We start from the raw sequence: 55851 nt of genomic DNA on the forward strand, positions 1-55851 counted from the left end.
GCCGCCGCACAACCGCCCCGCGGCCGCCACCCCGCGCCCCGCTCCTCCCAGGCCCGCCGCCCGCGCCCCCGCCCCGGCCGCCCGCAAGTCCCACCGCCCGGCCGGCCTGCGCCCCCTGCCCCGCTCCCCGGCCACCCGGCTCCTCATCCCCTACCTCCGCCTCGACGCACCGGTCATGGGCCTCGGCCTCGACCGTGAACGCCGCCTCACCGCGCCGCCGGACGACGACCCCAAGCTCGTCGGCTGGTACCGGCACGGTGCCTCACCCGGCGAGCAGGGCACCGCCGTGGCCGTGGGGCATCTGGACACGGACAGCGGGCCCGCCGTCTTCGCGGGGCTGACCGAGCTGAAGCGGGGCCGGATCGTCAAGGCCCGCCGCGCCGACGGGCGGATCGCCGTCTACACGGTCGACAAGATCAAGTCGTACGAGAAGGCCGACTTCCCCAGCCAGGAGGTGTACGGCGCCCGGGGCCGCCCCGAGCTGCGTCTGATCACCTGCGGCGGCAGCTACGACCGCAGGAAGGGCTATTCCGGCAACGTGGTCGTCTTCGCCCACCTCACCGGCATCCGCTGAACCGGGCCGTCCGCCTTCTCACCAGATGGACCGAAGCCCCCGATCTTGTCCGGTGTCTTCCCCAGGCCGCACACATTCCGTTAACTTCCGTGACCCAGAGCCCCGTACGACCCGCACGGGGCTTCCGACCGCGGAGCACCAGCGCCCTGATGACCCCTCGGGGGCACCTCATGACACGCGCCATCTCCCTGCACGACGTGAGCAAGGCCTACCCGCGCGGCCCCCGCGTGGTGGACCGGCTGTCGCTGGACATCCCGCCCGGCGAGTTCCTCGTGCTGCTCGGGCCGTCCGGCTGCGGCAAGTCCACCGTGCTCAGAATGATCGCCGGGCTGGAGGAGATCGACGAGGGCAGACTGCTGCTCGACGGCGAGTACGCCAACGACCTGCCGCCGTCCGGCCGGGACATGGCGATGGTCTTCCAGAACTTCGCCCTCTACCCGAACATGACCAGCCGCGCCAACATCGGCTTCCCGCTGCGCATCGAGGACCCTGGCACGGACCCCCGCCCCCGCGTCGACGCCACCGCCCGCATGCTCGGCATCGAGGACCTCCTGGACCGCCTGCCCGGCCAGCTCTCCGGCGGCGAACGCCAGCGCGTGGCCATGGGCCGCGCCATCGCCCGCCATCCCTCCGCCTTCCTGATGGATGAGCCGCTGTCCAACCTCGACGCCAAGCTCCGCACCCATCTGCGGGCGGAGATATCCCGGCTCACCCGGGAACTGGGCGTCACCACGATCTACGTCACCCACGACCAGGCCGAGGCCATGTCGCTCGGCGACCGGGTCGCCGTGCTGCGCGGCGGCGTCCTCCAGCAGGTCGACAGCCCGCGCGCGGTCTACGCGCTGCCCCGCAACGTCTTCGTCGCCGCCTTCATCGGCACCCCGCGCATCAACCTGCTGCGCGGCCTGGTGCGGGCTCCGCTCGACGGGGCGATGACCATCAGCCTGGGCAAGCAGTTCCTCCGCCTGCCCGAACCGCTCTCCCTGGACCACCAGTTGCTGCGGGTCCAGCAGGGGCGCGAGGTCATCGTGGGCCTGCGCTCGGAGGCCGTCAGGATCGCGAAGCACAGCGCGGCCCGCCCTGGTGAGGTGCCGATCACCGGCCTGGTCGAGCACGTGGAGTTCCAGGGGCACGAGATCCTGGTCCACTTCGACACCGGCTCCAGCCCCGCCGTCGTCCCCGACCTGGAGGCCCCGCGCCCCCGGCCCGGCCGCCCCGCCCGGCGGCGCCGCCGCGACGGCTCGGTCCTCACGAGGCTCCGGGAGCGGTCCGGGGCCGGGCGGGCCGGACCCGTGATCGCCCTGGACCACCCGGAGGCCCCCGCCCCCACGACCGCCGAAGCGCGCCTGCCCGGCGACCTCATCGTCCGCACCACCCCGGAACTGGCGCTGCGGCACGGCATGCAGGTACCGCTCCTCGTGGACCTCGCCCACCTCTTCGTCTTCGACCAGCACGGCGACCGGATCTGTCCGCACCCGGACCGCCTGCCCGACCTGGGGGAGTGAGGAGCGGCACAGCCGGACGTGGCCGTCCGCGTGCTCTGATGACCGGTGGTGTCTGGCGCCAGAAAACTATCGTCGCTAGTTTATGTGTCGGACGACGACGCCCCGCCCCGGAGGAAGCGCGATGAAGGCACACGACGGCATGTACATCGACGGCGCCTGGCGCCCCGCCGCCGGCCAGGACGTGATCGAGGTCGTGAACCCGGTCGACGAACAGGTCATCGGCACGGTCCCGGCGGGCACCGCCGAGGACGTCGACGCCGCCGTACGGGCCGCCCGCGCAGCCCTGCCGGACTGGGCCGCGACCCCGCCCGCCGAGCGCGCGTCCCGTCTGGCCGCCCTCCGGGACGTGCTCGTGGCCCGCGCGGACGAGATCGCCGAGACGGTCACGGCCGAACTCGGCTCGCCCCTGAAGTTCTCGCAGGCCGTCCACGCGGGGGTGCCGATCGCGGTGGCGGGCTCGTACGCCGAGCTGGCGGCCGCGTACGCCTTCGAGGAGAAGACCGGCAACTCGGTGGTGCACCACGAACCGATCGGTGTCGTGGCCGCGATCACGCCGTGGAACTACCCGCTGCACCAGATCGTCGCCAAGGTCGCCCCGGCTCTCGCGGCCGGCTGCACGGTCGTCGTGAAGCCCGCCGAGGACACCCCCCTGGTCGCCCGGCTCTTCGCCGACGCGGTGCACGAAGCAGGGATCCCGGCGGGCGTCTTCAACCTGGTCACCGGCCTCGGCCCGGTCGCGGGGCAGGCCCTCGCCGAACACCCGGGCGTCGACCTGGTCTCCTTCACCGGCTCCACCGCCGTGGGCCGGCAGATCGCCGCGATCGCCGCCGGGCAGGTCAAGAAGGTCGCCCTCGAACTCGGCGGCAAGTCCGCCAACGTCATCCTCCCGAGCGCCGACCTGGCCAAGGCGGTCAACGTCGGGGTCGCCAACGTCATGTCCAACTCCGGGCAGACGTGCAGCGCCTGGACGCGGATGCTGGTCCACCGCGACCAGTACGACGAAGCCGTCGAGCTCGCCGCTGCCGCCGCCGCCAAGTACGGCGACCGCATCGGCCCGGTCGTCAATGCCAGGCAGCGGGACCGGGTCCGCGGCTACATCGAGAAGGGCGTGGCGGAAGGCGCCCGCCTGGTCGCGGGCGGCCCCGAAGCCCCCCGCGACCAGGGCTACTTCGTCGCCCCGACCGTCTTCGCGGACGTCACCGAGGACATGACCATCGCGCAGGAGGAGATCTTCGGCCCGGTCCTGTCGATCCTGAGGTACGAGGACGAGGACGACGCCCTGCGCATCGCCAACGGCACGGTCTACGGGCTGGCCGGCGCCGTCTGGGCCGGCGACGAGGCCGAGGCGGTTGCCTTCGCGCGCCGCATGGAGACCGGCCAGGTCGACATCAACGGCGGCCGCTTCAACCCCCTCGCCCCCTTCGGCGGCTACAAGCAGTCCGGTGTGGGCCGCGAGCTCGGCGTGCACGGACTGGCCGAGTACCTCCAGACCAAGTCCCTCCAGTTCTAGAAGCAGGGGAGTCCCTTCCGTCATGGCCGTCCGCGCCGCCGTCCTGCCCGCCATCGGCTCCCCGCTGGAGATCACCGGCATCGACCTGCCCGACCCCGGACCCGGCCAGGTCCGCGTCCGGCTCGCCGCCGCCGGGGTCTGCCACTCCGACCTGTCCCTGTCCGACGGCACCATGCGCGTGCCCGTCCCGGCCGTCCTCGGGCACGAGGGGGCCGGCACGGTCGTCTCCGTCGGGGAGGGCGTCGACCATGTCTCACCCGGCGACGGCGTCGTCCTCAACTGGGCGCCCTCCTGCGGCGCCTGCCACGCCTGCTCGCTCGGCGAGGTGTGGCTGTGCGCCGACGCCCTCACCGGCGCCGCCGACGTCTACGCCCGCACCACCGACGGCACCGACCTCCATCCCGGCCTGAACGTCGCCGCGTTCGCCGAGGAGACGGTCGTCTCCGCCTCCTGCGTGCTGCCCGTCCCCGACGGCGTCCCGCTCACCGACGCCGCCCTCCTCGGCTGTGCCGTCCTCACCGGCTACGGCGCCGTCCACCACTCGGCCCGGGTCCGGCAGGGCGAGACCGTCGCGGTGTTCGGCGTCGGGGGAGTGGGCCTCGCCGCCCTCCAGGCCGCCCGGATCGCGGGCGCCTCGAAGATCGTCGCGGTGGACGTGTCCGCCGAGAAGGAGGAGCTGGCCAGGGCGGCCGGCGCCACCGACTACGTCGTCGCCTCCGACACCACCGCCCGCGAGATTCGCGGCCTCACCGGCAAGCAGGGCGTCGATGTCGCCGTGGAGTGCGCCGGCCGCGCGGTCACCATCCGCACGGCCTGGGACTCCACCCGCCGCGGCGGCCGCACCACGGTCGTCGGCATCGGCGGCAAGGACCAGCAGGTCACCTTCAACGCCCTGGAGATCTTCCACTGGGGCCGCACCCTGACCGGCTGCGTCTACGGCAACTCCGACCCGGCCCGGGACCTCCCCGTCCTGGCCGGACACGTCCGGGCGGGCCGCCTCGACCTGAGCGCGCTGGTGACGGAGCACATCTCCCTGGACGGCATCCCGGCGGCCTTCGAGAACATGCTGGCCGGCAAGGGCGGCCGGGCCCTGGTCGTCTTCTAGACCCCAACCGTCCGCCACCCCGGCCTCCCGCGAGGCCGGGGTCGTCGGCATGCCCGGGCCCACGGTCGATGTCAAGTACAGGTAAAAGTCCTGGTGCGCGACCCGTTGACGTACATACCGTCCGGTCAGTACGTTCCCCGGAACCCGAGCCACCCCCCGTTCCGTCCCCCGCACCCCCCGGAGCGTGCACCACATGGACACGGCACCTTCCGCTCAGCCCGCCACCACCACGCCCGCCGTCGGCAACCGCCGTCGCGTGGCCACCGCGGCGGCGCTCGCCTCGGCCGTCGAGTGGTACGACTACTTCGTCTTCGGCATCGCCGCCGCCCTCGTACTGGGCGACCTCTACTTCCCCGCAGGCAGCACCACGGCGGGCGTCCTCGCCTCCTTCGCCACCTTCGCCGTCGGCTTCCTGGCCCGGCCCATCGGCGGCATCGTCGCCGGACACCTCGGCGACAAGCGCGGCCGCAAGCCGATGCTCGTCCTCGCGCTCACCCTCATGGGCGTCGCCACCACCGGCATCGGCCTGCTCCCGACCTACGAGACGATCGGCGTCGCCGCCCCGATCCTGCTGGTCCTCTTCCGCGTGCTACAGGGCATCGCCGTAGGCGCCCAGTGGGGCGGCGCGATGCTGATGGCCACCGAGTACGCCCCCGAGGGCAAGCGCGGCATATACGGCAGCTTCGTCCAACTCGGCGTCCCCATCGGCGTGGTGAGCGCCAACACGGTGTTCCTGCTGGCCGGCGCGTTCACCACCGACTCCGAGTTCGCGGCCTGGGCCTGGCGTGTGCCGTTTCTGGTCGGCCTGTTCGTCCTCGTGCTCGCCTGGTACATACACACCCGCGTCGAGGAGACCCCCGAATTCCGGGAGGCGGAGAAGAAGCTGGCCGAGAAGGAGAAGGTCGAGCAGTCCTCTCCGCTGCGCACGATCCTGCGCGGCCACCTCGGTACGGTGCTCCTGGCCGGCGGCTCCTTCGCCGTGAACACAGCGACCTTCTACATCATCATCACAGGCGTGCTCGACTACACGACCCGCGAACTCGGCATGAAGAAGAGCGCCGTCCTCATGGTCTCGCTGTGCATCAGCCTCACCCAGCTGGTGCTGATCCCGGCCGCCGCCGCGCTCTCCGACAAGTTCGGCCGCATCCGGATCTATGCGATCGGCGCGGCCGGCATCGCACTGTGGGCCGTGCCGCTCTTCCTGCTGATCGACACCGGCTCGCTGCTGTGGCTCGCGGTCGGCACGTTCGTCGCCAGCTGTTTCCTGAGCATCATGTACGGCCCCCAGGCCGCCCTGTTCGCCGAGCTGTTCACGCCCGAGATGCGCTACACCGGCGCCTCCCTCGGCTACCAGATCGCGGCCGTCGCGGGCGGCGGGCTCGCGCCCTTCATGATGGTGCTGCTCCTGGAGGCTACGGGCACGTCGATGGCCGTGTCCGGGTACATCATCGTGCTCTCGGTGATCGCACTCGTGTCGATCAAGATCCTCGCGGACCGGGCCCGTGCGGCAGAGACGCAGGCCGAGTCCGAGTCGACGGCCGGGTCAGCGAGCTGAGTCCCCGGCCTGCTCGGGCCGCGGCTCCGGAACCGCTCCCGGAGCCGCGGCCCGCGCCGCCGCCTTGGACCGCGACACCGCCACACCCGCCAGGCACAGGGCACCGCCCACCAGCGTGAGCAGCCCCGGTACCTCGCCGAGGAACAGCCACGACATCAGGACGACCAGCGCGGGCGCCGCGTACGTCGTCGCGCCCATCCGGCTCGCGGTCGTCCGTGACAGCGCGTACGCCCACGTCGTGAAGGCGAGGGCGGTCGGGAAGACGCCGAGATAGAGCATGTTGAGCGTCGCGGACGCCGGGGCGTCGCCCGCCTCCTGGACGAGCTGCCCCGCGAACGGCAGGCACAGCACCGCGCCGACCAGGCACCCGAACGTCGTCACCTGCAACGGGCTCGCCGAGCCCAGCGCCGGCTTCTGCGCCACGACACCACCGGCGTACGCGATGGCGGCCAGCAGGCACAGCACCACCCCGAGCACCGAGGAGCCGCCCTCGCCCGACATCGACAGGCCCACCGTCACGGCACCGGCGAACGACACGGCCATTCCCGCCAGCAGCCGCGGCGGCATCGGGTCGCCGAGCAGACGCGCACCGAGCAGCGCGATGAGGATCGGCCCGGTGTTCACGACCAGGGCGGCCGTCCCCGCGTCGACCTGCTGCTCGCCCCAGTTGAGGGCGACCATGTAGAAGCCGAACCACAGCAGCCCCGATATCGCGATCCCGCGCCAGGCCGGGCGCGGCGGCACCCCCTCCCGCCGCAGCAGGCAGATCACCCCCAGCGTCAGCGCCCCGGCCAGCAGCCGCCCGAGCGCCAGCGCGCCCGGGGAGTACGCGTCACCTGCGCTGCGGATCGAGACGAAGGCGGACGCCCACAGCACGACGGTGACCGCCGCAGCACCGGCGGCGAGCAGCTCCGCCCGGCTGCCGGAAGGGGACGGGGAGGTGTTCGGCATCATGCTCCAGAGGCTAGGTCGGCCGGGGCCCGGAGGCTCGCGGATTTCGGACGGGCTCACCGCAGTGCAGCGGCCTCCACCCCCAGCAGGTCGAAGAGGGCGCGTTCACCGGCGGCCGTCACCTTCACGGCCCGCTCCGAGCCGATGCGCACGCACCAGCCCGTGTCCAGGGCGTGCCGGCACAGCGCAGCGCCCGCGACGCCCGCGAGATGGGGCCGGCGTTCGGTCCAGTCGAGACAGGCACGGGCGAGCGGCCGGCGGCTTCGCCGGTCGAGGGCGATACCGGCCGAGACGAACCACTCCATCCCCGCCTCGGTGAGCGAGAACCCCGTCTCCTGCTCCAGCAGCCCGCGGGCCGTCAGCGCGTCGGTGACCGCGATGCCGAGCCGCCCGGCGAGATGGTCGTAGCACGTGCGGCCCCGGGCCATCGCCGACCCGGCGTTCGACTCCCGCAGGGTGCGCGGCCGTACGGCGGTGCCCGGCGCGACCTGGGAGGCGAGGTCCTCCACCAGCTGGGCGATGTGGGCGTCGGCCAGCCGGACGTAGCGGTGCCGGCCCTGCCGCTCCTCGGTGAGCAGCCCGCCCGCGACGAGCCGGCCCAGGTGCTCGCTCAGCGTCGAGGCGGCCACGCCCGCGTGCCGTGCCAGCTCGCCCGCGGTCCAGGCCCGGCCGTCCAGCAGCGCCAGCAGGCACGCGGCCCGGGTCTCGTCCGCGAACAGCGCGGCGAACCGGGCCAGGGCCGTGGCCCGGGGGCCCCTCGTCGTCATGTCCCCAGCCTGGGACACGGACGGTTCGGTGTTCGCCGAAGCGTCACTGCGCCGGGTGCTGCACCTGCTCGTACTGCCGCGCCAGCCCGTCCAGCAGGGCCGTCAGACCGGTCTCGAAGGCGCGCTCGTCGATCTTCTCCTGATGCCCGGCGAGCCGGTGGGCCTGCTGGAGGTGGGGGTAGTCGGCGGGGTCGTAGGCGCTCGCGTCGTCCACGAACCCCCCGGCGAAGGAGCCGAGGGCGGAGCCCATCACGAAGTAGCGCATCAGCGCGCCGATGGACGTGGCCTGCGCGGGCGGCCAGCCCGCGGCGACCATCGCGCCGTAGACGGCGTCCGCGAGGCGCAGTCCGGCCGGGCGGCGGCCGGGGCCGCGGGCCAGCACCGGGACGATGTTCGGGTGGTCGCGCAGGGCGGCCCGGTAGGAGACGGCCCAGTCGTGCAGTGCGGTCCGCCAGTCCCGGCCGTCCTGGAACATCGACAGGTCCACCTGGCCGCTCACCGAGTCGGCGACCGCCTCCAGGATCTCGTCCTTGGTGCGGAAGTGGTTGTAGAGCGAGGGTCCGCTGACCCCCAGCTCGGCGGCGAGCCGCCGTGTGGAGACGGCGGCCAGACCCTCCGCGTCCACGAGCGCGCGGGCCGTCTCGACGATCCGGTCGGTGCTGAGGAGGGGCTTGCGCGGTCGGGCCATGGCGCACATAGTAGGGCTGCGCAGTAAACTAGCAGTGCTAATTAAAATGTCCGGCTTTCAATGGGGTGACCTGTGGTGAATCTGGAGCTCAGCGACGAGCAGAGCGCGGTCCGGCGGCTCGCCAGGGACTTCGTGGAGCGAGAGATCACCCCGCACGTCGTCGCCTGGGACCGGGCCGAGGAGGTCGACCGGGCGATCGTCAAGAAGCTCGGCGAGGTCGGCTTCCTGGGCTTGACGGTCGACGAGGAGTACGGCGGCTCCGGCGGCGACCACCTCGCCTACTGCCTGGTCACGGAGGAGCTGGGTCGTGGCGACTCGTCGGTGCGCGGCATCGTCTCGGTCTCCCTCGGGCTCGTGGCCAAGAGCGTCGCGGCCTGGGGGAGCGAGGAGCAGAAGCGGTGCTGGCTGCCCGGTCTGACCTCCGGCGCGTCGGTCGGCTGCTTCGGCCTGACCGAGCCGGGCACGGGCTCGGACGCCGGCAACCTGGCGACCCGAGCCGTACGGGACGGCGACGACTACGTCATCGACGGCACCAAGACCTTCATCACCAACGGCACCTGGGCCGACGTCGTCCTCCTCTTCGCGCGTTCCACGGACGCCCCCGGCCACAAGGGCGTCTCCGCCTTCCTCGTCCCGGCCGACACGCCCGGCCTGACCCGCCGCACCATCCACGGCAAGCTCGGGCTGCGCGGCCAGGCCACCGCCGAACTCGTCCTGGAAGACGTGCGCGTGCCGGCCTCCGCGTTGCTCGGGGAGGAGGGCAAGGGCTTCTCCATCGCCATGTCGGCTCTCGCCAAGGGCCGGATGTCGGTCGCCGCGGGCTGCGTCGGCATCGCCCAGGCCGCCCTCGACGCAGCCGTGCGCTATGCGGGGGAGCGCGAGCAGTTCGGCAGGACCATCGCCCATCACCAGCTGGTCCAGGAACTGCTCAGCGACATCGCCCTGGACGTCGACGCCGCCCGGCTGCTGACCTGGCGGGTCGCCGACCTGGTCGACCGGGGGCAGCCGTTCGCCGTCGAGTCCTCCAAGGCCAAGCTGTTCGCCTCGGAGGCCGCCGTCCGCGCCGCCAACAACGCGCTCCAGGTCTTCGGCGGCTACGGCTACATCGACGAGTACCCGGCCGGCAAGCTGCTGCGGGACGCTCGCGTGATGACCCTCTACGAGGGGACGAGCCAGATCCAGAAGCTGGTCATCGGGCGGGCCCTGACCGGCGTGTCGGCGTTCTGAGTACGCGTCTGAGTACTTCGGCGGATGTGGCGCGGGCCACGTCCGCCGATGCTTTCCCCCATGAGTGACACACCGGGCAAGCAGCAGAACACGGCCGCCTTCTACGGCCAGGCCGTCGCCTCCTTCGCCGTCGCCATGGCGGCCACCGCGATCGGCATCTACCAGCTGAGCGCCGACGCCTGGGTGCGGGCCTTCCTCGCCATCGCCGTCCTGTACCTGGTCACGTCCTCCTTCACCCTGGCCAAGGTGATCCGGGACCGGCAGGATGGTGCGGCCCCCTCGTACGCCCCCTTCGAAAAGCGCTGAGCGGCCACACTAAGCGCTCGCTCACCTTCGGCGGTATGGTGTTCCTCCTGCCAGTGGAGAGGGGCGAGTGATGAGTACGGCGGAGGAGACGGCCGGCGGCGAGGCGCAGGCGTGGGGCGAGGTCACGCCCGACGCGGCGCGGCGGCTGCTGATCGCCGCGGTGGAGGCCTTCGCCGAGCGCGGCTATCACGCCACGACGACCCGCGACATCGCGGGCCGCGCCGGAATGAGCCCGGCCGCGCTCTACATCCACTACAAGACCAAGGAAGAGCTGCTGCACCGCATCAGCAGGATCGGGCACGAGAAGGCCCTGGAGATCCTGCGGACGGCGTCCCGCCGCGAGGGCAGCGCCACTGAGCGGCTCGCCGACGCGGTGAGCTCCTTCGTCCGCTGGCACGCGGGCGGGCGCACCACCGCGCGGGTCGTGCAATACGAGCTCGAATCGCTCGGGCCCGACGCCCGCGCCGAGATCCTCGCCCTGCGCCGCCAGGTCGACGGCGAGGTGCGCGGGATCATCGAGGAGGGCGCGCGCTCGGGCGAGTTCGAGGTCATCGATGTGCACGGCACCACGCTGGCCGTGCTGTCGCTCTGCATCGACGTGGCACGGTGGTTCAACGTCGACGGGCCCCGGACGCCGGAGCAGGTCGGCGAGCTGTACGCCGACCTCGTGCTGCGCATGGTCGGGGCCCAGGGGCCGACGGCCTGATCCCGCCTCAGAGGTAGTAGCGCGCCACGGACTCGGCGACGCAGACCGGCTTGTCGCCCCCCTCGCGCTCGACGCTGAAGGCGACGGCCACCTGGACGCCGCCCGGCACCTCCTCGACGGCACTGATCGCCGCGGTGGCGCGCAGACGGGAGCCGACGGGGACCGGCGCGGGGAAACGCACCTTGTTCGTGCCGTAGTTGACGCCCATCTTCACGCCCTCGACGGCGATCAGCTGCGGTCCGAAGAGGGGCAGCAGCGACAGGGTCAGGTAGCCGTGCGCGATGGTGGTGCCGAAGGGGCCCGCGGCCGCCTTCTCCGGGTCGACGTGGATCCACTGGTGGTCACCGGTGGCCTCCGCGAAGAGGTCGATCCGCTTCTGGTCGATGTCGAGCCAGTCGGTGTACCCCAGTTGCTCGCCCACCGCCGACTTCAGGTCGTCGACGGACGTGAAGATCCTCGGCTCTGCCATGTCTTCCAGGCCTCTCGTGTGCAGGGGGTCTGCGCGCTCACTGTCTAAGCGACTGCTTAGCATGGTCGGCCGTGCGGGCTGTGTCAACGGACTCGGTAGGGTTCGAGGGGTGCCCCAGATCCCAGAGAAGATCCATGAGCTCACGGTCGGCCAGCTCGCGGCGCGCAGCGGCGCCGCCGTCTCGGCCCTGCACTTCTACGAGTCCAAGGGCCTGATCAGCAGTCGCCGGACCGCGGGCAACCAGCGCCGCTACTCCCGCGACACACTCCGCCGGGTCGCCTTCATCCGGGCCGCGCAACGGGTCGGCATCCCCCTGGCGACGATCCGTGACGCACTCGCCGAACTCCCCGAGGAGCGCACCCCCACCCGGGAGGACTGGGCGCACCTCTCCGAGGTCTGGCGCAGCGAACTGGAAGAACGCATCAAGCAGCTGAACCGTCTCAGGGACCACCTCGCCGACTGCATCGGCTGCGGCTGTCTCTCCCTGGACAACTGCGTCCTGTCCAACCCGGACGACGTCTTCGGCGAACGCCTCACGGGCTCGCGCCTGATGGTCGACCGGGGCGGCCGGTAGCGCCCGGCCGGGCCGCTCCGTACTCCGCGAGACCGGCCGTGACCAGTTCGCCGTTGGAGCCCGCGGGTTCTCCGCCCGGCAGGAACAGGACGTCCTCCAGACCCACCCGGGTGGCCAGGCCCAGCCGCCCCGCGAGCCGCAGCACCGGCCAGGCGCCCCCGTCCTCGCCGTGCAGCAGCACAGGACGGCCGTGCGCGGAACCCAGGCCGGACAACAGCTCCCGTGCCGAGGCGACCGCACCCAGCGGATCCGTGTCCGTCACCTCCGCCAGGACCCGCAGCACCTTCGGTCCGAGCGGCGAGGCGGCGAACCGCTGCGCGCCGTCCGTCCCGGACCAGATGCCGGCCTCCACGCCCACGCCGCGCTCCATGAGCAGCGCGGCCGTCTCCTCCGCCCCCGGCTCGTGCCAGTTGACCGAGGCGTGGTCGGGCAGGGCCGTCCACGCGCGGATCCGCTCCAGCCGGGCGGCGGGGTCCGGCTCCGCCCACGCGCCCGTGGTCACACCGACGGGCACCGGCACCCGCGCCCGGATCGCCGACAGCGTCATCGCGAGCACCCGCGGCGACAACGTGTCCTGTCCGCACGGTGTCTTGGGATGGACGTGGATGTCCCGCGCCCCGGCGGCCACGGCTCCGGCGGCCGAGCCGGCCATCGACTCGGGTGTCAGCGGCACGGCCGCACCGTCAGCGGCCGTCCGCGAACCGTTCAGGCACACCTGCATCATGACGTCGATGGTGCCAGTCACCACCGACAGTGGGGGTGCGGCATCCCCGGCGCACCCCCCGCGCACCCGCATCCGTCAAGCCGACACCAACAACCTCGCCCGCCGGGCGTACGCCAGGGACTCAGGCGTGAGCACGGGGCGCGGCACCAGAATTCCGCAGTCCGTGCAGACCGGACCGGACGAGGGTTCGTGGTCCAGGTCGTACCTCCACGTGAGCTGCTCGCCGCCGCACACCGGGCAGGCCGAGCCCGGTTCGCGCTCCAGCGCGTCGATCAGGCGGCGCAGCACCTCGGCCAGCGGTTCACGGGGATGGACCGCCGGATCGTCGCACCACGCCACACCGAAACCGCCCCAGGTCAGACGGTGCCAGTCGTCCACGCTGCCCGGCCTGCGCAGCCCGTCGTGCTTCTCCTTCTTGCGGCGCTCGGCGAACTCGACCTCGTAGGCCAGCCAGACCGCCCGCGCCTCCTCCAGTTCGTCCAGTGCGGCCACGAGCCGCACCGGATCGGGGGAGCGGTCCTCGGGACCGAACCCTGCCCGGGAGCACAGATGGTCCCAGGTCGCCCTGTGTCCGTAAGGGGCGAACCTCTCAAGGCACTTACGCAGCGAATAGCGTCGCAAGGCCAGATCGCACCTCGGATCGCGGACCTGTCTCGCCAGACTCCGGAAACCGGCCATCGTCCTGCACCTCCGTCACACCTGCACCTGTAATCCGGTCACTTCGGCGTCGTCGAAAGGACGTCGCCGAATAGACGTATCGACAAGCGAATCGGCTCCATCCGATTTCAAATGGCCTCCATAAGCGGCCCCGAGAGGCTCGCGAGTCGACTGCCGTGGTCCGTGTGTCTGTTGTGCCGTCTTCAAAAAGTGACGCTTGTTCATCTTCAAGCCGGGGGATACCGGCGGTAACATCCGGCCCACCCCCGTCGGGAGGAGCCCCCCATGCCACGGCGTGCCCCACGCACCGTTCTCGACAGAATGAGAACTCCCAGCGGAATCCCCGGGTTCCTGAAGACAGCATCGGTATGCGCCCTGATCGCAGGTCTCTTGTCGCCGCTTGCCCCGGCTTCCGCCTCGGAAACAGCTACCGCCCAGGCCACGGCCGCGGCGAACGACCACTGCGGCAACCAGTGTTCGGACATCCTCCCGCCCGGCCAGAACGGCAACGCCACCCTCGCCCAGATCCTCCTCAACCAGGCCTTCGGCACCCAGCCCGAGCACGCCGAGGACCAGCTCGGGCCCTACGCCAACCTCGCCAAGGGCTACCCCGGCCTCACCAACGACAAGATCAACACCTTCTTCAACGACGCCTCCTTCGGGGTCCCCGCCGACCAGGTCGCCTCCAGCCTCAAACCCGCCGGACGCAGTGACGTGACGATCGTCCGGGACAAGAAGACCGGTGTGCCGCACATCACCGGCACCACCCGCTACGGCACGGAGTTCGGCGCCGGCTACGCGGCGGCCCAGGACCGGCTGTGGCTGATGGACGTCTTCCGGCACGTCGGGCGCGGACAGCTGACCTCCTTCGCGGGCGGTGCCCCCTCCAACCAGGGCCTGGAACAGCAGTTCTGGCGGCACGCCCCCTACACCGAGGCCGATCTGCAGGCGCAGATCGACAACGCCGTCGCCACCAACGGCGAGCGCGGGAAGCAGGCCCTCGCCGACGTCAAGGCCTACCTCGACGGCATCAACGCCTACATCGACGCCTCCGACAAGGGGCGTACCTTCCCCGGTGAATACGTACTCACCGGCCACAAGGACTCAGTCACCAACGCCGGCACGATCGAGCACTTCAAGATCACCGACCTGGTCGCGCTGGCTTCCGTCATCGGCGCGCTGTTCGGCTCGGGCGGAGGCGGCGAGGTCAACAACGCCCTCTCGCTCATGGCCGCCCAGGAGAAGTACGGCGTCGCCGAGGGCACCAAGGTCTGGGAGTCCTTCCGGATGCGCAACGACCCGGAGGCCGTCCTCACCCAGCACGCCGGCAGCTTCCCGTACGGGACCAAGCCCGCCGACCCGCAGGGCACCGCCCTGCCCGACGCGGGTTCGGTGAAGCCGGAGCCGCTCGTGTACGACCGCACCGGCAGCGCCACCACGGCCGGTGCGACCGGCGCGTCCGGCCAAGCCGCGAAGACCGCCACGTCGTCCGCCAAGCGCGGCATGTCCAACGCCCTCGTCGTCAGCGGCAAGCACACCGCGAGCGGCCACCCCGTCGCCGTGTTCGGCCCGCAGACCGGCTACTTCGCCCCCCAGCTGCTGCTCCTCCAGGAGATCCAGGGGCCGGGCATCAGCGCCCGCGGCGCCTCCTTCGCGGGCCTCAGCATGTACGTCGAACTCGGCCGCGGCCAGGACTACGCCTGGAGCGCCACGACCTCCGGCCAGGACATCATCGACTCCTACGCCGTCGAACTGTGCCAGGACGACTACCACTACCTGTACCGCGGCACCTGCACGCCGATGGAGAAGGTCGAGCAGAAGAACGCCTGGAAGCCCACGGTCGCCGACGGCACCGCCGCGGGCTCGTACACCATGCGCGTCTGGCGCACGAAGTACGGCCCCGTCGAGTACCGCGCGACGGTCGACGGCAAGAAGGTCGCCTACACCACCCTGCGCTCGTCCTTCCTGCACGAGGCCGACTCCATCATCGGTTTCCAGATGCTGAACGACCCGGACTACGTCAAGGGCCCGGACACCTTCCAGAAGGCCGTGCAGCACATCAACTACACCTTCAACTGGTTCTACGCCGACTCCGAGCACACCGCGTACTACAACAGCGGCGACAACCCGGTGCGCGCGACCGGCGTCGACGCCGAGTTCCCGGCGTGGGCCCGGCCGGCGTACGAGTGGCGCGGCTGGGACCCGGCGACCAACACGGCCGACTACACCCCGCCCTCCGCCCACCCGAACTCCGTCGACCAGGACTACTACGTCTCCTGGAACAACAAGCAGGCCAGGGACTACACGACCGCCCCCTGGGGCAACGGCTCCGTGCACCGCGGCAACCTCCTGGAGGACCGGGTGAAGAAGCTCGTCCAGCAGGGCGGGGTGACCCGGGCCGCCCTCGTGAAGGCCATGGCCGACGCCGGACTGGCGGACCTCCGGGCCGAGGACGTCCTGCCCAAGGTCCTGAAGGTCGTCAACAGCTCACCCGTCACCGACCCCGCCGTCGCGGCGGCCGTGAGCAAACTCCAGGCCTGGACCGCAGCCGGGGCCAAGCGCACCGAGACCGCCGCCGGCTCGAAGAAGTACGCCGACGCCGACGCGGTCCGCATCCTCGACGCCTGGTGGCCCCTGCTCGTCCAGGCCGAGTTCGAACCCGGCCTCGGCAGCGGGCTCTACACGGCCATGACCGCCAACCTCCCCGTCGACGAGTCCCCGTCGGCCGCGCACGGCCCGACCGGATCGCACGCGGGAAGCTCCTTCCAGTACGGCTGGTGGAGCTACGTCGACAAGGACATCCGCGCCGTCCTCGGCGAGCAGGTGAAGGGACCGCTGGCCCGCACGTACTGCGGCGACGGCAGCCTCACCGCCTGCCGGGACATGCTCGTCAGCACCTTGAAGGCGGCGGCCGGCAAGACGGCGGCCCAGGTCTACCCCGGCGACGACGTCTGCGCGGCGGGCGACCAGTGGTGCGCCGACTCGATCAACCACCGCACCCTCGGCGGCATCAAGCACGGCAAGATCAGCTGGCAGAACCGGCCGACCTACCAGCAGGTCGTGGAGTTCACCTCACACCGGTGACGCCCTGCCTGGCGGCGGGTCAGCGGATCCGGCCCGCCGCCAGGACCAGCCGGGCCAGTTCCGGATGCAGGATGTCGCTGTGCGCGCCGGCCGGCGGCCCGCCACGTCTGACCACCGCCGCCGCGTCGACGTTCACGCACCCCGAGGCGGGCAGCTTCGCCTCCAGGGCCCGGGCGAGGGTGTGAGCGCGCGTGCCCGGCACGGCCTGCACGCCGTCGTACCCCATCGCACCCCACGTGGCTCCCAGGACCCGCCCCATGACCGGCTCCGCGGCCGACCGGCTGTCGCCCGCCATCCGCGAGGCCAGCGGATACATCGTCCCCAGGGCCGCGTCGTGCCGGGAGTGGCAGCACACCAGGGGCCCGTCGACGCGGTTCTGCTGCCCCTGGAGCACCCCTCCCGCCCGGGCGTCGTGCGGCAGCCGGGCCGCGAACGCGTAGTGCGAGAAGGCGCCTTGGAGCAGCGTCACCGACTTCACCGTGCGCACGCCCTCGGGCAGGCCCCGCAGCGCGAACGACACCAGCCGCGCGCCGAAGCTGTGTCCGACCAGGTGCACCCGCACCCCCGGGGCGGCCTTCGCGAGCTGCCCGACGACCCGGCCGAGCCCCCGCTCCCCGACGGTCCCCGCGCGCCGCTTCATCGCGTAGTACGTGGCCTGCCGCAGCAGTTCGTGCGCGCCGTCCCAGGGATTGGGGACCCGGAACCCCTGCGGCGCCCCGGACGCCTCCAGCTCCGCCAGCGCCCGCGCGAACTCCTCGCAGGCCGCCGCCGACGACCCGGCGAACATCGCCGGCTCGCTCTGCGGCACACCCTCCGCCACCGTGTCCGCGGCGAACAGCGCCTGCGGCCCGGGCGCCACCACCTCCACCAGCGTCCGCACCAGCCTCCCGAACTCCTCCAGCTCGGCCTCCTCAGGCGGCTGCTGCTCCAGCAGCCGGGCGATCTGGTCGACCAGGATGGCCCGGCCCGGGAACGTGTCCAGCAGGGCGTGCCGCGTGTCCTTGTCCAGCACCGGGCGCCTCGGAAGCCCGGCCGCCACGGCCCTCGGGAAGTCCGGAATCGGCTCGTCGGAGAACCGCATCGCCGGCCACAGCACACCGACATAGCCGATCCGGGCCGCCGGGGCCAGCCGCGGCACGGGTGCGAAGAAGCGGTCGTAGAGACGGGTCGCGCCCGAGCGGTCGGTGTTCCAGCCGTGCGCGAAGACGATCAGGTCGCGCACCCCCCGCTCGCGCACCCCGGCGAGCAGCCGGTCGCGCCGGCGGCCCTCCGGGTCCCCGTCCGCGTCGAAGGCCACTTCCCAGTAGGGAGTCACGCTCATCGCCGGATCCGCCATGACAGGCCCCCTGGTCCCCGGGTGACGCCACGTTGTGGGCGCATCGTCCTGCCAACGGGCGAGCTTGGCCATACGTCACGGGCGCATCCGGCTCAGCGGTAGTGGAGGTACTTCCGCCGCATCCTCCGGAACGCCGCCAGGTCCTCCTGCCACCCGGCCACCACCTCGTCGGTGTCCGCACCCGCGTCGATCATCGTGCGCACCCGCGCGGAGCCGGTGAGTTTGTCGATCCAGTGGTCCGGGCGCCAGGCGAAACCGCTCCAGACCCGTCTGGCGGTGACGAGCAGCGCGATCCCCGTCCGCACGGGATCGAAGGCGGCCCGGTCGTGCACGTGCAGCTGCACACCGCCGACCGTCTTCCCCTGGAACTTCGAGAACGTGGGCGCGAAGTACGCCTCCCGGAACCGCACCCCGGGCAGGGCGAGTTCGTTCGCCGCGGCCGCCCAGCGCCGGTCGACGCCCTCCGCGCCCAGCAGCTCGAACGGCCGGGTCGTGCCGCGCCCCTCCGACAGGTTCGTGCCTTCGAACAGGCACGTCCCCGAGTACACCAGGGCCGTGTCCGGCGTCGGCATGTTGGGGCTCGGCGGCACCCAGGGCAGCCCGGAGGCGTCGTAGAAGTCCGACCGTTTCCAGCCCGACATCGGCACGGTCTCCAGCGGCACGGGTTCGGTCAGGAACTCCGCGTTGAACAGCCGCGCCAGCTCGGCGACGGTCATCCCGTGGGCCTGGGCGATGGGCTGCCGCCCGACGAACGTGGCGAACTCCTTGTGCAGGACCGGGCCGAGGGCCGCCCGGCCGGTCACCGGGTTGGGCCGGTCCAGGACCACGAACCGCTTGCCGGCGAGCCGGGCCGCCTCCATGCAGTCGTACAGCGTCCAGATGTACGTGTAGAAGCGGGCGCCGACGTCCTGGATGTCGAAGACGACCGTGTCGACGCCGGACGCCGTGAAGACGTCGGCGAGCGGCCGGCCGCTCTTGAGGTACGTGTCGTAGACGGGCAGGCCGGTCGCCGGGTCGTCGTAGCGGCCCTCGGAGCCGCCGGCCTGGGCGGTGCCGCGGAAGCCGTGCTCCGGGCCGAAGACGGCCCTCAGATCCACCCGGGCGTCCGCGTGCATGACGTCGACGATGTGGCGGGCGTCGCGGGTGATGCCGGTGGGGTTGGTGACGATGCCGATGCTTTGGCCGCGCAGGGGTTCGTAGCCGGACGCGGCCAGGTTCTCGAAGCCGGTTCGCCGGTGACCCCGGGCTTCGGCCGGGGTGGGGGCGAGCGTTGCGGCCGCCGCGGTGGTCGCCGTGAGCAAGGTCCGTCTGGAAAGGCGCATGGAGTGGCCTCCGTGATCCGGTTCGTGCCGCTTCGTTGTGGCCGATCGCGCAGTTTCCCGCGCCCCTTAGGCCTGTTGCGGTTGCCCCTTCCTCAAAACATACCGACCGGTTAGTCTGGCGCTATTGCAGAGCCGCGACTGAGGAGACCGATGGTGGGAGCCTTTCAAGGGGCCGGAGTCGTTGTCACGGGGGCCGGCGGCGGGATCGGGGCCGCGCTCGCCCGGCGGTTCGCCGCCGAAGGGGCCCGGGTCGTCGTCAACGACCTCGACGCCGAGCGGGCCGAGCAGGTCGCGGACGAGGTCGGTGGGACGGCCGTGCCCGGCGACGCCTCGGCGATCGTCGGCGACGCCTGCGACGCACTCGGCGGCACCGTCGACGTCTACTGCGCCAACGCCGGTGTCGCCGCCGACGGCATCGAGCCCGGACAGCCGCTGGACGAGCAGGCGTGGGCCCGGTCCTGGGACGTGAACGTCATGGCCCATGTGCGGGCCGCCCACGCCCTGCTGCCCGCCTGGCTGGAGCGCGGCAGCGGCCGGTTCGTCTCCACCGTGTCCGCCGCCGGACTGCTCACCATGATCGGCGCGGCGCCCTACGCCGTCACCAAGCACGGCGCGCTCGCCTTCGCCGAGTGGCTGTCGCTGACCTACCGGCACCGGGGCGTGAAGGTCCACGCCATCTGCCCGCAGGGCGTGCGCACCGACATGCTGGCCGCCACCGGCAGCGCGGGCGACCTGGTGCTCCGGCCGACCGCCATCGAGCCGGAGGCCGTCGCGGACGCCCTGCTCCAGGGCATCGAGGAGGAGCGGTTCCTGATCCTGCCGCACCCCGAGGTCGCCGCATACCATCAGGCCCGGTCCGGTGACCCCGACCGGTGGCTGTCCGGCATGAACCGCATCCAGCAGCAGTGGGAGGAGGCCCGGTGACCGAGTCCCGCTATGCCGCCAAGCCCTGGCTCGGCCTGCTCAGCGACGCCCAGAAGGGCGCGGTCGACCCGGCCGACTCCCTCGTGCACGCCCTGCGCGCCGCCGTCGCCGAGACGCCCGGCAGTGACTTCCTTGCCTACTGCGACGGCCGGCTGACCTACCGGGAGGCCGACGAGCTCAGCGACTCCGTCGCCGGGCACCTCGCCGCCCGCGGTCTCCGGCGCGGCGACCGGGTCGCGGTGCTGCTGCAGAACTCCCCGCACTTCGTGCTCGCCCTGCTGGGCGCGTGGAAGGCGGGCGCGGTCGTCGTGCCCGTCAACCCGATGTACAAGTCGGGCGAGGTGGCCCACGTCCTGCGGGACGGCGAGGTCACCGCGCTCATCTGCTCGGACCGGGCCTGGGAGTCGTACCTGCGCGCAACGGCGGCGGACTCGCCCGTGCGGATCGTGCTCACCGGGTGCGAGCTGGACTTCCAGAGCCGCGGTGACGCGCGGGTGCTCACCTTCGAACGCCTGCCGCAGGCTCCGGACGCCGACGACCTGACAACCGTCGCGCGGGCCGGACACCAGGCGCCCGGGGACCGGGACCCCGGCCCCTTTGACATCGCGCTGATCAGCTACACCTCGGGCACGAGCGGCACGCCCAAGGGCGCGACCAACACGCACGGCAACATCATGTACAACGCCGAGCGCCAGCGGACCGGGCTCGCACTGCCCGAGCGGCCGGTGTACTTCGCGCTGGCGCCGCTGTTCCACATCACCGGCATGGTCTGCCAGCTCGGAGCCTGCCTGAACAGCGCGGGCACGCTCGTGCTGGCGTACCGCTTCGAGCCGGGCGTCGTGCTGGACGCGTTCGCCGAGCACCGCCCGCACTACACCGTCGGTCCGTCCACGGCCTTCATGGCGCTGGCGGCCCACCCCTCCGTCACCCGTGACCACTTCTCCTCCTTCCGGGTGATCTCCTCGGGCGGCGCACCGCTGCCGCCCGCCCTGGTGGAGAAGTTCCGGGCCGGCTTCGGGCCGTACATCCGCAACGGCTACGGGCTGACCGAGTGCACCGCGCCCTGCGCCTCGGTGCCGCCCCATCTGGAGGCGCCGGTCGACCCCGCGTCCGGGACCCTCGCCGTGGGACTGCCCGGCCCGGACACGGTCGTCCGGATCGTCGACGACGCCGGTGCGGAGGTGCCCTTCGGCGAGCAGGGCGAGATCGTCGTCGCCGGCCCGCAGGTCGTGCCCGGCTACTGGCGCCGCCCCGACGCCACCGCCGCCACGTTCCCCGGCGCCGAACTGCGCACCGGCGACATCGGCTTCATGGACGAGCAGGGCTGGCTCTACGTCGTCGACCGCAAGAAGGACATGATCAACGCGTCCGGCTTCAAGGTGTGGCCGCGCGAGGTCGAGGACGTCCTCTACACGCACCCGGCGGTGCGCGAGGCCGCCGTCGTGGGGGTGCCCGACGGGTATCGCGGGGAGACGGTCAAGGCCTACATCAGCCTGCGCCCGGACGCCGACACGGACCCGGATGCACTCGCCGCCCACTGCAAGGAGAGACTGGCCGCCTACAAGTATCCGCGCCAGGTGGAGATCCTGCCGGACTTGCCGAAGACGGCCAGTGGGAAGATCCTCCGTCGGGAACTTCGTTCCCGTACGCAAGGCGACTGACAACAGAACGGAAAGGCAGGTGGCGGCAGTGCCCAGGACCACGGACTCGGACGTCACGCCCGTGCCTCAGCGGCTCCTCGCCGCCGCCACCCGGCTCTTCGCCGAGCAGGGCTACGACCGCACCTCGGTGCAGGAGATCGTCGAGGCGGCCGGCGTCACCAAGGGAGCGCTGTACCACTACTTCGGTTCCAAGGACGACCTGCTGCACGAGGTGTACGCGCGCGTGCTGCGCATCCAGCAGGAGCGGCTGGACGCCGTGGCCGGTGCCGACGAGCCCGTCGAGAAACGGCTGCGGCACGCCGCCGCGGACGTCGTGGTGACGACCATCGAGAACCTCGACGACGCCATGATCTTCTGGCGTTCGATGCACCATCTCAGTCCCGAGAAGGACAAGCAGGTCCGCGCCGAACGCCGCCGCTACCACGAGCGCTTCCGCGCTCTGGTGGAGGAGGGCCAGGAGTCGGGCGTCTTCTCCCGTGCCACTCCGGCGGACCTCGTGGTCGACTACCACTTCGGCTCGGTCCACCACCTGTCGACGTGGTACCGCCCCGACGGCCCCCTCACGCCCCAGCAGGTCGCGGACCACCTGGCCGATCTGCTGCTGCGCGCCCTGCGCCCGTAGCGGCCGGCCCGTCCCCGGCCCCGGGCGGCTCGGAGCGCCGGGCAGCCGTCAGGTGCTCGTAGGTGCCGGTGAGTTCGAGCAGGCGCCGCAGGGCCGGGCCGATGTCGTCCAGGTGGAAGGCGATGCCGTCCCGGCCCGCGGAGCGGTGGATCTGGAGCAGGGTCGACAGACCCATGGAGTCGACCGTCCCCAGCCCTCCGCAGTCCAGGCGCAGTTCCTCGACACGCCCGACGACGTCGAGAGCCGTCCTGACCCGCTGGAGCAGCTCCCCGCAGGTGTCGTAGTCCAGATCGCCGGTGAGGGGCAGGCGTACGGCGTGCGGGCCGGTGCCGAAGGAGGGGGTCACGTTGTTCGTCCAGCGTCTCGGGGTCAGGGTCGGGAAGCGAGCGCGGTACGCCCGGCGTCGAGGATCCGGCGGGCGCGCGGGAAATCGTGCAACTGCTCCTCCAGCAGGTCCAGGCACGGCAGCAGCGAGCGCGCCGGCACCCCGCGGGCGGTGAGCACCTCGGCGGTCCACACGAGGAAGCCGGTGAAGACGTCGTCGGCGTCCACGTACAGGGCGGCCGTCAGGAAGCCGACGACGTGGGCGATGTCCTCGGCGGTGCGTTCGCGCTGCTCGTCGCTGTAGTCCCGCATCGCGGGAATGTGCTGCTCCAGGCGCTGGAAGGTGTCCCGCACCAGCCGGGTGGAGGACCCGGCGACCAGCGTGTACTCCTGGTCGACCAGGTGCGGCAGATCGTCGATCGCCTGATGGGCGGGGACCGGCCGGGACAGCTGACCGGTCGCCAGCCGGTCCCCGGCCGCGCGGGCGTCGGGCGCCCAGGCGTCGGCCCCCAGCAGGCGGGCGTAGCGGCCGTCGGTGCCGAAGGCGAGGCCACCGGCCATGACCGGGGTGCCGGCCGCCTGGACGGCGGTGATCGCGCTGTGCGCGAGCGGCAGCCGGGTGGGCAGCGAGCTGGACAGGCACACCGCGTCCGGCCCGGTGCGGTGGACGTGGCCGATCAGATGGGCGGTGGGGACCTGCGCGCCGAGGTAGTCCACCTGCCAGCCGCGCAGCCGCAGCGTCTCGGACACCAGGCGCGCGGGCAGGGCGTGCCACTCCTGGTCCACGCAGGCGACCGTGATCCGGCCCCGGCCGGCCGCCGGACGCCGGGCAGGCAGGACGGCGATGACCCGGTCGTTGATGGCGGTGGCGGCGTGCTCGTCGGCCACGCTCATGCGGTTGGCCGCCCACTCGGTGCCGACCCTGTGCTGCACGGCGCCGATCACGTCCAGCAGGACCGACTCGGGATCGAGACCCGCGGCCAGGGCGTCGGTGACGACGTCGACGGCCCCGTACTCGTCCCCGGCCCGCACAGCGGTCCACAGCCGGTCCGCCCAGGGAGCGGACACGCCCTCGTCGTGCGGTGCGCAGAGGCGGGCGCCGACGCCATGGCGGCCCGGCGCGTCGTCGAGGTCGGTGATGCGTGCGGTCATGCCGTGTACCTGCCCCGGGTCGCCCCGTCCACCGCACTGAGGTGGGCGCCACGGGGTGCGGTGATGGCCAGCACGGCGATGTCGTCATGGCGTCCGCCGCCGATCCACTGCGAGGTGATCATCTGGACGCGCTCGACGACCGCCTGCGCCGGCATGCCGGCGCACTCGGCCGCCGCCCGCCTGAGGCGCTGGTCGCCGAACATGGTGTCGCCCAGCGGACCGCCCCTGGCCTCGGTGACGCCGTCGGTGAACAGCAGGCAGGTTTCCCCCGGCGCCAGCCGGACCCGAGCGGTCCGGGAGGTGATGACCGGCAGCACGCCGATCAGGGTGCCGCCCGTTTCGGCCTCCTCCACCGTCCCGTCCCGCCGGATGATCAGCGGCGCGGGATGCCCGGCGGACGTGAGCCGCAGTGTCACCTCGCGCTCCTCCCGGCGGACCGAGGCCATCACGAGCGTGGCGAAACGGGTGTGGTGGCTGGTGCGCATGGCGTTGTTCACCAGACGCAGCATCCTGGCGTGGTCGTCGGCCATCGGCAGCAGGGCGTGCAGCGTGTTGCGGATCTTGCCCGTGAGGACCGCGGCCTCCAACCCCTTGCCGGCCACGTCCCCGAGCACGACGAGGGTCTCGGGCGAGTCCTCGGCGGGCGGATGGACGTCGTAGAAGTCGCCGCCGATGCGCTCGGTGTCCTTGCTGGCCCGGTAGCCGCCCGCGAACTCCACGCCCTCCGTCTGCCGCAGCGTGGGCGGCAGGAGTTCCCTCATGAGGGTCTCGGAGATCGAGTTCTGCTCCGCGTAGAGGCGGGCCGCCGACATCGCCGCGCCGGCCCGGGCGGCGAACTGCCCGGCCAGCGACTCCTCCGCCTCGGTGAACACGTCCTGCTGCGCCCGGCGCAGCAGGACCAGCGCCCCGGCCGGTACGCCGAGACCGGGCAGTGGCGTGATCACCAGCGAGCCGACCTCGCCGAAGCCCGCCGGGACGAGCCAGTCCGGGGCCGTCGCGGGGTCGATCCACCGCGAGGGCACCGGCGGGAAGCCCCGCAGCGCCTCGGCGAGCCCCGGCACGGAGTCCGGCGCCTCTGCCACGGTGCTGCGGCTGAGCTCACGCCGGTGGTCGCAGACGACCACCGGCAGCGTCCGCGCGGTGGTGGGCGAGATGACCAGTGCGGCATCCGCCAGATGCTCCGCGGCCAGGCGCGCCGTGACGTCCATACAGCGTTCGAGATTCAGCGAGGCCAGCAGTGCGGTGGAGGCCTCGGTGAGGAACCGGGTGCGTCCGCGTTCGGCCGCCAGCTCCGCCGCCGTGGTGCGGTGGGCGGTCTCGTCCAGCAGCCACCAGACGGTGCGTCCGTCCGCCAGGACGGACGGCTGCGCCGAGAACCACCGGTCGCCCACCTCGCCGCTGACCGGGACGGGACGGATCCGGTCCGCCGCGGCGAGCCAGGCGGGGAAGGACAGCGGCTGCCCGGGGCGGGCGGCGGGCAGCAGGGCACCGGCCGCGTCGTTGAGCTCCGTGATGCGCCCGTCCGTGTCCAGGACCACCACCGGGCAGGGGGCGGAGGCGGCGCTCACCGTGCTCACCGCACTGGTGCGGGGCCCGGCCGGGGAAGAAGTCATGTACGGGGCCCCTACGCGTGACCCACACCTCACTTTGCGAAGACGGACTGTTCTCGGTGCACAGTCCCGCAGACCGGGTGTGCGGTGCAACCACCGGCCTCGCCCGGGGTACGGAGAAGAACGGTTCTCGGGCCGCTCACCCCCCGAAAGCGGCTCCCTACCCCGATGACCGGTCACCAGACCGTGCGAAGTTTCACATTCCGTCCACAACCCCGGGGCGGCCGCCACCCGCCCGACGCGGGTGACGGGGGTGGCGGGGGAGAACTCCCGGGAGGACACCCCCGCCGCCCGCACCCGCGTCACAGGTACCGCTTCAACTCCCGCCGGGCCAGCGACCGCTGGTGCACCTCGTCCGGCCCGTCCGCGATCATCAGCGTCCGCGCCCCGGCGTACAGCTCCGCCAGCGGGAAGTCCTGGCTCACTCCGCCGGCGCCGTGCAGCTGGATCGCCCGGTCGAGGATGTCCACCACCGCCCGGGGCGTGGCAATCTTGATCGACTGGATCTCGGTGTGCGCACCCCGGTTCCCCACCGTGTCCATCAGCCATGCGGTCTTCAGCACCAGCAGCCGCAGCTGCTCCACCGTCACCCGCGCGTCCGCGATCCAGTTGTGGACGACGCCCTGCTGCGCCAGCGGCTTCCCGAAGGCGTTCCGGGACACGGCCCGCCGGCACATCAGCTCGATCGCCCGCTCGGCCATGCCGATCAGCCGCATGCAGTGGTGGATCCGCCCGGGGCCGAGCCGCGCCTGCGCGATGGCGAAACCGCCGCCCTCCTCACCGACCAGGTTCGCCACCGGCACGCGCGCGTGGTCGAAGATCACCTCGGCGTGACCGCCGTGGTAGTGGTCCTCGTACCCGAACACCTGCATGGCCCGCTTGACGGTGACGCCCGGCGTGTCGCGCGGCACCAGCACCATCGACTGCTGGCGGCGGATGTCCTCGCCGTCCGGGTCGGTCTTGCCCATCACGATGAAGATCTTGCAGTCGGGGTGCATCGCCCCGGAGATGTACCACTTGCGGCCCGTGATGACGTACTCGTCGCCGTCCCGCTCGATGTGCGTGGTGATGTTGGTGGCGTCCGAGGAGGCCACGTCCGGCTCGGTCATCGCGAACGCCGAGCGGATCTCACCGGCCAGCAGCGGCTCCAGCCACTGTTTGCGCTGCTGCTCGTCGCCGAACTGGGTGAGCACCTCCATGTTCCCGGTGTCGGGCGCCGCGCAGTTCGTCACCGTCGGCGCCAGCTGCGGGGAGCGGCCCATGATCTCGGCGAGCGGCGCGTACTGGAGGTTCGTGAGTCCGGCCCCGTACTCGGAGTCCGGCAGGAAGAGGTTCCACAGGCCCTGCCGACGCGCCTCGGCCTTGAGCTCCTCCACCACGGGCGGGTTCTCCCACGGCGAGGCCAGCCGCTCGCGCTGCTCGTGCGCGACCGCTTCGGCGGGGTAGACGCAGTCGTCCATGAAGGCGAGGAGCTTGGCGCGCAGCTCTTCGGTGCGCGCGTCGAAAGCGAAGTCCATCTGGATCAGCCCTCCTGGAGGCCTTCGTGGAGCGTGGTCAGTCCGTGCCGGACGAAGACGGGCACGAGGTCGCCGATGCGGTCGAAGCCGCGCCCGACCGTCTGGCCCAGCGTGTAGCGGTAGTGGATGCCTTCGAGGATCACGGCGAGCTTGAACCAGGCGAACGCCGTGTACCAGGAGACCGCGGAGACGTCGCGCCCCGAGCGCGCCGCGTACCGCTCGATCAGTTCCGACGGCGCCGGATGCCCGGGCGCCTCGGCGGTCGTGGAGACGGGGGACTCGGGCATGCCGAGCGGCATGCTGTACATCACGAGCAGGCCGAGGTCGGTGAGCGGGTCGCCCAGCGTCGACATCTCCCAGTCGAGGATCGCCCGGATCGAGTCGTCCTCGCCGATCAGTACGTTGTCCAGCCGGTAGTCGCCGTGGACGACGGCCGGGGCGGGGGAGTCGGGCAGTCCGCGCCCGAGGGCCGCGTGCAACTCGTCGATGCCGTCCAGGTCGCGGTTGCGCGAGGCGTCCAGCTGCTTGCCCCAGCGCCTCAGCTGCCGGTCCAGGAAGCCCTCGGGCCGGCCGAAGTCCGCGAGTCCGACCTCGCCGGGGTCGACCGCGTGCAGCTCCACCAGCGTGTCGACGAGGTTCAGCACCGCGCCCCGGGTCCGTTGCGGACCGAGCGGGAGAAGCTGGTCGGCGGTGCGGTAGGGGGTGCCGTCGACGAACTCCATGACGTAGAACGGCGATCCGAGCGCCTCCTCGTCCTCGCACAGCAGCACCGGCTCCGGGACCGGCACGGCGGTCGGGTGCAGTGCGCTGATCACCCGGTGCTCACGCTTCATGTCGTGCGCGGTGGCCAGGACGTGGCCGAGCGGGGGCCGTCTGACGACCCACCGGGAGCTGCCGTCGGAGACCGCGTAGGTGAGGTTCGACCGTCCGCCTTCGATCAGCCGGCCCGACAGCGGGCCGCTCACCAGGCCCGGCCGCTCGCGGTCGAGCAGGCCGCGCAACCGGTCGAGATCCAGTCCGGGCGGATGGTCGGGGCTCATGGTCGCTCCTACGGCAGGGTGGACAGTTCCCGACTCATGATGCCGACCGGTCGGTATGTCGTCCAGAGCGGGACCGAAACGTGATCGGAGCCACCCTAGGCCGACGGCATCGTCCGCGAGGTGCCGGGGAGGTTTCGGCCGGTTCGTTCAGGTCATCCGGCTTGCGAGCCGTGCAACGAGCCCGGAAGGTCGGACCCATGAAGGCCATCAGCTACTCACGGTACGGCGGACCCGAGGTGCTGGCGTTCGGGGAGGTCCGCGATCCGAAGGTCGGCCCGGACGCGGTGCTCGTGAAGGTGCGCGCGGCGTCCGTGAACCCCGTCGACTGGAAGGCCCGCGAGGGCTACCTCGACGGGATCCTCGCCCCTGTCTTCCCCGTGGTGCCCGGCTGGGACGTCTCGGGCGTCGTCGTACGGCCGGGCGTGGCCGTCTCGGAGTTCGGCGTCGGCGACGAGGTCATCGGGTACGTGCGCGAGGACTTCCTCTCCCGCGGCACCTTCGCCGAGTACGTGGCCGCACCCCTGCGCAGCCTGGCGCGCAAGCCGCGCAACCTCTCCTTCGAGGAGGCGGCCGGGCTGCCGCTGGTCGGACTCACCGCCTACCAGATGCTGGTCGACGTGCTCCAGGTGAAGCGGGGCGAGACCGTCCTGGTGCACGCCGCGTCCGGGGGCGTCGGCTCGATCGCCGTGCAGCTCGGCGCCCACCTCGGGGCGCGGGTGATCGGCACGGCGAGTGAGTCCAACCACGACTTCGTGCGGGGCCTCGGCGGGGAGCCGGTGGTGTACGGCGAGGGCCTGGGCGAGCGGGTGCGCGGGCTGGCCCCGGAGGGCGTGGACGCCGTGCTCGACACCGTCGGCGGGGACGCGCTGAAGGTGTCGGCCAACCTGCTGGCCCCCGAGGGCCGCCTGGCGTCCATCGCCGACAACGACGTCGTCGAGTACGGCGGCCGCTACTACTTCGTCCGCCCCGACGCGCAGGACCTTCAGCGCCTGGCCGACCTGGCGGAGCAGGGCGTGGTGAGCGTGCACGTCGACGCGACGTTCCCCCTGGAGCGGGCGGCGGACGCACACCGGCTGAACCAGGAGGGCCGCACCCGCGGCAAGATCGTCGTCACGGTGGGCGGGGAGACCGACGGCGCGTGAGGAACGGCCCTACAGCACGAGGGCGGCCCCGCAGACCGCCATCGCCACCGTGCACAGCACCGCGGCCGCCGCGTGCCGGGGTGCGAAGGCCGCAGGGCTCGGGGCGGCCGCGAGGGTGCGGATGCGCCGGTGGGCGACCGTAAGGAAGCCCAGCCAGAGCACACAGCACAGCGCGCCCGCCGTGACCCCGGCCGCCGACGCCCCGCCGTGCAGCACGGTCTTCACCGCGAGCACGGCCACGACGGTGCCCGACAGCGTCGTACGCCGCCACGCGAGCCGGGTCCGCTCGGGTTGCAGCCCGGGGTCGCGGTCGGGGTCCTGACGCCGGACGGCAGGCGACGTGTTCACCCCTCCCACCCCACGAGCACCACCAGGACCATGGCGACGGCCACGACAGCGACGACGAGGCTCAGCAGCGCCGGGAACCGGGACACCGGCAGGTCCTCGCCCCGGCGCATGGCCCGCTCGCAGCGCACCCAGTGGTTGACGGCCCGCAGTGAGCACAGCACGCCCGCGCCGAGCAGCGCGAGCGCCAGCCCGACCCGCCAGGCCCAGCGCAGGTCCGGCAGGAACTGGTCCACGGCGAAGCCGCCGCCGATGAGCGCGAGCGCGGTGCGCAGCCAGGCCAGGAAGGTGCGTTCGTTGGCCAGTGAGAACCGGTAGTCGGGCGTCTGGCCGTCCTCCCGGACCTCCGCCGGCACGAACCACAACCGGACGTTCCGTACGAACTCGATCACGTGCGCGACCCTACCCGGCGTCCTGTCCGGCTCCGCCCGGGCCGTCCGGCCGGAACGCCTTGAGCCGCTCGTATGCCGCCAGCCCGTCCGGCACCCACTCCCAGTCGCCGAGGCGCCGCTCGATCTCGGCCTCGGGCAGGAAGCCGTACCAGGCCACCTCCTCGGCCTGTGGCCGCACGGGCAGCTCGCAGCGCACCTCGTGGACCGCCGACCACCAGCTCTGGCCCGAGCCGTTGTCGTAGAGGAACGTGAAGAGGTGCCGCGGCTGCGGCAGGCCGCTCACGCCCAGTTCCTCCTCGGCCTCGCGCAGGGCGGCCGAGGCGTAGGACTCGCCCGCGCCGACGACTCCGCCGACGAACATGTCGTAGAGGGAGGGGAAGACCAGCTTGGTGGGGGTGCGCCGGTGCACGAAGACGCGGCCCTCGGCGTCCCGGGCCTGGATGAACACGCAGCGGTGGCGCAGTCCCCGGGCGTAGACCTCGCCGCGGGGGGACTGCCCGATGACCTGGTCGTGCTCGTCCACGATGTCGAGGATCTCGTCGGCAGCGCTCATGCCCTCATCCAAGCAGGGCACGCGCCCCCGCCGGGGCCGGGCCCGTCAGGGCGAGGCCGGGCTCACCGCGGGTGCGGCCACCCGGGCCCGCTCCGGCGCCCCCTGCGGCATCGCCGGGTGCAGCCCCAGCAGCACGATCCCGGCGACCACGGCCAGCAGACCACCGGCCTCCCAGCCCAGGGCCATGGCGTCGGTGCGCAGCCGGTCGCCCAGGAAGCCGACGCCGCAGACGATCCCGGCGAGCGGCTGCGCCGCGGTGAGGGCGGGCAGCGACTTGCGCAGGGACGCGGTCTCGAAAGCGCTCTGCACGAGGACCAGCCCCGTGACGCCCAGCGCGAGGACGGCGTACGGCTCCCAGCCGGTGAGCAGCTCGGCGAGGCCTCCTTCGGAGACCTTCTGCCCGCTGATCCGGGTCAACGCGTCCTGCACGCCGTAGAGCAGTCCGGCGGCCAGGGCGAGCAGGACCGGGCCCGAGCCGAGGCGGGTCCGCTTGCCGTGCGTCGTGAGCAGCAGGGCGAGCCCGATCATCACCCCCATGATCACCCATTGCCGGACCGGGTCGGCCGCCGCGGCGCCGCCCTCCGGCCGGCCCGCGACGATGAACGCCGTGACCCCGCCGGCCAGCAGGAGCAGGCCCGCCCAGCCCTGGCGGCCCAGAGGCTGCCGGGTCTGCTTGCGGGAGAGCGCGAGCGCGAAGAGCAGGTTCGTCGCCAGCAGCGGCTCCACCAGCGACAGCTCACCCTGCCCCAGCGCGGCGGCGCCGAGCCCCATGCCGACCACCATCAGCGCGATGCCGCCGAGCCAGCGCGGCACCTTCACGAGGTCGATCAGCAAACGGAAGGAGAGGAAGTCGCTCAGCGGGGCACGCTGAGCCGCGTTCTGCTGGAGGACGAAGCCGAAGCCCAGGCAGCAGGCGGCGCCCAGGGCGAGCGCCAGTACTGGAACCGACACGCGGTGTACCTCGATCGTCAGGTCGGGTCACGGTTGCGTAGGGGCCGACTGTACCGGCCGGCTCCGCCCGGCGTGCCCGTACGTCATGCCATCGTCGGGGGCGGTGACAGCGCACGCTATGACGTACGTCACAAAGGGCGAAACGGAAAAATCGGATGCGTTCACATGCGCCTCTCGGGACTCCCGGATCACAGAATCCTCACAAGTGGGGGGAGTTGACGCGTGTAACGCCCTGGCGACCCTTGACGACGACCGTTGGTGGGGGCTTGGCTGTGTGTGATCAGCCCATGGCAATGCGCACATACGCGCTCCTCAGCCGCCGTGAGCCGAAACACCAGAAGAGTGCGTGAGGAAGTCCCGCGGTGTCCCCACCCCCGCCTCCCCTCGGCCGCGGCCGCAGACGGGCCGCGCAGGCCTTCGACGAGGCCCTCGACGACGCCGACCTCATGGCCGCGCGCACCGCACTGGTGCAGGGCCGCTGGCAGAACGCCCGGTCCCTGCTGGTGCACACCGGGGACGACTGGGACCGGCGCGGCCATCGCGTCACCGTCCTCGCACGGGAGTCCTCCTGTGCCGCGTGGGCCCGGGAGTGGCTGCTCGCCGAACCCGAGTCCGCCGACGCCGCCGTACTGCTCGCTCTCGCCCAGGTCCGCCGCGCCCTGCACGGCAAGGCCAAGCCGGTCCGCGCCCGAGAGGCCTGCCAGGCGGCCGCGGCCCGTGCCCCCGCCGACCCCACCCCCTGGCTCGGCCTGCTCATGCTGGAGTGCGCGGTCGGCGGTGACCAGGACGTGGTCCGCACCTTCGAGGCGGTCCGCGGCCGGTACGCCGACCACCACCACGCCCACCACCTGATGGTCGGCCGGCTCGCCGGCCGCCGCGCCGAGGCCGGCCCGGACCCGCTGCACGAGGTCTACGACTTCGCCAACTGGGCCGCCGAGCAGGCGCCCGCCGACTCACCGCTCGCGATCCTGCCGGTCATCGCACACGCCGAGCGCTACCGCGTACTGGCCGCCACCGGGCACGAACCCGCCGACCCGGCCGCCTCCGGACACTGGACGGGCCGCCGCGCCCGGCAGGTCATGAAGGCCGCCTTCGACTGGTGGCTGGAGTGGGAGCTGGAGGGGCACCCGCGGCGGCTGATCGACCTGAACTTCCTCGCCCACGCCAAGTACTGCGAGGGGCGGGGCGCCGAGGCCGCCGCCCTGTTCCACCGGATCGGCCGCCACGCCACCCCGGCGCCCTGGTCGTACCCGGACCGCGACCCGCACACCGCCTTCGCCGCAGCCCGCGCCGGCGCGCTCGGCACGGCCTGACCCCCCGACCCGAAGAGTGAGGACGCTCCCCCGATGACCACGGACAGTTCGAGAACGAGCCCGACCGCCCCCGGCGGCATCAGTACCTTCAAGGGGGAGGAGCGTGCCCTGCGCGCCGACCGTCTCGGCACCGGGGGCCTGCTGCTCTCCGTCCTCGCCGCGACCGCCCCGCTCATGGTCGTCGCAGGTGTCATGCCCACTACATTCGCGGTGATGGGCATCGTCGGCCAGCCCTTGCTCTTCGTCGTCCTCGGCGTCGTCCTGATCCTGTTCAGCATCGGATACGCCGAGATGAGCCGTCACGTCCACAACGCGGGCGCCTTCTACGCGTACATCTCCCGCGGTCTCGGCGGCACCGCCGGCGCGGGCGCCGCCCTGGTCGCCCTCGTCGCCTACAACGCGCTCCAGGTCGGCATCTACGGCATCTTCGGCTTCGAGGTCTCCGGACTCCTCGCCACCTACGCCGACCTGGAGATCGCCTGGTGGATACCGGCGCTCGTGGCCGCGCTCGCCGTCGGGCTGCTGGGCTGGCTGAAGATCGACGTCAACGCCCGTGTGCTGGGCGTGCTGCTGGTCATCGAAGTGCTCCTCGTCGTCGTCTTCGACATCGCCGCGATCGCCGACCCGGGCAAGGAGGGCTTGTCGCTGCACGCCTTCAACCCCGACACCCTCACCGGCGCGGGCGTCGGCACCGCGCTGTGCTTCTGCATCGCCGCGTTCCTCGGCTTCGAGCAGGCCCCGGTGTACGCCGAGGAGACCAGCCGCCCGCACGTCCTGGTGCCGCGCGTGATGTTCCTCGCCGTCGGCGGGGTCGCCGTCTTCTTCGCGCTGAGCAGCTGGGCCCTCACCGTGGCCACCGGCCCCTCCGCGATCGTCGGCACGTCCCAGAAGCAGAGCGCCGGCCTGCTGTTCTTCCTCACCGAGTCGCGCCTCGGCGGCACCTTCACGGACGTCCTGCACGTCCTGTTCGTCACCGGCATGTTCGCCGCGCTGCTCAGCTTCCACAACGTCGTCGCCCGCTACGCCTTCGCGATGGGCCGCGAAGGCCTGCTGCCCGCCGCCTTCGGCCGCACCAGCGGCAGCAGCGGCGCCCCGGGCACCGGCTCGCTGCTCCAGACCGTCGTGGCCGTGGTGGTCGTGGCCGCCTTCGCGATCGCCGACGACAAGCCGGCCGGCGACCCGACCGCGCCCGTCCTGCACCTGTTCACCTGGTTCGGCAACATCGGCGCCCTCGGCGTGATCGTGCTGATGGCGGCGGCTTCCCTGTCCGTCGTCGTCTTCTTCGTCCGCCGCGGCGCCGCCGGCACCCAGGCCTGGCGGCTGGTCACGTCCGCGCTGGCGGGCATCGCCCTGCTGGTCATCGCCGGCTACACGGTGAAGGACTTCGAGGTGCTGGTCGGCGCGGGCCCCGACTCGTCGCTGAGCTGGGTGCTGCCCGGCATCATCGGCCTGGCCGCGCTCGCCGGAGTGGTCCTCGGTCTGGTGCTGCGCGCCCGCGCCCCCGAGAAGCACGCCCGGATCGGCCTCGGCAACGAGGCGTTCCAGCTCGACAAGGCGGCCTCCTCCTGACGCGGCCCGCGCAAGAAGTGGTTACGGAAGTCTGACGAGCACCCGCGATCCCTGTCCTGCCGGGGGCTGCGGGTGTTCGAATGAGTACGTGAACCAGGACGTACCCCAGGGCGTGAACGACGAGCACCCCGAAGAGCGGGGCACCCCGATCGGCCGCCGCGTCTTCCTCGGCACCCTCGCCCTGGGCGCCGCGGGCGTGGTCGCCGCGCCCCCGCTGCAACGCGGCCTGGAGGCCTTCCTCGGCGGAGCGGCCGACAAGGACCCCACAGGCCTGACCGGTCTGCTCCCCAACGGCGGCGGCTTCCGCTACTACTCGGTCGCCTCCTCCGTCCCGCGCAAGAACGCCGAGAGCTACCGCCTCACCGTGGACGGCCTGGTCGACCGCCCCACGACCTACACCCTCGACGCCCTCACGTCGCTGCCCCAGACCCGGCTGGTCCGCGACGTCCAGTGCGTCACGGGCTGGCGCGTCCCCGACACCCCCTTCGAGGGCGTACGCCTGTCCCGGATCCTGGACGCCGCCGGGGTCCGCCCCACGGCGAAGGCCATCCGCTTCACCTGCTTCGACGGCACGTACACCGAGAGCCTCACCCTCGCCCAGGCCCGCCGCGCGGACGTCCTGGTCGCCCTGCGCATGCAGGACAAGGACCTCGGCCACTCCCACGGCGGCCCGGTCCGCCTCTACGTGGCGCCCATGTACTTCTACAAGTCCGCCAAGTGGCTGTCCGGCATCACCGTCACCGACGAGGTCCGGCCGGGCTACTGGGAGAAGCGCGGCTACGACGTCGACGCCTGGGTGGGCCGCTCGAACGGACGCGACGATGCCCCTACGAGCTGACTCACCACCGGCCACGGCCGACGTGCGCCGCTTCACCCCGCTGCAACGCTGGATCCACCGCACCACGGCCCTCCTGATGGGCATCTGCGTCGTCACCGCGGCCTGCCTCTACGTCCCCCAGCTCGCCGAACTCGTCGGCCGCCGCGCCCTGGTCGTCACCCTGCACCAGTGGGCCGGCCTCGCCCTGCCCGTCCCCGTCCTGGCCGGCCTTGCATCCCGGGCGTTCCGCGCCGACCTCGGCCGCCTCAACCGCTTCGGCCCGCACGACCGCACCTGGCTGCGCGCCGCCCTGCACCGCGACAAACGCCGTACGTCCCGCCCCGCGGCGAAGTTCAACGCCGGGCAGAAGCTCTACGCGTCCTGGATCGCCGGGGCCACGCTGGTCATGCTCGCCACCGGCCTGATGATGTGGTTCACCCACCTCACCCCCCTGCTCTGGCGCACCAGCGCCACCTTCGTCCACGACTGGCTGGCCCTGACCATCGGCATCGTCCTGGCCGGCCACATCGGCATGGCCCTGGCGGACCCGGAGTCGAGAAGGGGCATGCGCACGGGCAGGGTGAGCAGAGAGTGGGCAGACCGGGAGCACCCCCTGTGGCGCCAGTAGCTCACTCAGGGGCGCGGGGAACTGCGCGATCCACCACAACGCACCCGCACCCGCCCGACGGCACACAGCCCTACGGCGCCGCGGCGAAATCCAGCAGCACCTTGCAGGACCGGCTCCGGTCAGCCGCCAGGGCGAAGGCCCGCTCGGCCTCCCCCACGGGGACCACCGCACTGACAAGTCCGTCGAACGCCGGCTCCGCCGCCAGCAGCGTCAGCGCCTCGTCGAACTCCGTGTCGAAGCGGAACGCCCCCCGCAGCTCGATCTCCCGGCTCACCACCAGGTTCCCGGCGAAGGAACTGTGCCCTGGCGGCAACATCCCCACCTGCACGACGACCCCACCCCGCCGAACCCGCCGCAGACACGCGTCGAGGCCCGCGGCCACCCCGGAGGCCTCGACGGCCACATCGACCTCGTCGGGCCACCCGGCATCGCCGGGATCGTCGGCGCGGACAACCGTCCCGGCACCGGCGGCCCGGGCGTACTCCAACGCCTCGGGCAGGAGATCCGTCACCGTCACGTCCGCCGCACCCGCCGCCTTCGCCGCCGCGACCACCAGACACCCGATGGGCCCGGCGCCGGTGACCAGAACGTGCCGGCCCCTGACCTCCCCGGCCCGCCGCACCGCGTGCAGCGCCACCGACAGCGGTTCGGCGAGTGCCGCCCGCCGCAGGCCGAGGCCGGGCGGCAGGGGCCGCACCTGCTCGGCGGGTACGACGACTCGGGCGGCGAAACCGCCCTGGACGTGCGGGAAACGGGCCGCGCTGCCGAGGTAGCGCGTGTCCCGGCACACGTTGCGCCGCCCGCCCCCGCACTCCGGACACATCCCGCACGGGGTCGCCGGATGCACGGCGACGGCCGTACCCGGAGCCGGGCCCGCGGCACCGGGGCCGTACTCCACCACCGTCCCCACGACCTCGTGCCCGAGCACCATCGGCTCCCGCAGCCGGAAGTCACCGACCCCGCCGTGCCGCCAGTAGTGCAGATCGGAGCCGCACACCCCGCCGTACCGCACGGCGACCAGCGCCTGCCCCGGCCCGGGCCGCGGCACCGGCAGCTCCGCGACCCGCAGGTCACCCCGGCCGTGGATCACACACGCCGGCATCACAGCCGCCTCCCGGCAGGTCACAGCACGCTCGTCATGCCGCCGTCGACATACAGCACCTGCCCGCTGACGAAGTCCGCCGCGGGGGAGGCGAGGAACAGCAACCCGCCCACCAGGTCCTGCGTACGGCCCCAGCGCCCGGCCGGCGTACGCCGCCGCACCCAGGAGCTGAACTCCTCGTCCTCCACCAGCGGCCGGGTCAGTTCGGTCTCGATGTAGCCCGGGCCGAGCCCGTTGACCTGCACACCGCTCGGACCCCAGTCGGCGCACATGCCCTTGGTGAGCATCTTCAGCGCGCCCTTGGTGGCGGCGTACGGCGCGATCCCGGGCCGTACCACCTCGCTCTGCAACGAGCAGATGTTGATGATCTTCCCGTGGCCGCGTTCCGTCATCCGGCGCGCGGTCTCACGGCCGACCAGGAAGGCACTGGTCAGGTTGGTGTCCAGGATCCGGTGCCAGTCGGAGTCGGTGAATTCCAGCAGCGGGGCCCGCAGTTGCATGCCCGCGTTGTTGACGAGGATGTCGAGCGGGCCCACCCGCTCCTCGACCTCGGCGACCCCCGAGGCCACCGAGGGTCCGTCCGTCACGTCGAACGCGGCCGTGTGCACCCGGTCGCCCGGCAGCCCGGCGGCTGCCTCGGCGAGCCGGTGCTCGTCACGCCCGTTCAGGACGACCGTGCAGCCGGCCTCCGCCAGACCGCGCGCGAGGGCGAGTCCGATGCCCCGGCTGGAGCCGGTGACCAGGGCCGTACGGCCGCCGATGTCGAAGAGGGGATGAGCCGTCATCGCCGCGGCACTCCTAGATCACGAGGGACAACAGCAGGACGATGCCGCCGGCGACCACCGAGATGATCGTCTCCATGACGGACCAGGTCTTGATGTTCTGGCCGACACTCAGCCCGAAGTACTCCTTCACCATCCAGAACCCGGCGTCGTTGACATGGCTGAAGAACAGCGAGCCGGCGCCGATGGCCAGGACGAGGAGGGCCGCGTGCGTGCTCGACATGTCCGCCGCGAGCGGGGCGACCAGACCGGCGGCCGAGACCGTGGCCACCGTCGCCGAACCGGTCGCGAGGCGGATCACCACCGCGATGAGCCAGGCCAGCAGCAGCGCCGGGATGGCCCAGTCCTGGGAGATGTCCAGGACCATCCGGCCCACACCGGTGTCGATCAGCGTCTGCTTGAAGCCGCCACCCGCGCCGACGATCAGCAGGATGCCCGCGATCGGCATGAGGCTCTTCTCGACGAGCGGCGATATGCGCTCCTTGGAGAACCCGGCGGGCCGCAGCAGCGTGAAGATGCCGACCAGCACCGAGGCGAGCAGCGCGATCATCGGGGCACCGATCACGTCGAAGACGCGCTGCACGTGGTTCTCCGGGTCGTCGACGACGATGTCGACCAGCGCCTTGGCCAGCATGAGGATCACCGGCAGCAGCACCGTGAACAGCGTGGCGCCGAAGCCGGGGCGCTTGTCGAGCTCCTCGGAGGCCCGCTGCGGGATCATCTTCTCGGGGGCGGGGACGTCGACCCAGCGGGCCGCGTACTTCGAGAACACCGGACCGGCGATGATCACGGTGGGGATGGCGACCAGGACGCCGAGCGCCAGGGTGATGCCGAGGTCGGCGCCGACCGCGTCGATCGCGACCAGCGGCCCGGGGTGCGGCGGCACCAGGCCGTGCATCACGGACAGTCCCGCGAGCGCCGGGATGCCGATGCGCATCAACGAGTAGTCGCCGCGCTTGGCGACCATCAGCACAACGGGGATCAGCAGCACGATGCCGACCTCGAAGAACAGCGGCAGCCCGATCACGGAGGCGATCAGCACCATCGCCCACGGCATCGACCGCCCGCCGGCCCGGTCGAGGATGGTGTCGACGATCTGGTCGGCGCCGCCGGAGTCGGCGAGCATCTTGCCGAGGATCGCCCCGAGGGCGATCAGCACACCGACGCCCGCGACGGTGGAGCCGAGGCCGGCGCTGAAGCTGGTGAGCACCTTGTCCAGCGGCGCCCCGGCGATCGCGCCGAGCGTCAGTGACCCGATGGTCAGGGCCAGGAAGGCGTGCAGCTTGAACTTCGTGATGAGCAGGACGATGACGACGATGCCCGCCAGGACGGCGATGCCCAGCTGAGCGTGGCCGGCCGAGGTGATCGGCTCGGGTGCGTCCGCTGCCAGCATCTCGACGCTGAGTCTGGTCACGGTGGGTTCCCTTGCGTTGGGGAGAAGGGGAGGGGAGGGGAAACCGCCGGGGGCTACTGGACGGGCTCGGGGAGATCCCGCAGGGCGTGCGCCGCCCGCTCGGTGATCTCCTCCGGGCTGCCCGCGACGTCCACCCCGACCCCCGCCTCGTCCGCCGCGAGGGGCTGGAGCGTGGCGAACTGGGAGTCGAGCAGCGCCGTGGGCATGAAGTGCCCCTGCCGGTGCGACATCCGGTCCTCGATCAGCGCGCGGTCACCCGTGAGGTGCACGAAGACCACGCCGGGCGCGGCGGCCCGCAGCCGGTCGCGGTACGACCGCTTCAGTGCCGAGCAGCTGACCACCCCGCCGAGCCCGGCCCGCCCGTGCGCCCACGCGCCGATGGCGTCGAGCCAGGGCAGGCGGTCCTCGTCGGTGAGCGGGGTACCGGCCGACATCTTGGCGATGTTGGCCGGCGGGTGGAAGTCGTCGCCCTCGGCGTACGGAACGCCGAGCCGGGCCGCGAGCAGGGGACCGATGGTGGTCTTGCCGGTGCCCGCTACGCCCATGACCACGACGACAGGGGGGGTGTTCATCGCTGCCTCACTGTCCGCTGTCCGGGGTCGACACGTGATGTCAACGCAACTGAAACCCATTAGGTACGACGAATTCAAGAGCTCGTGCTCAATAAGTCTGACTTTTTGTCTGCGTGATCTACCCCGTACGCTGAGTGCATGAGCACACCGGGCCGGGGCCTGCACGGCCATGTACTGGACACCCTCGGCCCCGAGATCACGGCGGGTGAGTACCCGCCGGGCAGCGTCCTGCGCACCGATGAGCTCGCCCAGCGTTTCGACGTGTCGCGCTCCGTGATGCGCGAGGCGGTCCGGGTCCTGGAGTCCATGTACCTGGTCGAGTCCCGCCGCCGCGTCGGCGTGACGGTCCGCCCGAAGTCCGAGTGGAACGTCTACGACCCGCAGGTCATCCGCTGGCGTCTGGCCGGCGCGGACCGCCCCGGCCAGCTGCGGTCCCTCACGGTGCTGCGCTCGGCGATCGAACCCGTCGCGGCCGGTCTCGCCGCCCGGCACGCCACGTCCGAGCAGTGCGCCGAGCTCACCGAGTGCGCCCTCGGCATGGTCGCCCACTCCCGCGGTCACAAGCTGGAGGGGTACCTCCTCCACGACGTGGCCTTCCACCGCGTCATCCTGGCCGCCTCCGGCAACGAGATGTTCGCCCGCCTCGGCGACGTCGTCGCGGAGGTCCTGACCGGCCGCACGCAGCACGACGTGATGTTCGAGGACCCCGACCCGGCCGCCGTCACCCTGCACGTCCAGGTCGCCGAAGCGGTCCGCGCGGGCGACGCCGCCCGGGCGGAGCAGCTGACCCGCGAGATCACGGTCGGCGCCCTCCAGGAACTCGACATCCTGGCGCCGTAGCAACGGCTAGACCGGGAACTCCCCGTCGACGTAGACCCACACCCCGTCCACCCGCTCGAAGCTGCTCCGCTCGTGCAGGGACCCGCCCCGGTACCACGCCCGGAACTCCACTATCCCGGCGGAGTGGAACGCGGATCCGCCGCTCGTCCCCAGGATCTCCAGCCCGGTCCACCGCATCCCCGGATCCAGCTCCAGCGTCCCGGGCCGCGTCCGCGGATGCCAGGTCCGCAGCAGGTACCCGGCCTCGCCCTTCACGAAGGCGCAGTACCGCGACCGCATCAGCGCCTCGGCGGTCGGCGCGGCGGCGGCTCCGGAGTGGTAGCGGCCACAGCACGCCTCGTAGGGCTCGGGGAGCCCGCAGGGGCAGGCAACCGGCCGTACGAGGTGACGGGAACGGGCGATGCGGTGGGTCATGGTCCCCATTGTGCCGACAGGGGCCCCCGCGGCACTTGGCGCCCTTATCCTCCGTCGCAGGACGAGTTGCACGACGAGGGGGAGCGCGACGTGGCGGGCAGTGATCCCGTGGCTGCCTTCTGGCGCCCGCTGAAGGACGAGGTCACCAGAAGCGGCGTCAGCCGGCAGGAGCTCTGCGACCGGCTCGACCTGAGTGCGTCGGCCGTCTCCGAGCTGCTGAACGGCAAGCGGGCGAAGGCTCCCGACTGGGACGTGGTACGAGCCATTGTCTCCGCTTGTGACGGGTCCCTCGCCTACTGGCGGCGGCGACTCGACGAGCTGGTGCGTGAACTCGACGCACAGCGGGCGCTGGAACTGCGCTCCGGCCGCGCACGCAAGGATCCCGGAGAGCGGGCGGGTTGTACGGTCTGCCAGGACGCGTACGAGGCGGAGCGGTTCGAGGAGTACGCCACCGGCTGGGGTGACGAGTGGGACCCGGCGGTGCCTTACGGCGCGGCCGCGGTGCTTGCCGGCCGAAACGGGGAATTACAAGGTGAGATGCAGGCCCTTGGCGTGGGCCTACTGGAATCCACGGAAGGACTGTCCGCCTTCCGGGACCAATTCAACGACCTCACCCGAGGCCTGATGGCGGACCTCGGACGCAGGGTGCGCCGCGCCTGCCATCCCCATCGCATCCGTCTGCTGCATGCCGCGCACACGATCGTGGTGATCGAAGGATGCGTCAAGGGCCCCCTGCTGGACGCCGTCCTCGCCTACGGCGTCGCGGTCGACCTGCACCTCGTCTTCGAGAACGGTCTGGACGACGGGACGTTCGCCGCCGCACCACTGCCGGTCGCAAACACCCGCTACGACGACCATCACGCCCGTGTCGTCGACCACTACGCCAGGGTCTGGGCGAGCCTGCGGGGAGAGATACCGAGCCGACAGGATGCGGGGCGCTGTGCCTCGATCTACGAGGGTCGTCTGGCTGAACTGGCGGCGGAATGCCCGGAGTTGTTCGTCTGGGCGGGGATGCAGGACGGCTCGGACGCGGCCGGGGCACTCGGTGCCTGCACCGACGGTGAGGCACGCGACCGACTCCAAGAGCTGTACCGGGATCTTCACACCCAGAAGAGAGGGCTCGACGGGCTGGAAACGCTGCTGAGGGCCCTCGCCCGACAGGTTCCTGCACCGGCCTGGTCTGTGCGGCTGTCAGAGATCCACCGCAGTGCGCTCGGTCACCCCGTCTCGCCGATCAACGACGCACACCAGGGCCGGTCGAAATGCGTTCCCCGCGTCCCGTCGCTGTCCCGGGGGTACGTGAATCCGGCGTTCCGGACGGCCGTCCACGACTCCGACAGCAGACCCCATGTGGAGGCCTGGTGGAGCACCCGGCCACTGAGGCAGGAGATTCAAGGGTTCCTCGCCGGGCACTTCAGCGGGTTTCCCACGGTCAACCGGCCGCTGCTCATTCTGGGCGACCCGGGCGCGGGCAAGTCGCTGCTCACACGCCTGCTGGCCGCGCGCCTCCCGCCCACCGACTACCTGCCCATCAGGATCGAACTGCGCAACGTGACGGCCGACGCCGAGATCCTCGACCAGATCGCTCAGGCGCTGCGTCACGCCACGAACAAGGACATCACCTGGGACACGGTCACTTCCTCCTGCTCAGGCGTGCTGCCCGTCCTGATCTTCGACGGCTTCGATGAACTCCTCCAGGCAGGCGGAGCCGACCACTGGTACTACCTTGAGGAGATCGCCGACTTCCAGGAGAGGTCGGCCGAAGCAGGACTACCGGTGGCTGCCGTCGTCACCAGCCGCACTGTGGTCGCCGACCAGGCCAAGATCCCGGACGAGACGGTCATCATCCGTTTGGAGCCGTTCGACGCAGCCCGCATTGCCCGCTGGTCAGACGTCTGGAACACCCATAACGCGGGTCGCAGCATCCCCCCGCTGCCCCGGGACCTGGGCGCCCTCCACCCCGATCTGGCGCCCCAGCCACTGTTGCTGCTCATGCTGACGCTCTACTACGCCATGCGCGACGAAGGGGACGCCGAGTGGGCGGCGCCGATGAACAGGGTCACGACCCTCTACGAACGCCTGCTCACCCTGTTCGTCCGTCGGCAGATTCGCAAGCACCACTGCAAGATGCGCCCGGAAGCCGTGGAGGAGAGGGTCGAGGAAGAGCTCGATCTGCTCTCCGTGATAGCCGCCGGCATGTTCAACCGGGGCAGCCAGGGCGTAACCGCCGAGGAGGCTGACCACGACCTGGCCTTCCTGCGCGCCCCCGGTCGCAGGCGGACCCGCAGGCCCACGCGACTGCTTTTCGGGGAGTTCTTCTTCTTCATCCATGAGGCCAAGGCGACACTCGATGGCGGTGAGCACCGCATCTGGTACGAGTTCCTGCACGCCACGTTCGGCGAGTACCTCGTGGCCCGCAAGATCGCCCTCACCCTGCGGCACTGCCCCGATCAAGGGCCGTACGACGGACTGCTGTTCTCCCTGCTGTCGTTCACCCCGCTCACCGACCGGGCCCAGATCATCGACTACCTCGGCGACCTGCTGCCCGGCACGGACACGGTCGCCCAACTCTTTCCGGCGGCCTTGCACGCACTGCCGCCCGGCAGCGACACCGGCTACACCATGGGCCCGACACCGGCCACCTTCCGCCACGCCTGCCACAGCGCCAACCTGCTGCTGGTGGCTCTGTCCGCCGGCCAACTGCTGAGGTTCTCCGAACTCGTCGCCGACGGTGGATCCCCGGCGGAGGTCTGGCGTACTCACGCCACACTCTGGAAATCCCAGCTGCCGTCGACCTCCTGGGACGCCTTCGTCAGCGCCGTGGGCACCATGCCGGTGTCGAGGGGCACTGACCACGATGGCCCCAGGGACATCGTCATCCGACTGGGCCAGCACGATGCCGATCCGGCGGCGCACAACATGTCGTGGTTACTGGGGACGGACATGCCGCTGGTCAAGGACGACGAACCTCTGAGCGCGCTACGCCGCACGCGCCCGCTGCACGACCGGGACGCGGAGCGTCTCGTCGAGCCTGCGCTACCGGTGTTCGACGAACTCACCGCTCTCACGTCGAGCTTCGTCCTCGACGGTTACGGACGCCATGTCTCAGCGGCTCATGCCCTGATCGCCCTCCTGATCTGCCCACCCGCTCCGCACCCGGATGCGCTGGCCCGCTACGAGACGTGCATGAGCGTGCTCGTGACCGTAAGCGGTGAACCCGGTGCGCGTCTGGTGGACCTGGTCAGCCGACGGCTGGCGACGGAGAGCGACTCGTTGCCGACCGAAGCCGTGGATGCGATCGTCCAGGAACTGACGCGGCACGGCATCATCTGCGCCGGTCAGCACGGGGGAGACGCATTCGACCGGACCCGGATCTCCTTGCTGGTGATCAGTTGCCGACTCCTCGACCGGACGCGACGCAAAGGACTGGTCGGCCGTATCGCGACACTTCTCGGCGCGGATGCCTCCTCGGCGGAAGTCACCGGTGTGGAGGAACGCCTTCTCCAGGGGGAGTGGCAGAAGCGCCGGACGAGCGAGGCGGGCATCGTCCGGCCGCTCTTCGAAGCACTCTTCGACCTCCTGATCCGTGCTGCCGGGGCGGAGGTGAAGGACGTCGCCCTGTTGAGGCTCCTCAAACTCGCGGTGGCGCTCGACCAGAGTTCCTGGTGCCGCCAGTACGCGGAGCGGGGGCTGCGAAGCATCAGACCAGTCCTCCGGAGCCGCCTGCTGCCCTTCGAGGCCGACTACCTCGGTTCGTCACTGGCCGTCCGACTGGACGCGGAGCGCCGGCGAGCACACCCCTGACGGGGATACCTCCCGGCGCTCCGGCCGCTTCTCAGCCCTGGGGCTCCTCGCCGCTGTCGTCACCGATGATCCGGTCCAGCTTCTCCGCGAACCAGAGCGCCACCGCTCCGGTCACCACGGGACCCGCCTCCCCGATCTCGGCCACCGCCTCCACCGCTCCGCCCGCGACCGCGCCGGTGGCCACCGCCACGCCCATGATGACCGCGCTCCTCAGGGTGATGATCTTCCGCATGCCGTCCTCCCGGACTCCGCGACTGGTTGGTGACATCACCCTGAGTCCGCTCGATGCCCGGACGGCCGAACTCCGAAGCACTCCGAAACCGGACGCCAAACCGCAGGTCGGAGGGGTGTGCGGCACCGGTTCACCGAACCGTTCCGAGTCCCGTGCTCCGGCGAGAGAGGAAGTGGCAGCGGTGGCTGCCAGTGGCTCGACGGACAACAGCTGAGGGCCGTGACCTCGCGGTCACGGCCCTCAGCCTCATGTGTCCGAGGGGGGACTTGAACCCCCACGCCCGATAAAGGGCACTAGCACCTCAAGCTAGCGCGTCTGCCATTCCGCCACCCGGACAAGGTGTCTGTCGCGTGGGTTCTCCCCGCGGCGACGACGTAAACATTACCAGGCTTTCCGGGGTGGCCGATCACCCCCCGGTGGCACCCTGAGAGGCGTGAACGGCGTGTGACGGGCCGGGAGCGCTCTTGGGGTGCGGGCCGGGGAGAGGGAGGATGAGGGGGACCCACCAGCAGTGACACCGGGAGGAAGCACGTGAGCGAGACGGACACGGCCAGGAGCGTCACCGGCGAGGACGAGGTCGTGGACCTCTGCCGCGAGCTGATCCAGATCGACACCAGCAACTACGGCGACCACTCGGGTCCGGGCGAGCGCAAGGCGGCCGAGTACGTCGCCGAGAAGCTCGCCGAGGTCGGGCTCGAACCGCAGATCTTCGAGTCCCACCCGGGCCGCGCCTCCACGGTGGCCCGGATCGAGGGCGAGGACCCCTCCCGGCCCGCGCTCCTCATCCACGGCCACACCGACGTCGTACCGGCCAACGCCGACGACTGGACCCACCACCCCTTCTCCGGCGAGGTCGCCGACGGCTGTGTGTGGGGCCGCGGGGCCGTGGACATGAAGGACATGGACGCGATGACCCTCGCGGTCGTCCGCGACCGGCTGCGCAGCGGGCGCAAGCCCCCGCGCGACATCGTCCTCGCGTTCCTCGCCGACGAGGAGGCGGGCGGCACCTACGGCGCCAAGCACCTGGTGCGCAAGCATCCCGAGCTGTTCGAGGGCGTCACCGAGGCGATCAGCGAGGTGGGCGGCTTCTCGTTCACCGTCAGCGAGCAGCGGCGGCTCTACATGATCCAGACGGCCGAGAAGGGCATGCACTGGATGAAGCTCACCGTGGCCGGCACCGCCGGGCACGGATCGATGATCCACCGGGACAACGCGATCACCGAGCTGTCGGAGGCCGTCGCGCGGCTCGGGCGGCACAAGTTCCCGGTGCGGGTCACCAAGACCACCCGGGCGTTCCTCGACGAGCTCGGTGACGCGCTCGGCACCGAACTCGACCCGGAGGACATGGAGTCGACCCTCGTCCGGCTCGGCGGCATCGCCAAGTTCATCGGCGCGACGTTGAGCAACACGGCCAACCCCACGCAGCTCGGCGCCGGTTACAAGGTCAACGTCATCCCCGGCGAGGCGACCGCCCACGTCGACGGACGGTTCCTGCCCGGCCACGAGGAGGAGTTCCTCGCCGACCTCGACCGGATCCTCGGCCCGAACGTACGCCGCGAGGACGTCCATGCCGACAAGGCCGTGGAGACCACGTTCGACGGGGCGCTCGTCGGGGCCATGCAGTCCGCGCTGCTCGCCGAGGACCCGACCGCCAAGGCGATCCCCTACATGCTCTCCGGCGGCACGGACGCCAAGTCCTTCGACGACCTGGGCATCCGCGGCTTCGGCTTCGTACCGCTGAAGCTGCCGCCCGAGCTGGACTTCGCCGGCATGTTCCACGGCGTCGACGAGCGGGTGCCGGTGGAGGGCCTGAAGTTCGGCGTGCGGGTGCTCGACCGCTTCATCGACGCGTCCTGAAAGCGCCCGTGCGGCACGGGGTATTCGGTCGCGCGTACGGAATCGACTGGGAAGAGTGAATGCGACCATAAGCTCGTAGCCTCATTACTCCAGCCTCGTTACAGGTAATGCGATCGCAAGATGGGTCGCTTTGCCAACTAGGAGGAATAATGATCAAGAAGGTCGTCGCTGCTGCGGCTGCCACCGGTGGGCTGGTTCTCGCGGGCGCGGGCCTGGCCGTCGCCGACTCGGGTGCTCAGGGTGCCGCCGTGCACTCCCCGGGCGTCCTGTCCGGCAACGTTGTCCAGGTGCCCGTTCACGTCCCGGTGAACGTCTGCGGCAACACGGTCTCCGTGATCGGGCTGCTGAACCCCGCCTTCGGCAACACCTGCATCAACAAGTGATGCTTCCCCCTCGCTGAGGGGAGTCCAAAGCCATCGGTCCCGGAGCGCGTGCCATGCGCTCCGGGACCGAACGCTTCTTTCGGGGAATTCGAGAAGAATTCGAGACACGGTCGAAGGCAGGTATTCAGTAAATGCGACAGGTCACCCGCAAGGGTCTGATGACCGTGGCGGCCGCGACCGGCGTGATCGCCGCCGCGGGCGGCTCCGCTCACGCCGACTCGGGCGCCCAGGGCTCGGCGTCGGGCTCGCCCGGCGTGCTGTCCGGAAACTCGGTGCAGGCGCCGGTGCACGCACCGGTCAACGTGTGCGGGAACACGGTCAACGTCGTCGGCGTGCTCAACCCGTCGGTGGGCAACTCGTGCGCCAACCAGGGCGGTGGATCGTCGTCGGGGGGATACGGCGAACACGGCGGCAAGGGCGGCTCCCACGCGGGCGGGCACGCCACCGACTCACCCGGCGTCGGCTCGGGCAACCACGTCCAGGCGCCGGTCCACGTGCCGGTGAACGTCTGCGGCAACAGCGTCGACGTCATCGGCGTCGGAAACCCCAGCACGGGCAACGACTGCACCAACGGCGGCGGCGGACAGCACGGCACTCCGCCCCGCGGCCACGAGCCGGGCCAGCCGGGCCGGCCTGGGAACCCCGGCGACCCGGGGACCCCCGGACAGCCGGGTAAGCCCGGTACTCCCGGCAATCCCGGTGAACCCGGAAAGCCCGGTCACCCCGGCGGTCCCGGTGAGCCCGGAGACCCCGGCACGCCCGGCACCCCGCCCTCCGCCGGTGGTGAGACCCCGGTGGGCGGCTCCTTGCACGGCAACAAGCCCGGCGCCCATTTCGTCACCCAGCCCGAGGGTGAATCCCAGCTCGCCAGCACCGGCAGCGACCTGCCGCTCGGCTTCGCCCTCCCGGCCGGCGCGGGGGCGCTGCTCGCGGGCGCGATCCTCTACCGCAAGGCGCGCGCCTCCGCCTGACACCTCCCGCACAACGGAGCGGGCCCCGCCGATGCGGGGCCCGCTCCGTCATGCGCCTTCTTCCCGTGCCCCGTCCCAGCTCACCACGTGGCCCGCGCCTGGCGGATGATCCGCCGGCGCAACCGCACCCTGCGGCTGCCGTCGCGCAGCAGGCTCAGACGGTACAACTCCCAGTGTCCGTACTCCGCGTGGTCCGTCAGCAGACGTGCCGTCTCCTTGCGGGAGACCCCGCGAGGCACGTACACGTCGACAAATTCGTATTCCGGCATCGCATCTATTGTGCGGGCTGGGGCCTGGTACGGATAGCGTCTGCACTATGTCTGATGCTGCGCAGTCCACCGCTGCCGAGGTACGCGCCGCCGCCGAGGCGGTCAAGACCGCGCTCGACCGCCACCTGGCCGCGGTCGAACGCAGGTCCGGAGAGGACGACCCGGCCGTCTACGAGGCGTTCAACCAGCTCGCCGCGGCCGCAGAGGTGTACGACGAACTGCTCTACGACCGCTACGACGAGGTCACCCCCTTCGAGATCCCCGGTGCGGAGGACGCCCTGCCCCCGTACGCGGGCCCCGAGGAACCGAACGCCCTGAGCGTGCTGATCCGCCGTGACTACGCCGTCGTCGAACCCCAGCGCCTGCTGGCCCAGGCACAGCGGATCGAGGCGGCGGAGGGCGAGGACGGCGCCTCCGGGACGGTGCACGGCGCACTCGGGCTGCTCTTCGGCGAGTTCGAGCCCGACGAGATCGCTTCCCGGCACAAGGAGTTCGGGCTGGACGAGGGCGACTCCACGCTCTGGGTGACGGCGGCGGACGAACCGGCCGAGCCCGGCGAGTGGCTGGAAGCACCGTTCGAGCAGGTCGACCCGCAGCAGGTGGTCTGCCGCTTCGACGTCAGCGCTGTCTTCGACGACGAGATCGACGACGTCGACGACGATGACGAGGACACGGACGGGCTCGACAGCAACCTCGACGAGGACGAGGACCTGGAGCCGCTGGACGCGGACCGCCGCTGAGCGCGCACGCCGACGGCCACGGGGGTGGTGGTCAAGGGCCCGGGCCCTTGACCACCACCCCCGTCACGTGCCGCTGATCTGCGGCGCCAGCAGCACCGGCAGACGCGTCGTCCGGGGCTTCGCCGGAACCTCGGCCACCGCCCGGGCAAGCGCCTGCTCCACCCCGTGCACCACGGACAGGTGCCGGTCGGCCCGCCCGAACGCCGTGTACACCCACGGCCGGCTGAGCGCCTGCGCCGCGTCGCCGGGCAGCACCACGACCACCGCCGGCCACCGGCTCCCCACGGCCTGGTGCGCGGTGAGCGCCCACCCGTGCCGCACGGACTGCTCCACCCGTTCCTTCGGTACGACGACGGTCTCGCCCTCGCACGACAGATGCAGCCCCTCGGCGTCCGCCGTCACCACACGGCCCGGCAGCGCACGCCCCGGGGCGGGGGAGTGCACGATCCGGTCACCGGGGTCGAAGCCGCCGAAGCGGCCCGGGCCCGGATTGAGCCGTTCCTTCAGCGCCGCGTTGAGCGCACGCGTTCCGACGGCCCCGCCGTGCCCGGGGGTGATCACCTGGGTCTCCTCGGCCGGTACCCCGATCGCGCGCGGCACCGAGTCCACGACGAGCTGCACCGTGCGGTGCACCGCCTCGCCGGCGTCCCGCACCGGCACGATCACGACCTCCTTGCCGGGGGCCTCGACCTGGTTCAGCTCGCCGATGCCGACACCGGAGACCAGCTCGCCCAACGGCCCCGGATCCGGCCGGCGCGAGGCCACTTGGGGGCAGATGCGCGCCGCGAGCAGATCCGCGAACACCCGCCCCGGCCCTGCGGACCAGAGCACCGCCGGATCGCCGGCCAGCACCAGCCGTGCTCCGTCCGGCAGCGACTCGGTCAGCAGAGCCGCCGTCTCCACATCCAGCTGGGGCGCGTCGAGCACGACCAGCAGATCGAGATCGAGGGCCCCGTCCCTGTCCCGGCCGGGCCCTTCGAGGCCGGTGAGCAGCCCGGAGACGGTGGCGACGGGGGAGCCGACGGGTGCCTCGCCGACCTGCCCCGGAGCGTCCGCCGCCGGGCCGGAGCGCCGCAGCAGAGCCGCGAAACGGTTGCGGCCGATCGGGCCGTGCGTGGCAGCCCAGGCCCGCAGGCCGAGCGAGCACGCGGCGTTCACCAGGGCCGCCGGCTCGGCCAGGGACGCCTCCCCGCCGGTGTGCAGCACCAGGCCCTGACCGGCGACCGCACGGATCAGCTCCGCGGCCGAGCCCCGGGCCGCGGCGGCGGCGCGCTCCCACTCCTCGGCCGAACCGTCCTGCTTGGGAGCCGAGTTGACCAGCCGGGCCAGCCCGTCCGCCAGGCTCTCCTCCGCCATCGCGTACCGCTCCAGGCCGACCAGGACACGGACCGGACGCTCCTCGTCCTCGACCTCCCCGTCCACCGGGGCGGGGGCGGGGGAGCCGGCCTCGCCCTCCAGGGCGTCCTGGAAGACCAGGGCCTCACCCTCGGCGATCGCGTCCTGCACGGCACTCTCGGGCTCCGGCACGCCCCGCTGCGCGAGGGCCGCGAGGAGTGCGGGCATCTCCAGGACGGTGTGCCCGGCCAGCGCCGCCTGTTCCAGGAGCCAGCCGGTGACGGCCCGGCCCCGCCGCGCGTCGTCCGGGCCGCACGCGGCGCCGAGCAGGGCCCGGGCGAAACCGTCGGCCTGCTCGGGCCGCACCCCGGCGATCCGCAGCAACTGCCAGGGGTCGGAGCGCAGCAGTTCGTCCGCGCCCTCGCCGAGAACCGCGGCGGCCTGCTGAGCGAGCACCTCCGGGGCACCGCCCTCGCCGAGCACCTGCCGCACGGCCCGGACCGCCTCCGGGGCGGGGCCCGCCGGCGCGGAGACGGGCTCGGGCGCCACCGGCCGCGGTCGCCGCTCCGGCTCGGGAGCGGAGCGCCGAGGAGCGGGGGGCGGTTCTTCGAACACAGCCGCCGACGGCTTCTCGCCGCTCTCGACGGCCCGTACGGCCGCCAGCAGATCGGCGGCCTTGCCGCTCAGCTTGGTGCCGCTCGCGATCGGCGCCTTCTTCTCGGCCTTGCGCTGCTCGATGCGCTCCCGCTCGGCCTGCTGGGCCCGCAACTCGGCCTCGGCCTCGGACACCTGCGGGGTACCGGCGTCACCGTCCGCGGTGTCTGCCGCCTGCCCGGTGTCGGCCTGGGCTTCTTCCCCTGAGGCGGCCTGCCCGGTGTCGGCCTGGGCTTCTTCCCTTGAGGCGGCCTGCCCGGTGTCGGCATCGGCTCCTTCACCTGAGGCGGCCTGCCCGGTCTCGGCCGGGGGGTTCTCCGCGCCGACTCGGGGTTCCTCCGCCGATGCCGGTCGCGCGGCGCCGGTCTCGCCGTCCCCGGTCCCGCTCCCGGTCCCACCGGCCGATGTGCTCCCTGCGCCCGGCAGCCCCGGCTCGGCGTCCTCCGTGGTCTCGGGCTCCGTGCTCACAGCGTGCTCCAGTCGTGATCGGGATAGCGGTGCACGGGCGCCGACACATCGTCGAGCGCCCGGCAGATCTCGTCAGGAAGACTAAGGGTCTCCACTGACAACGCCGCCGTGAGCTGCTGCGCGTTGCGCGCGCCGACGATCGGCGCCGCCACCCCGGGCCGGTCGCGGACCCATGCCAGGGCCACCTGGAGCGGCGTCACCGCGAGCCCGTCGGCCGCGGTCGCCACGGCGTCCACGATGCGGCTCGCCGTGTCGTCGAGGTAGGGCGCCACGAACGGCGCGAGGTGCTCCGAGGCGCCCCGCGAGTCCGGCGGCATCGTCTCGCCCCGGTACTTCCCCGTCAGCACTCCGCGCCCGAGCGGTGAGGACGGCAGCAGGCCTATGCCCAGTTCGAGCGCGGCCGGCAGCACCTCGCGTTCGACACCGCGCTGGAGCAGGGAGTACTCCAGCTGCGTACCGGCCAGCCGGGTCCGGGTTCCGGGGGCCGCCAGCTGCCAGGTCGCGGCGCTGGCCAGCTGCCAGCCGCAGAAGTTGGAGACGGCGGCATAGCGGGCCCGCCCGCTGGAGACCGCGAGGTCGAGAGCCTGGAGGGTCTCCTCCAGCGGGGTGTCCGGGTCGAAGGCGTGCACGTGCCACAGGTCGACGTAGTCCGTGCCGAGGCGGGAGAGCGAACCGTCCAGGGCGGAGAGCAGATGGCCGCGGGAGCCGTCGAAGCGGCGCTCGGGGTCCGGCACGCTGCCGGCCTTGGTCGAGATGACCAGGTCACGGCGGGGCACCAGGCCGTCCATGAGCCTGCCGAGCAGGTACTCGGCGTCCCCGTCGCCGTACACGTCCGCGGTGTCGACGAGGGTCCCGCCCGCATCCCAGAACGTCTTCATCAGGTCCGCGGCGTCGTGCTCGTCGGTGTCCCGCCCCCAGGTCAGGGTGCCGAGCCCGATCCGGGACACACGAAGGCCGGTGCGGCCGAGATGCCTCTGCTCCATGAACGCCGAGATTACTGGCCAGAACCTGCGCTGTGGGTGCCTGTGGACGACGGATTTCCGGGTGGGGCCGGTCCGTCGGATCTCCGGGTGCGGCCGGTCCGTTGCCCCGGGCCGGCCGCGGCTCGTCGTCCTCGCTCAGCACCTGCCGTCCGACACCTGAAGCCCCTTGTTCGCGCCCGCCGTCCGGCTCACGACGGCGGGCACGCAGCCTGCCGCGTCGAGAGCGTGTGAGTAGGGGATGGAAACCGTGGTGTTCGATTTCGGGTCGGGGCCGGCCGGGCGGTTCTCGCTGCCCGGGGCGGACCAGGTGACGTTGTCGAAGATGTTGCCGCCGACCTGCCAGTAGCCGGCCTGGTCGGTGTAGAAGGTGCCCAGGACGTCCTTGGAGTCCTCGAAGTAGTTGTTGTCCACCTTGGCGCGGGCCCCGGCCCGGGAGTTGATGCCGGACTCGTTGAGCCGCACGTAGTGGTTGTTGTAGAGGTGCGCGATGCCGCCGCGCAGCAGCGGGGCCCGGGAGTCGATGTTCTCGTACCGGTTGTGGTGGTACGTGATGTAGCCGTTCGACCGGTCGCTCTCGCTGTTGCCGACCAGGCCGCCGCGGCCGGAGTTGCGCAGAACGCTGTAGGACAGGGTGACGTACTGGGTGTCGTCCTTGAGGTCGAACAGGCCGTCGAAGCCCTCCGACTCGCCACCCGACGCCTCCAGGGTGGTGTGATCGATCCAGACGTTGCGGACGTTGCGCTCGATGCCGATGGCGTCCCCGCCGTTGGAGGTGGGGGAGCCCGACTTCCTGACGTTCCGTACGGTCACGTTCTGGACGATGATGTTCTTCGACTCGCGGATGTGGATGCCGAGCTGGTCGAAGAGGGCGCCGCCGCCGACACCCACGAGGGTCACGTTGCTGACCTTCTTGAGCTCGATCACGCCGTCGGCGGTGTCGCAGCCGGCGCCGGAGACCTTCTTGGTGTTGGCGTGGTTGATGGTTCCCGTGACCTCGATGGTGATCGGGGTGCTGGTGCTCGCCCGGCCGCAGAGGGCCTGGTGGATGGCCGTTCCCGTCGTCGCCCGGACCGTCTGGCCTCCGGCGCCGCCGGTGGTCCCGCCGTTCTGGGTCGCGTAGCCGGTGGCGCTGCCGGTCGCCGCCGCGGCCTCGGGCATCGACACGAGTGTGCCGGTCGCGGCGGCGAGGGCCATCGTGGCCAGGGTCGCGTGGAGTCTCAGGGGAAGTGCTCGCTTCATCGGTGCCTCTCCGTTCGACTGCGGAAGGTGGATGACGGAAAGCGCTTTCCCGCGAAAGGTAGGGACTGGTCGCGGACGCGTCAACGGTCGCGTCCATGATTCCTGTTCACAGATCTAAACGACATGGCGGCGGTGGCCGTGTACCGCGCCCCCGGCCCCGCGCTAAGGTCTCCGCACAAGGCACGTTACTGATCAGTAAGGGGATGCGGCATGCAGCTCGGTATCAACCTCGGCTACTGGGGTGCCGGAATGGACGCGGACAACCTGGCCGTCGCCCAGGAGGCCGACCGCCTCGGGTACGCCGTCTGCTGGGCCGCCGAGGCCTACGGCTCCGACGCGGCCACCGTACTGAGCTGGGTCGCCGCCCAGACCGAGCGCATCGACGTCGGCTCCGCCATCTTCCAGATCCCGGCCCGCCAGCCCGCGATGACCGCCATGACCGCCGCCACCCTCGACTCCCTCTCCGGCGGCCGCTTCCGCCTGGGCCTCGGCGTCTCCGGCCCGCAGGTCTCCGAGGGCTGGTACGGCGTCAAGTTCGACAAGCCGCTCGCCCGCACCCGCGAGTACGTCGAGATCGTCCGCAAGGCCATGACCCGCGAGCGCCTGTCCTACGAGGGTCAGCACTGGACGCTGCCCCTGCCGGGCGGCCCGGGCAAGCCGATCAAGTTGACCGTGCACCCGCAGCGCGAGCACATCCCGCTGTACATCGCCGCGATCGGCCCGAAGAACCTGGAGCAGACCGGCGAGATCGCCGACGGCGCCCTGCTGATCTTCCCCTCCGCCGAGCACCTGGAGGACACCACGATCACGCACCTGCGCGCCGGGCGCGAGAAGGCCGGCAAGACCCTCGACGGGTTCGACGTCTGCCCGACCCTGCCGCTCGCCGTCGGCGACGACAAGGACGTGGCCACGCTCGCCGACACCTTCCGCCCCTACACCGCGCTGTACGTCGGTGGCATGGGCAGCCCCAAGCAGAACTTCTACAACCAGCTCGCCCGGCGCATGGGCTACGAGCAGGAGGCCGCCGAGATCCAGAGCAAGTACCTCTCCGGCGACAAGCAGGGCGCCGCGGCCGCCGTGCCGCACGACCTGATCGACAAGACGACCCTGCTCGGTTCCGTGGAGCGGATCGCGGACCGGATGAAGGCCTACGCCGCGGCCGGGGTCACCACCCTGTCCCTCGCGCCGGCGGGCTTCACGCTCGACGAGCGGCTCGCGTCCCTGCGGGCCGGCACGGAAGCCCTGGAGCGGGCCGGACTCGCCTAGGAAGTTTCTGCGGCCGTGGTGGGGGCTCGGGGGTCTTCCCCGCCACGGCCGTCACGCAGAACAACGCGCCGGGCCGCCTGCGGTTACGGCAGACCGCCGCTCACCCGGTCCGGCGCGCCGCCCCCGTCGTCCTCCATTCGGCGGAGTTGTCCCTCACACCTGTTGCAGCACCCTCCGCCCCGCACTTGACTCGTTCTTCGCGAGAACCTGCGGAACACCGCAGAACGCCCACGCGCGCGGGAGAGGTGCCCACGATGCTTTCGGCCAAGAGCCTGTTCCAGGAGATCCTCGACAACGACGAGTCCTTCGCCCTGTTCTGCTCCGTCGCCGCGAGCGGCGAGACCCAGGGCGGCTGGGAGAACGCCCGGATCGCCGAGCTCGTGCCCGAGGCCGAGCGTGAACTCGCCCCCAAGATCAGCCGGCACGGCGCCGACGAGGACAAGCACGGCCGGATCTTCAACGCCCTGATGAAGAAGCGCGGCGTCGACCCCGTCCCGGTCCCGCCGGAGACCGACTACACCATGCTCCTGGAGAAGAACGGCATCGGCCTGGCCCACGCCCGGCTGAACCGCGACGAGCGGCTCACGGTCCAGGACATCGTCACCTACCTCTCGCACAGCAGAGTCACCGAGCAGCGCGCCTCCGAGCAGATGGACCTGCTCCGCAAGCACTTCGCCGACCACCCCGACATCGGCCGCGCGGTCAAGCAGATCTCGGGCGACGAGGACAACCACCTCGCCTACTGCCACGAGGAACTGCTGCGCTTCGCCTACGCGGGCCACGGCCGCGCCATCCAGCGCACCCTGCGCGAGTGCGCACTCGCCGAGATCCGGATCTACCGGGACGTCAGCCTCGCCGTGATGGCGCACATGGGCCGCATCCTCGGCTGGTCCAAGGCCAAGTCGG

Annotated in this window: 52 protein-coding genes, 1 tRNA gene and 1 pseudogene (1 of these 54 only partly in view); 26 read left to right on the forward strand and 28 right to left on the reverse strand. The window is 71.8% G+C overall.

Annotation, left to right across the window (positions count from 1 at the left end):
• The 5 genes from GTY56_RS38640 to GTY56_RS38660 form a co-directional block, all read left to right on the forward strand.
• Positions 1-574 (forward strand): class F sortase (locus tag GTY56_RS38640; RefSeq protein ID WP_237525234.1); only part of this gene is annotated, 574 nt, incomplete at its 5' end.
• 170 nt (positions 575-744) lie between these two features.
• Positions 745-2079 (forward strand): ABC transporter ATP-binding protein, encoded by a 1335-nt coding sequence (locus GTY56_RS38645; protein WP_161369922.1) that lies wholly within the window; start codon positions 745-747, stop codon positions 2077-2079.
• 121 nt (positions 2080-2200) lie between these two features.
• Positions 2201-3589, forward strand: a complete 1389-nt coding sequence (locus GTY56_RS38650) for an aldehyde dehydrogenase family protein (protein WP_161369923.1) — start codon at positions 2201-2203, stop codon at positions 3587-3589.
• Positions 3590-3611: 22 nt separating this feature from the next.
• On the forward strand, positions 3612-4694 hold the full coding sequence (locus tag GTY56_RS38655; RefSeq protein ID WP_161369924.1) for a Zn-dependent alcohol dehydrogenase: 1083 nt from the start codon (positions 3612-3614) through the stop codon (positions 4692-4694).
• 193 nt (positions 4695-4887) lie between these two features.
• Complete coding sequence (locus GTY56_RS38660) at positions 4888-6249, forward strand: MFS transporter (protein ID WP_161369925.1); 1362 nt, start codon at positions 4888-4890, stop codon at positions 6247-6249.
• Here the strand turns inward: GTY56_RS38660 and GTY56_RS38665 are convergent.
• From GTY56_RS38665 to GTY56_RS38675, 3 genes are read right to left on the reverse strand one after another with little or no spacing between them, the layout of a single operon-like run.
• Entirely contained in the window at positions 6238-7200 is a 963-nt protein-coding gene (locus GTY56_RS38665) for a DMT family transporter (RefSeq protein WP_161369978.1), read from the reverse strand. The two genes, GTY56_RS38660 and GTY56_RS38665, sit on opposite strands and share 12 nt — an antisense overlap.
• Positions 7201-7256: 56 nt before the next feature.
• Complete coding sequence (locus GTY56_RS38670; RefSeq protein WP_161369926.1) at positions 7257-7967, reverse strand: ArsR/SmtB family transcription factor; 711 nt, start codon at positions 7965-7967, stop codon at positions 7257-7259.
• A gap of 43 nt (positions 7968-8010) precedes the next feature.
• Positions 8011-8664, reverse strand: coding sequence for a TetR/AcrR family transcriptional regulator (locus tag GTY56_RS38675; protein WP_202511327.1), 654 nt, complete (start codon positions 8662-8664; stop codon positions 8011-8013).
• 66 nt (positions 8665-8730) lie between these two features.
• Between GTY56_RS38675 and GTY56_RS38680 the strand changes: the two genes are divergently transcribed.
• From GTY56_RS38680 to GTY56_RS38690, 3 genes are all read left to right on the forward strand, one after another.
• Positions 8731-9882 (forward strand): acyl-CoA dehydrogenase family protein, encoded by a 1152-nt coding sequence (locus tag GTY56_RS38680; protein WP_161369928.1) that lies wholly within the window; start codon positions 8731-8733, stop codon positions 9880-9882.
• A gap of 60 nt (positions 9883-9942) precedes the next feature.
• Positions 9943-10188: a YiaA/YiaB family inner membrane protein gene (locus GTY56_RS38685; protein ID WP_062925953.1), complete on the forward strand. Its 246-nt coding sequence runs from the start codon at positions 9943-9945 to the stop codon at positions 10186-10188.
• A gap of 70 nt (positions 10189-10258) precedes the next feature.
• Positions 10259-10894, forward strand: a complete 636-nt coding sequence (locus GTY56_RS38690; protein ID WP_161369929.1) for a TetR/AcrR family transcriptional regulator — start codon at positions 10259-10261, stop codon at positions 10892-10894.
• A gap of 7 nt (positions 10895-10901) precedes the next feature.
• Here GTY56_RS38690 and GTY56_RS38695 read toward each other — a convergent pair whose 3' ends face one another.
• The gene (locus GTY56_RS38695) at positions 10902-11363 is read right to left on the reverse strand and encodes a MaoC family dehydratase (RefSeq protein ID WP_033311842.1); all 462 of its coding nucleotides are present in this window, start codon (positions 11361-11363) and stop codon (positions 10902-10904) included.
• A gap of 109 nt (positions 11364-11472) precedes the next feature.
• Between GTY56_RS38695 and soxR the strand changes: the two genes are divergently transcribed.
• On the forward strand, positions 11473-11937 hold the full coding sequence (gene soxR, locus GTY56_RS38700; protein WP_161369930.1) for a redox-sensitive transcriptional activator SoxR: 465 nt from the start codon (positions 11473-11475) through the stop codon (positions 11935-11937).
• Here soxR and GTY56_RS38705 read toward each other — a convergent pair.
• On the reverse strand, positions 11897-12661 hold the full coding sequence (locus GTY56_RS38705; RefSeq protein ID WP_161369979.1) for a 3-keto-5-aminohexanoate cleavage protein: 765 nt from the start codon (positions 12659-12661) through the stop codon (positions 11897-11899). The genes soxR and GTY56_RS38705 overlap by 41 nt on opposite strands.
• 75 nt (positions 12662-12736) lie before the next feature.
• Complete coding sequence (locus tag GTY56_RS38710; RefSeq protein WP_161369931.1) at positions 12737-13339, reverse strand: hypothetical protein; 603 nt, start codon at positions 13337-13339, stop codon at positions 12737-12739.
• A gap of 264 nt (positions 13340-13603) precedes the next feature.
• On the opposite strand from GTY56_RS38710, the gene GTY56_RS38715 reads away from it, so the two are divergent.
• Positions 13604-16402: a penicillin acylase family protein gene (locus GTY56_RS38715; protein ID WP_161369932.1), complete on the forward strand. Its 2799-nt coding sequence runs from the start codon at positions 13604-13606 to the stop codon at positions 16400-16402.
• Positions 16403-16421: 19 nt separating this feature from the next.
• Here GTY56_RS38715 and GTY56_RS38720 read toward each other — a convergent pair whose 3' ends face one another.
• Both GTY56_RS38720 and GTY56_RS38725 read right to left on the reverse strand, forming a co-directional pair.
• Complete coding sequence (locus GTY56_RS38720) at positions 16422-17738, reverse strand: serine-threonine protein kinase (RefSeq protein WP_161369933.1); 1317 nt, start codon at positions 17736-17738, stop codon at positions 16422-16424.
• A gap of 92 nt (positions 17739-17830) precedes the next feature.
• Positions 17831-19060, reverse strand: coding sequence for an exo-beta-N-acetylmuramidase NamZ family protein (locus GTY56_RS38725; protein WP_161369934.1), 1230 nt, complete (start codon positions 19058-19060; stop codon positions 17831-17833).
• Positions 19061-19210: 150 nt separating this feature from the next.
• Here GTY56_RS38725 and GTY56_RS38730 point away from each other — a divergent pair, with 150 nt between their 5' ends.
• Genes GTY56_RS38730 through GTY56_RS38740 form a run of 3 tightly spaced genes read left to right on the forward strand, consistent with a single transcriptional unit; the run spans position 19211 to position 22267 of the window.
• Positions 19211-19984: an SDR family oxidoreductase gene (locus GTY56_RS38730; protein ID WP_161369935.1), complete on the forward strand. Its 774-nt coding sequence runs from the start codon at positions 19211-19213 to the stop codon at positions 19982-19984.
• Complete coding sequence (locus GTY56_RS38735) at positions 19981-21645, forward strand: AMP-binding protein (RefSeq protein WP_161369936.1); 1665 nt, start codon at positions 19981-19983, stop codon at positions 21643-21645. Before GTY56_RS38730 ends, GTY56_RS38735 begins: the two co-directional genes overlap by 4 nt.
• A gap of 28 nt (positions 21646-21673) precedes the next feature.
• Positions 21674-22267, forward strand: coding sequence for a TetR-type transcription factor C-terminal domain-containing protein (locus tag GTY56_RS38740; protein ID WP_161369937.1), 594 nt, complete (start codon positions 21674-21676; stop codon positions 22265-22267).
• Here the strand turns inward: GTY56_RS38740 and GTY56_RS38745 are convergent.
• The 5 genes from GTY56_RS38745 to GTY56_RS38765 form a co-directional block, all read right to left on the reverse strand.
• On the reverse strand, positions 22206-22613 hold the full coding sequence (locus GTY56_RS38745; RefSeq protein WP_346345678.1) for an STAS domain-containing protein: 408 nt from the start codon (positions 22611-22613) through the stop codon (positions 22206-22208). The two genes, GTY56_RS38740 and GTY56_RS38745, sit on opposite strands and share 62 nt — an antisense overlap.
• A 23-nt stretch (positions 22614-22636) precedes the next feature.
• Positions 22637-23743, reverse strand: a complete 1107-nt coding sequence (locus tag GTY56_RS38750) for a cobalamin B12-binding domain-containing protein (protein WP_161369938.1) — start codon at positions 23741-23743, stop codon at positions 22637-22639.
• Positions 23740-25356, reverse strand: coding sequence for a SpoIIE family protein phosphatase (locus tag GTY56_RS38755; RefSeq protein ID WP_161369939.1), 1617 nt, complete (start codon positions 25354-25356; stop codon positions 23740-23742). Before GTY56_RS38755 ends, GTY56_RS38750 begins: the two co-directional genes overlap by 4 nt.
• 299 nt (positions 25357-25655) lie before the next feature.
• Positions 25656-26870 (reverse strand): acyl-CoA dehydrogenase, encoded by a 1215-nt coding sequence (locus GTY56_RS38760; protein ID WP_161369940.1) that lies wholly within the window; start codon positions 26868-26870, stop codon positions 25656-25658.
• A 5-nt stretch (positions 26871-26875) separates the two neighbouring features.
• Positions 26876-27910, reverse strand: coding sequence for a phosphotransferase family protein (locus GTY56_RS38765; RefSeq protein ID WP_161369941.1), 1035 nt, complete (start codon positions 27908-27910; stop codon positions 26876-26878).
• A gap of 197 nt (positions 27911-28107) precedes the next feature.
• Between GTY56_RS38765 and GTY56_RS38770 the strand changes: the two genes are divergently transcribed.
• Positions 28108-29052 carry an NADP-dependent oxidoreductase gene (locus GTY56_RS38770; RefSeq protein WP_161369942.1) on the forward strand — a complete coding sequence of 315 codons (945 nt, stop codon included), beginning with the start codon at positions 28108-28110 and terminating at the stop codon, positions 29050-29052.
• A 9-nt stretch (positions 29053-29061) separates the two neighbouring features.
• Here GTY56_RS38770 and GTY56_RS38775 read toward each other — a convergent pair whose 3' ends face one another.
• From GTY56_RS38775 to GTY56_RS38790, 4 genes are read right to left on the reverse strand one after another with little or no spacing between them, the layout of a single operon-like run.
• Positions 29062-29400, reverse strand: a complete 339-nt coding sequence (locus tag GTY56_RS38775) for a DUF202 domain-containing protein (RefSeq protein ID WP_161369943.1) — start codon at positions 29398-29400, stop codon at positions 29062-29064.
• Entirely contained in the window at positions 29397-29789 is a 393-nt protein-coding gene (locus tag GTY56_RS38780; RefSeq protein ID WP_161369944.1) for a DUF202 domain-containing protein, read from the reverse strand. The genes GTY56_RS38775 and GTY56_RS38780 overlap by 4 nt, the downstream gene beginning before the upstream one ends.
• 10 nt (positions 29790-29799) lie before the next feature.
• The gene (locus GTY56_RS38785; RefSeq protein WP_161369945.1) at positions 29800-30342 is read right to left on the reverse strand and encodes an NUDIX hydrolase; all 543 of its coding nucleotides are present in this window, start codon (positions 30340-30342) and stop codon (positions 29800-29802) included.
• A gap of 45 nt (positions 30343-30387) precedes the next feature.
• On the reverse strand, positions 30388-31293 hold the full coding sequence (locus GTY56_RS38790) for a DMT family transporter (RefSeq protein ID WP_161369946.1): 906 nt from the start codon (positions 31291-31293) through the stop codon (positions 30388-30390).
• 362 nt (positions 31294-31655) lie between these two features.
• Here GTY56_RS38790 and GTY56_RS38795 point away from each other — a divergent pair, with 362 nt between their 5' ends.
• From GTY56_RS38795 to GTY56_RS38810, 4 genes are all read left to right on the forward strand, one after another.
• Positions 31656-32606, forward strand: coding sequence for a hypothetical protein (locus GTY56_RS38795; protein ID WP_161369947.1), 951 nt, complete (start codon positions 31656-31658; stop codon positions 32604-32606).
• Positions 32607-32639: 33 nt separating this feature from the next.
• A complete protein-coding gene (locus GTY56_RS38800) occupies positions 32640-34175 on the forward strand; it encodes an APC family permease (RefSeq protein WP_161369948.1) in 1536 nt (511 codons plus the stop codon).
• Between the two features lie 112 nt (positions 34176-34287).
• A complete protein-coding gene (locus GTY56_RS38805) occupies positions 34288-35013 on the forward strand; it encodes a molybdopterin-dependent oxidoreductase (RefSeq protein ID WP_161369981.1) in 726 nt (241 codons plus the stop codon).
• Positions 34997-35620 (forward strand): cytochrome b/b6 domain-containing protein, encoded by a 624-nt coding sequence (locus GTY56_RS38810; RefSeq protein WP_161369949.1) that lies wholly within the window; start codon positions 34997-34999, stop codon positions 35618-35620. The genes GTY56_RS38805 and GTY56_RS38810 overlap by 17 nt, the downstream gene beginning before the upstream one ends.
• A 70-nt stretch (positions 35621-35690) precedes the next feature.
• On the opposite strand, the gene GTY56_RS38815 is transcribed toward GTY56_RS38810, so the two are convergent.
• From GTY56_RS38815 to GTY56_RS38830, 4 genes are read right to left on the reverse strand one after another with little or no spacing between them, the layout of a single operon-like run.
• Positions 35691-36722: an L-idonate 5-dehydrogenase gene (locus GTY56_RS38815; RefSeq protein ID WP_161369950.1), complete on the reverse strand. Its 1032-nt coding sequence runs from the start codon at positions 36720-36722 to the stop codon at positions 35691-35693.
• Positions 36723-36742: 20 nt separating this feature from the next.
• Complete coding sequence (locus GTY56_RS38820; RefSeq protein ID WP_161369951.1) at positions 36743-37507, reverse strand: SDR family oxidoreductase; 765 nt, start codon at positions 37505-37507, stop codon at positions 36743-36745.
• Between the two features lie 13 nt (positions 37508-37520).
• Positions 37521-38918: a GntT/GntP/DsdX family permease gene (locus GTY56_RS38825; RefSeq protein ID WP_161369952.1), complete on the reverse strand. Its 1398-nt coding sequence runs from the start codon at positions 38916-38918 to the stop codon at positions 37521-37523.
• 53 nt (positions 38919-38971) lie between these two features.
• Positions 38972-39490 (reverse strand): gluconokinase, encoded by a 519-nt coding sequence (locus GTY56_RS38830; RefSeq protein WP_161369953.1) that lies wholly within the window; start codon positions 39488-39490, stop codon positions 38972-38974.
• Positions 39491-39628: 138 nt separating this feature from the next.
• Between GTY56_RS38830 and GTY56_RS38835 the strand changes: the two genes are divergently transcribed.
• Positions 39629-40330 (forward strand): FadR/GntR family transcriptional regulator, encoded by a 702-nt coding sequence (locus tag GTY56_RS38835; protein WP_107458170.1) that lies wholly within the window; start codon positions 39629-39631, stop codon positions 40328-40330.
• A gap of 6 nt (positions 40331-40336) precedes the next feature.
• Here the strand turns inward: GTY56_RS38835 and GTY56_RS38840 are convergent, their stop codons facing one another.
• On the reverse strand, positions 40337-40753 hold the full coding sequence (locus GTY56_RS38840) for a YchJ family metal-binding protein (protein WP_524540185.1): 417 nt from the start codon (positions 40751-40753) through the stop codon (positions 40337-40339).
• A 99-nt stretch (positions 40754-40852) separates the two neighbouring features.
• Between GTY56_RS38840 and GTY56_RS38845 the strand changes: the two genes are divergently transcribed.
• A complete protein-coding gene (locus tag GTY56_RS38845; protein WP_161369955.1) occupies positions 40853-44548 on the forward strand; it encodes an NACHT N-terminal helical domain 7-containing protein in 3696 nt (1231 codons plus the stop codon).
• A 31-nt stretch (positions 44549-44579) separates the two neighbouring features.
• Here GTY56_RS38845 and GTY56_RS38850 read toward each other — a convergent pair whose 3' ends face one another.
• Together GTY56_RS38850 and GTY56_RS38855 are read right to left on the reverse strand one after the other, a co-directional pair.
• Positions 44580-44780 carry a hypothetical protein gene (locus GTY56_RS38850; RefSeq protein ID WP_161369956.1) on the reverse strand — a complete coding sequence of 67 codons (201 nt, stop codon included), beginning with the start codon at positions 44778-44780 and terminating at the stop codon, positions 44580-44582.
• 251 nt (positions 44781-45031) lie between these two features.
• Positions 45032-45116: transfer RNA gene (locus GTY56_RS38855), tRNA-Leu, on the reverse strand.
• A gap of 195 nt (positions 45117-45311) precedes the next feature.
• On the opposite strand from GTY56_RS38855, the gene GTY56_RS38860 reads away from it, so the two are divergent.
• The 3 genes from GTY56_RS38860 (at position 45312) to GTY56_RS38870 (ending at position 47991) form a co-directional block, all read left to right on the forward strand.
• Entirely contained in the window at positions 45312-46637 is a 1326-nt protein-coding gene (locus tag GTY56_RS38860) for a M20/M25/M40 family metallo-hydrolase (RefSeq protein ID WP_161369957.1), read from the forward strand.
• A 149-nt stretch (positions 46638-46786) separates the two neighbouring features.
• A complete protein-coding gene (gene chpH / locus GTY56_RS38865) occupies positions 46787-47020 on the forward strand; it encodes a chaplin ChpH (protein ID WP_030608446.1) in 234 nt (77 codons plus the stop codon).
• A 131-nt stretch (positions 47021-47151) separates the two neighbouring features.
• The gene (locus GTY56_RS38870; protein WP_161369958.1) at positions 47152-47991 is read left to right on the forward strand and encodes a chaplin; all 840 of its coding nucleotides are present in this window, start codon (positions 47152-47154) and stop codon (positions 47989-47991) included.
• Between the two features lie 80 nt (positions 47992-48071).
• On the opposite strand, the gene GTY56_RS38875 is transcribed toward GTY56_RS38870, so the two are convergent.
• Positions 48072-48260 (reverse strand): DUF5703 family protein, encoded by a 189-nt coding sequence (locus GTY56_RS38875; RefSeq protein ID WP_033311872.1) that lies wholly within the window; start codon positions 48258-48260, stop codon positions 48072-48074.
• A gap of 47 nt (positions 48261-48307) precedes the next feature.
• Between GTY56_RS38875 and GTY56_RS38880 the strand changes: the two genes are divergently transcribed.
• Positions 48308-49000, forward strand: a complete 693-nt coding sequence (locus tag GTY56_RS38880; protein WP_161369959.1) for a hypothetical protein — start codon at positions 48308-48310, stop codon at positions 48998-49000.
• 63 nt (positions 49001-49063) lie between these two features.
• Here GTY56_RS38880 and GTY56_RS38885 read toward each other — a convergent pair whose 3' ends face one another.
• The 3 genes and pseudogenes from GTY56_RS38885 to GTY56_RS38895 form a co-directional block, all read right to left on the reverse strand.
• A complete protein-coding gene (locus GTY56_RS38885) occupies positions 49064-51457 on the reverse strand; it encodes a helix-hairpin-helix domain-containing protein (protein ID WP_161369960.1) in 2394 nt (797 codons plus the stop codon).
• Positions 51454-52440 (reverse strand): aldo/keto reductase, encoded by a 987-nt coding sequence (locus tag GTY56_RS38890; RefSeq protein ID WP_161369961.1) that lies wholly within the window; start codon positions 52438-52440, stop codon positions 51454-51456. The genes GTY56_RS38885 and GTY56_RS38890 overlap by 4 nt, the downstream gene beginning before the upstream one ends.
• Positions 52441-52498: 58 nt before the next feature.
• Positions 52499-53679, reverse strand: a pseudogene (locus GTY56_RS38895) (pectate lyase family protein); the annotation flags it as partial.
• Positions 53680-53889: 210 nt separating this feature from the next.
• Here GTY56_RS38895 and GTY56_RS38900 point away from each other — a divergent pair.
• Together GTY56_RS38900 and GTY56_RS38905 are read left to right on the forward strand one after the other, a co-directional pair.
• On the forward strand, positions 53890-54945 hold the full coding sequence (locus GTY56_RS38900) for an LLM class F420-dependent oxidoreductase (protein ID WP_161369963.1): 1056 nt from the start codon (positions 53890-53892) through the stop codon (positions 54943-54945).
• Between the two features lie 254 nt (positions 54946-55199).
• On the forward strand, positions 55200-55851 hold the 5' portion of the coding sequence (locus tag GTY56_RS38905; protein ID WP_161369964.1) for a ferritin-like domain-containing protein. Its footprint extends 137 nt past the window's final position; only the first 652 of its 789 coding nucleotides appear in the window; the start codon lies at positions 55200-55202; its stop codon lies off the right edge, out of view.

This window comes from Streptomyces sp. SID5643 (assembly GCF_009872555.1).
GTDB classification, from domain to species: Bacteria; Actinomycetota; Actinomycetes; order Streptomycetales; family Streptomycetaceae; genus Streptomyces; species Streptomyces iakyrus.

Excerpts from the sequence above, each read along its gene's own strand:
- GTY56_RS38880 (WP_161369959.1), top strand. The coding sequence starts at position 48,308 with ATGTCTGATGCTGCGCAGTCCACCGCTGCCGAGGTACGCGCCGCCGCC.
- GTY56_RS38750 (WP_161369938.1), bottom strand. The coding sequence starts at position 23,743 with ATGACCGCACGCATCACCGACCTCGACGACGCGCCGGGCCGCCATGGC.
- GTY56_RS38760 (WP_161369940.1), bottom strand. The coding sequence starts at position 26,870 with ATGGACTTCGCTTTCGACGCGCGCACCGAAGAGCTGCGCGCCAAGCTC.
- GTY56_RS38645 (WP_161369922.1), top strand. The coding sequence starts at position 745 with ATGACACGCGCCATCTCCCTGCACGACGTGAGCAAGGCCTACCCGCGC.
- GTY56_RS38685 (WP_062925953.1), top strand. The coding sequence starts at position 9,943 with ATGAGTGACACACCGGGCAAGCAGCAGAACACGGCCGCCTTCTACGGC.
- GTY56_RS38690 (WP_161369929.1), top strand. The coding sequence starts at position 10,259 with ATGAGTACGGCGGAGGAGACGGCCGGCGGCGAGGCGCAGGCGTGGGGC.
- chpH (WP_030608446.1), top strand. The coding sequence starts at position 46,787 with ATGATCAAGAAGGTCGTCGCTGCTGCGGCTGCCACCGGTGGGCTGGTT.
- GTY56_RS38800 (WP_161369948.1), top strand. The coding sequence starts at position 32,640 with ATGACCACGGACAGTTCGAGAACGAGCCCGACCGCCCCCGGCGGCATC.
- GTY56_RS38650 (WP_161369923.1), top strand. The coding sequence starts at position 2,201 with ATGAAGGCACACGACGGCATGTACATCGACGGCGCCTGGCGCCCCGCC.
- GTY56_RS38820 (WP_161369951.1), bottom strand. The coding sequence starts at position 37,507 with ATGACGGCTCATCCCCTCTTCGACATCGGCGGCCGTACGGCCCTGGTC.
- GTY56_RS38815 (WP_161369950.1), bottom strand. The coding sequence starts at position 36,722 with ATGCCGGCGTGTGTGATCCACGGCCGGGGTGACCTGCGGGTCGCGGAG.
- GTY56_RS38870 (WP_161369958.1), top strand. The coding sequence starts at position 47,152 with ATGCGACAGGTCACCCGCAAGGGTCTGATGACCGTGGCGGCCGCGACC.
- GTY56_RS38755 (WP_161369939.1), bottom strand. The coding sequence starts at position 25,356 with ATGACTTCTTCCCCGGCCGGGCCCCGCACCAGTGCGGTGAGCACGGTG.
- GTY56_RS38810 (WP_161369949.1), top strand. The coding sequence starts at position 34,997 with ATGCCCCTACGAGCTGACTCACCACCGGCCACGGCCGACGTGCGCCGC.
- GTY56_RS38900 (WP_161369963.1), top strand. The coding sequence starts at position 53,890 with ATGCAGCTCGGTATCAACCTCGGCTACTGGGGTGCCGGAATGGACGCG.
- GTY56_RS38720 (WP_161369933.1), bottom strand. The coding sequence starts at position 17,738 with ATGGCGGATCCGGCGATGAGCGTGACTCCCTACTGGGAAGTGGCCTTC.
- GTY56_RS38890 (WP_161369961.1), bottom strand. The coding sequence starts at position 52,440 with ATGGAGCAGAGGCATCTCGGCCGCACCGGCCTTCGTGTGTCCCGGATC.
- GTY56_RS38660 (WP_161369925.1), top strand. The coding sequence starts at position 4,888 with ATGGACACGGCACCTTCCGCTCAGCCCGCCACCACCACGCCCGCCGTC.
- GTY56_RS38785 (WP_161369945.1), bottom strand. The coding sequence starts at position 30,342 with ATGAGCGCTGCCGACGAGATCCTCGACATCGTGGACGAGCACGACCAG.
- GTY56_RS38835 (WP_107458170.1), top strand. The coding sequence starts at position 39,629 with ATGAGCACACCGGGCCGGGGCCTGCACGGCCATGTACTGGACACCCTC.
- GTY56_RS38875 (WP_033311872.1), bottom strand. The coding sequence starts at position 48,260 with ATGCCGGAATACGAATTTGTCGACGTGTACGTGCCTCGCGGGGTCTCC.
- GTY56_RS38715 (WP_161369932.1), top strand. The coding sequence starts at position 13,604 with ATGCCACGGCGTGCCCCACGCACCGTTCTCGACAGAATGAGAACTCCC.
- GTY56_RS38725 (WP_161369934.1), bottom strand. The coding sequence starts at position 19,060 with ATGCGCCTTTCCAGACGGACCTTGCTCACGGCGACCACCGCGGCGGCC.
- GTY56_RS38705 (WP_161369979.1), bottom strand. The coding sequence starts at position 12,661 with ATGATGCAGGTGTGCCTGAACGGTTCGCGGACGGCCGCTGACGGTGCG.
- GTY56_RS38840 (WP_524540185.1), bottom strand. The coding sequence starts at position 40,753 with ATGGGGACCATGACCCACCGCATCGCCCGTTCCCGTCACCTCGTACGG.
- GTY56_RS38695 (WP_033311842.1), bottom strand. The coding sequence starts at position 11,363 with ATGGCAGAGCCGAGGATCTTCACGTCCGTCGACGACCTGAAGTCGGCG.
- GTY56_RS38730 (WP_161369935.1), top strand. The coding sequence starts at position 19,211 with ATGGTGGGAGCCTTTCAAGGGGCCGGAGTCGTTGTCACGGGGGCCGGC.
- GTY56_RS38655 (WP_161369924.1), top strand. The coding sequence starts at position 3,612 with ATGGCCGTCCGCGCCGCCGTCCTGCCCGCCATCGGCTCCCCGCTGGAG.
- GTY56_RS38665 (WP_161369978.1), bottom strand. The coding sequence starts at position 7,200 with ATGCCGAACACCTCCCCGTCCCCTTCCGGCAGCCGGGCGGAGCTGCTC.
- GTY56_RS38675 (WP_202511327.1), bottom strand. The coding sequence starts at position 8,664 with ATGTGCGCCATGGCCCGACCGCGCAAGCCCCTCCTCAGCACCGACCGG.
- GTY56_RS38770 (WP_161369942.1), top strand. The coding sequence starts at position 28,108 with ATGAAGGCCATCAGCTACTCACGGTACGGCGGACCCGAGGTGCTGGCG.
- GTY56_RS38830 (WP_161369953.1), bottom strand. The coding sequence starts at position 39,490 with ATGAACACCCCCCCTGTCGTCGTGGTCATGGGCGTAGCGGGCACCGGC.
- GTY56_RS38670 (WP_161369926.1), bottom strand. The coding sequence starts at position 7,967 with ATGACGACGAGGGGCCCCCGGGCCACGGCCCTGGCCCGGTTCGCCGCG.
- GTY56_RS38765 (WP_161369941.1), bottom strand. The coding sequence starts at position 27,910 with ATGAGCCCCGACCATCCGCCCGGACTGGATCTCGACCGGTTGCGCGGC.
- GTY56_RS38710 (WP_161369931.1), bottom strand. The coding sequence starts at position 13,339 with ATGGCCGGTTTCCGGAGTCTGGCGAGACAGGTCCGCGATCCGAGGTGC.
- GTY56_RS38850 (WP_161369956.1), bottom strand. The coding sequence starts at position 44,780 with ATGCGGAAGATCATCACCCTGAGGAGCGCGGTCATCATGGGCGTGGCG.